Source organism: Flavobacterium sp. NLM (assembly GCF_002210235.1).
Lineage (GTDB): Bacteria > Bacteroidota > Bacteroidia > Flavobacteriales > Flavobacteriaceae > Flavobacterium > Flavobacterium panici.
Genome location: NZ_LIAC01000010.1, coordinates 230,686 through 288,356, shown reverse-complemented (window position 1 = coordinate 288,356; position 57,671 = coordinate 230,686). Strand labels below are relative to the sequence as shown.

General features: G+C 32.0%; 58 protein-coding genes, 1 tRNA gene and 1 pseudogene (2 of these 60 only partly in view). 29 read left to right on the top strand and 31 right to left on the bottom strand.

Annotated elements, in window-relative coordinates; translation table 11 throughout:
- Together APR43_RS14475 and APR43_RS14470 are read right to left on the bottom strand one after the other, a co-directional pair.
- Positions 1-300, bottom strand: the 5' portion of a protein-coding gene (locus tag APR43_RS14475; protein ID WP_053472114.1) for a DUF3754 domain-containing protein. 930 nt of this gene lie to the left of the window's left edge; the window shows 300 of its 1,230 coding nt (coding positions 1-300); the start codon lies at positions 298-300; the stop codon falls past the left edge of the window.
- A gap of 398 nt (positions 301-698) precedes the next feature.
- Positions 699-926 (bottom strand): hypothetical protein, encoded by a 228-nt coding sequence (locus APR43_RS14470; RefSeq protein ID WP_053472115.1) that lies wholly within the window; start codon positions 924-926, stop codon positions 699-701.
- 95 nt (positions 927-1,021) lie between these two features.
- Here APR43_RS14470 and APR43_RS14465 point away from each other — a divergent pair, with 95 nt between their 5' ends.
- Positions 1,022-1,414 carry a hypothetical protein gene (locus tag APR43_RS14465; RefSeq protein ID WP_053472116.1) on the top strand — a complete coding sequence of 131 codons (393 nt, stop codon included), beginning with the start codon at positions 1,022-1,024 and terminating at the stop codon, positions 1,412-1,414.
- Between the two features lie 248 nt (positions 1,415-1,662).
- Here the strand turns inward: APR43_RS14465 and APR43_RS14460 are convergent, their stop codons facing one another.
- Positions 1,663-2,130, bottom strand: coding sequence for a hypothetical protein (locus APR43_RS14460; RefSeq protein ID WP_053472117.1), 468 nt, complete (start codon positions 2,128-2,130; stop codon positions 1,663-1,665).
- Between the two features lie 277 nt (positions 2,131-2,407).
- Between APR43_RS14460 and APR43_RS14455 the strand changes: the two genes are divergently transcribed.
- Complete coding sequence (locus APR43_RS14455; RefSeq protein ID WP_053472118.1) at positions 2,408-2,833, top strand: hypothetical protein; 426 nt, start codon at positions 2,408-2,410, stop codon at positions 2,831-2,833.
- On the opposite strand, the gene APR43_RS14450 is transcribed toward APR43_RS14455, so the two are convergent.
- The 6 genes and pseudogenes from APR43_RS14450 to APR43_RS14425 form a co-directional block, all read right to left on the bottom strand.
- Positions 2,820-3,380 (bottom strand): hypothetical protein, encoded by a 561-nt coding sequence (locus APR43_RS14450; RefSeq protein WP_123924582.1) that lies wholly within the window; start codon positions 3,378-3,380, stop codon positions 2,820-2,822. The two genes, APR43_RS14455 and APR43_RS14450, sit on opposite strands and share 14 nt — an antisense overlap.
- Before the next feature lie 109 nt (positions 3,381-3,489).
- Positions 3,490-3,948 carry a hypothetical protein gene (locus APR43_RS14445; protein WP_053472120.1) on the bottom strand — a complete coding sequence of 153 codons (459 nt, stop codon included), beginning with the start codon at positions 3,946-3,948 and terminating at the stop codon, positions 3,490-3,492.
- Positions 3,949-4,054: 106 nt separating this feature from the next.
- Positions 4,055-4,606 (bottom strand): annotated as a pseudogene (locus APR43_RS14440) (REP-associated tyrosine transposase).
- Between the two features lie 129 nt (positions 4,607-4,735).
- The gene (locus tag APR43_RS14435) at positions 4,736-6,547 is read right to left on the bottom strand and encodes a hypothetical protein (protein WP_053472121.1); all 1,812 of its coding nucleotides are present in this window, start codon (positions 6,545-6,547) and stop codon (positions 4,736-4,738) included.
- 224 nt (positions 6,548-6,771) lie between these two features.
- Complete coding sequence (locus APR43_RS14430; protein WP_053472122.1) at positions 6,772-7,485, bottom strand: LytR/AlgR family response regulator transcription factor; 714 nt, start codon at positions 7,483-7,485, stop codon at positions 6,772-6,774.
- Positions 7,458-8,390 (bottom strand): sensor histidine kinase, encoded by a 933-nt coding sequence (locus APR43_RS14425; protein ID WP_235992098.1) that lies wholly within the window; start codon positions 8,388-8,390, stop codon positions 7,458-7,460. Before APR43_RS14425 ends, APR43_RS14430 begins: the two co-directional genes overlap by 28 nt.
- Positions 8,391-8,881: 491 nt before the next feature.
- Between APR43_RS14425 and APR43_RS14415 the strand changes: the two genes are divergently transcribed.
- The 4 genes from APR43_RS14415 (at position 8,882) to APR43_RS14400 (ending at position 13,180) form a co-directional block, all read left to right on the top strand.
- Positions 8,882-9,094, top strand: coding sequence for a hypothetical protein (locus APR43_RS14415; RefSeq protein ID WP_053472125.1), 213 nt, complete (start codon positions 8,882-8,884; stop codon positions 9,092-9,094).
- A 235-nt stretch (positions 9,095-9,329) separates the two neighbouring features.
- Positions 9,330-10,859 (top strand): SulP family inorganic anion transporter, encoded by a 1,530-nt coding sequence (locus APR43_RS14410; protein ID WP_053472126.1) that lies wholly within the window; start codon positions 9,330-9,332, stop codon positions 10,857-10,859.
- Positions 10,860-11,340: 481 nt separating this feature from the next.
- Positions 11,341-12,249 (top strand): helix-turn-helix domain-containing protein, encoded by a 909-nt coding sequence (locus APR43_RS14405; RefSeq protein WP_053470642.1) that lies wholly within the window; start codon positions 11,341-11,343, stop codon positions 12,247-12,249.
- Positions 12,250-12,340: 91 nt separating this feature from the next.
- Positions 12,341-13,180 carry an oxidoreductase gene (locus APR43_RS14400; RefSeq protein WP_053470641.1) on the top strand — a complete coding sequence of 280 codons (840 nt, stop codon included), beginning with the start codon at positions 12,341-12,343 and terminating at the stop codon, positions 13,178-13,180.
- A gap of 8 nt (positions 13,181-13,188) precedes the next feature.
- Here the strand turns inward: APR43_RS14400 and APR43_RS14395 are convergent, their stop codons facing one another.
- Entirely contained in the window at positions 13,189-13,524 is a 336-nt protein-coding gene (locus APR43_RS14395; protein WP_053470640.1) for a winged helix-turn-helix transcriptional regulator, read from the bottom strand.
- Positions 13,525-13,644: 120 nt separating this feature from the next.
- Here APR43_RS14395 and APR43_RS14390 point away from each other — a divergent pair, with 120 nt between their 5' ends.
- Positions 13,645-14,025, top strand: coding sequence for a DoxX family protein (locus APR43_RS14390; RefSeq protein ID WP_053470639.1), 381 nt, complete (start codon positions 13,645-13,647; stop codon positions 14,023-14,025).
- Positions 14,026-14,075: 50 nt separating this feature from the next.
- Here APR43_RS14390 and APR43_RS14385 read toward each other — a convergent pair whose 3' ends face one another.
- The 9 genes from APR43_RS14385 to miaB all read right to left on the bottom strand — a co-directional run bounded on the left by APR43_RS14385 (position 14,076) and on the right by miaB (position 23,775).
- Positions 14,076-15,278 carry an ectonucleotide pyrophosphatase/phosphodiesterase gene (locus APR43_RS14385; RefSeq protein WP_053470638.1) on the bottom strand — a complete coding sequence of 401 codons (1,203 nt, stop codon included), beginning with the start codon at positions 15,276-15,278 and terminating at the stop codon, positions 14,076-14,078.
- A gap of 321 nt (positions 15,279-15,599) precedes the next feature.
- Complete coding sequence (gene groL, locus APR43_RS14380; RefSeq protein ID WP_053470637.1) at positions 15,600-17,228, bottom strand: chaperonin GroEL; 1,629 nt, start codon at positions 17,226-17,228, stop codon at positions 15,600-15,602.
- Positions 17,229-17,307: 79 nt separating this feature from the next.
- A complete protein-coding gene (gene groES / locus APR43_RS14375) occupies positions 17,308-17,583 on the bottom strand; it encodes a co-chaperone GroES (RefSeq protein ID WP_012023920.1) in 276 nt (91 codons plus the stop codon).
- Between the two features lie 140 nt (positions 17,584-17,723).
- Entirely contained in the window at positions 17,724-18,062 is a 339-nt protein-coding gene (gene secG / locus APR43_RS14370) for a preprotein translocase subunit SecG (protein WP_053470636.1), read from the bottom strand.
- A 4-nt stretch (positions 18,063-18,066) separates the two neighbouring features.
- The gene (locus APR43_RS14365; RefSeq protein WP_053470635.1) at positions 18,067-19,773 is read right to left on the bottom strand and encodes a hypothetical protein; all 1,707 of its coding nucleotides are present in this window, start codon (positions 19,771-19,773) and stop codon (positions 18,067-18,069) included.
- A 97-nt stretch (positions 19,774-19,870) separates the two neighbouring features.
- On the bottom strand, positions 19,871-20,377 hold the full coding sequence (locus tag APR43_RS14360; protein ID WP_053470634.1) for an LptE family protein: 507 nt from the start codon (positions 20,375-20,377) through the stop codon (positions 19,871-19,873).
- Between the two features lie 97 nt (positions 20,378-20,474).
- A complete protein-coding gene (locus APR43_RS14355; protein ID WP_053470633.1) occupies positions 20,475-21,737 on the bottom strand; it encodes a sigma-54 interaction domain-containing protein in 1,263 nt (420 codons plus the stop codon).
- Positions 21,738-21,872: 135 nt separating this feature from the next.
- A complete protein-coding gene (locus APR43_RS14350; protein ID WP_053470632.1) occupies positions 21,873-22,244 on the bottom strand; it encodes a GxxExxY protein in 372 nt (123 codons plus the stop codon).
- An 85-nt stretch (positions 22,245-22,329) separates the two neighbouring features.
- Positions 22,330-23,775: a tRNA (N6-isopentenyl adenosine(37)-C2)-methylthiotransferase MiaB gene (miaB, locus tag APR43_RS14345; protein WP_053470631.1), complete on the bottom strand. Its 1,446-nt coding sequence runs from the start codon at positions 23,773-23,775 to the stop codon at positions 22,330-22,332.
- Positions 23,776-24,459: 684 nt separating this feature from the next.
- On the opposite strand from miaB, the gene topA reads away from it, so the two are divergent.
- The 8 genes from topA to APR43_RS14305 all read left to right on the top strand — a co-directional run bounded on the left by topA (position 24,460) and on the right by APR43_RS14305 (position 35,627).
- Positions 24,460-26,976, top strand: a complete 2,517-nt coding sequence (gene topA / locus APR43_RS14340; RefSeq protein WP_053470630.1) for a type I DNA topoisomerase — start codon at positions 24,460-24,462, stop codon at positions 26,974-26,976.
- A gap of 3 nt (positions 26,977-26,979) precedes the next feature.
- Positions 26,980-28,131 (top strand): formimidoylglutamase, encoded by a 1,152-nt coding sequence (locus APR43_RS14335; protein ID WP_053470629.1) that lies wholly within the window; start codon positions 26,980-26,982, stop codon positions 28,129-28,131.
- Positions 28,132-28,394: 263 nt separating this feature from the next.
- Positions 28,395-29,798, top strand: a complete 1,404-nt coding sequence (gldK, locus tag APR43_RS14330) for a gliding motility lipoprotein GldK (protein WP_053470628.1) — start codon at positions 28,395-28,397, stop codon at positions 29,796-29,798.
- 72 nt (positions 29,799-29,870) lie between these two features.
- Positions 29,871-30,515: a gliding motility protein GldL gene (gldL, locus tag APR43_RS14325; RefSeq protein WP_053470627.1), complete on the top strand. Its 645-nt coding sequence runs from the start codon at positions 29,871-29,873 to the stop codon at positions 30,513-30,515.
- A 52-nt stretch (positions 30,516-30,567) separates the two neighbouring features.
- Entirely contained in the window at positions 30,568-32,109 is a 1,542-nt protein-coding gene (gldM, locus tag APR43_RS14320) for a gliding motility protein GldM (RefSeq protein WP_053470626.1), read from the top strand.
- Positions 32,110-32,152: 43 nt separating this feature from the next.
- Positions 32,153-33,142 carry a gliding motility protein GldN gene (gene gldN / locus APR43_RS14315; RefSeq protein WP_053470625.1) on the top strand — a complete coding sequence of 330 codons (990 nt, stop codon included), beginning with the start codon at positions 32,153-32,155 and terminating at the stop codon, positions 33,140-33,142.
- A 345-nt stretch (positions 33,143-33,487) separates the two neighbouring features.
- Entirely contained in the window at positions 33,488-34,477 is a 990-nt protein-coding gene (gldN, locus tag APR43_RS14310; RefSeq protein WP_053470624.1) for a gliding motility protein GldN, read from the top strand.
- Positions 34,478-34,553: 76 nt separating this feature from the next.
- Positions 34,554-35,627, top strand: a complete 1,074-nt coding sequence (locus APR43_RS14305) for an NAD(P)/FAD-dependent oxidoreductase (protein ID WP_053470623.1) — start codon at positions 34,554-34,556, stop codon at positions 35,625-35,627.
- On the opposite strand, the gene APR43_RS14300 is transcribed toward APR43_RS14305, so the two are convergent.
- On the bottom strand, positions 35,608-35,991 hold the full coding sequence (locus APR43_RS14300; protein ID WP_053470622.1) for a DUF983 domain-containing protein: 384 nt from the start codon (positions 35,989-35,991) through the stop codon (positions 35,608-35,610). The genes APR43_RS14305 and APR43_RS14300 overlap by 20 nt on opposite strands.
- A 107-nt stretch (positions 35,992-36,098) precedes the next feature.
- Here APR43_RS14300 and APR43_RS14295 point away from each other — a divergent pair, with 107 nt between their 5' ends.
- Complete coding sequence (locus tag APR43_RS14295; RefSeq protein WP_053470621.1) at positions 36,099-38,012, top strand: ABC-F family ATP-binding cassette domain-containing protein; 1,914 nt, start codon at positions 36,099-36,101, stop codon at positions 38,010-38,012.
- A 224-nt stretch (positions 38,013-38,236) separates the two neighbouring features.
- Here the strand turns inward: APR43_RS14295 and APR43_RS14290 are convergent, their stop codons facing one another.
- Positions 38,237-39,199 (bottom strand): App1 family protein, encoded by a 963-nt coding sequence (locus APR43_RS14290; protein ID WP_053470620.1) that lies wholly within the window; start codon positions 39,197-39,199, stop codon positions 38,237-38,239.
- Between the two features lie 62 nt (positions 39,200-39,261).
- On the opposite strand from APR43_RS14290, the gene APR43_RS14285 reads away from it, so the two are divergent.
- Positions 39,262-40,131 (top strand): diacylglycerol/lipid kinase family protein, encoded by an 870-nt coding sequence (locus APR43_RS14285; RefSeq protein WP_053470646.1) that lies wholly within the window; start codon positions 39,262-39,264, stop codon positions 40,129-40,131.
- Between the two features lie 33 nt (positions 40,132-40,164).
- On the opposite strand, the gene APR43_RS14280 is transcribed toward APR43_RS14285, so the two are convergent.
- Both APR43_RS14280 and APR43_RS14275 read right to left on the bottom strand, forming a co-directional pair.
- Positions 40,165-41,310: a GNAT family N-acetyltransferase gene (locus tag APR43_RS14280; RefSeq protein ID WP_053470619.1), complete on the bottom strand. Its 1,146-nt coding sequence runs from the start codon at positions 41,308-41,310 to the stop codon at positions 40,165-40,167.
- Positions 41,311-41,429: 119 nt separating this feature from the next.
- Entirely contained in the window at positions 41,430-41,921 is a 492-nt protein-coding gene (locus tag APR43_RS14275) for a DUF1761 domain-containing protein (protein ID WP_053470618.1), read from the bottom strand.
- A 182-nt stretch (positions 41,922-42,103) separates the two neighbouring features.
- Between APR43_RS14275 and APR43_RS14270 the strand changes: the two genes are divergently transcribed.
- From APR43_RS14270 to APR43_RS14250, 5 genes are all read left to right on the top strand, one after another.
- Entirely contained in the window at positions 42,104-42,961 is an 858-nt protein-coding gene (locus tag APR43_RS14270; protein WP_053470617.1) for a Two component regulator three Y domain protein, read from the top strand.
- Positions 42,962-43,203: 242 nt separating this feature from the next.
- Positions 43,204-43,821, top strand: coding sequence for a cysteine hydrolase family protein (locus APR43_RS14265; RefSeq protein WP_053470616.1), 618 nt, complete (start codon positions 43,204-43,206; stop codon positions 43,819-43,821).
- Positions 43,822-43,823: 2 nt separating this feature from the next.
- A complete protein-coding gene (locus APR43_RS14260; protein ID WP_053470615.1) occupies positions 43,824-44,354 on the top strand; it encodes a hypothetical protein in 531 nt (176 codons plus the stop codon).
- A 165-nt stretch (positions 44,355-44,519) separates the two neighbouring features.
- On the top strand, positions 44,520-44,825 hold the full coding sequence (locus APR43_RS14255; protein WP_053470614.1) for a hypothetical protein: 306 nt from the start codon (positions 44,520-44,522) through the stop codon (positions 44,823-44,825).
- Between the two features lie 147 nt (positions 44,826-44,972).
- Positions 44,973-45,299 (top strand): hypothetical protein, encoded by a 327-nt coding sequence (locus APR43_RS14250; RefSeq protein ID WP_053470613.1) that lies wholly within the window; start codon positions 44,973-44,975, stop codon positions 45,297-45,299.
- A gap of 39 nt (positions 45,300-45,338) precedes the next feature.
- Here APR43_RS14250 and APR43_RS14245 read toward each other — a convergent pair whose 3' ends face one another.
- From APR43_RS14245 to APR43_RS14220, 6 genes are all read right to left on the bottom strand, one after another.
- Complete coding sequence (locus APR43_RS14245; protein WP_053470612.1) at positions 45,339-46,313, bottom strand: polyprenyl synthetase family protein; 975 nt, start codon at positions 46,311-46,313, stop codon at positions 45,339-45,341.
- A gap of 202 nt (positions 46,314-46,515) precedes the next feature.
- Complete coding sequence (locus APR43_RS14240; protein ID WP_053470611.1) at positions 46,516-47,610, bottom strand: exopolyphosphatase; 1,095 nt, start codon at positions 47,608-47,610, stop codon at positions 46,516-46,518.
- Positions 47,611-47,771: 161 nt separating this feature from the next.
- Positions 47,772-47,844: transfer RNA gene (locus APR43_RS14235), tRNA-Met, on the bottom strand.
- Positions 47,845-47,970: 126 nt separating this feature from the next.
- Entirely contained in the window at positions 47,971-48,495 is a 525-nt protein-coding gene (locus APR43_RS14230; RefSeq protein ID WP_053470610.1) for a DUF4269 domain-containing protein, read from the bottom strand.
- Positions 48,496-50,007, bottom strand: coding sequence for an ArnT family glycosyltransferase (locus tag APR43_RS14225; RefSeq protein ID WP_053470609.1), 1,512 nt, complete (start codon positions 50,005-50,007; stop codon positions 48,496-48,498).
- 179 nt (positions 50,008-50,186) lie between these two features.
- Positions 50,187-50,732: a DUF4494 domain-containing protein gene (locus tag APR43_RS14220; protein ID WP_053470608.1), complete on the bottom strand. Its 546-nt coding sequence runs from the start codon at positions 50,730-50,732 to the stop codon at positions 50,187-50,189.
- Between the two features lie 397 nt (positions 50,733-51,129).
- Here APR43_RS14220 and APR43_RS14215 point away from each other — a divergent pair, with 397 nt between their 5' ends.
- From APR43_RS14215 to APR43_RS14200, 4 genes are all read left to right on the top strand, one after another.
- Positions 51,130-52,326, top strand: coding sequence for a hypothetical protein (locus APR43_RS14215; protein ID WP_053470607.1), 1,197 nt, complete (start codon positions 51,130-51,132; stop codon positions 52,324-52,326).
- Between the two features lie 72 nt (positions 52,327-52,398).
- Positions 52,399-52,977 (top strand): hypothetical protein, encoded by a 579-nt coding sequence (locus APR43_RS14210; RefSeq protein ID WP_053470606.1) that lies wholly within the window; start codon positions 52,399-52,401, stop codon positions 52,975-52,977.
- A 356-nt stretch (positions 52,978-53,333) separates the two neighbouring features.
- The gene (locus tag APR43_RS14205; RefSeq protein ID WP_053470605.1) at positions 53,334-53,627 is read left to right on the top strand and encodes a hypothetical protein; all 294 of its coding nucleotides are present in this window, start codon (positions 53,334-53,336) and stop codon (positions 53,625-53,627) included.
- A 37-nt stretch (positions 53,628-53,664) separates the two neighbouring features.
- Positions 53,665-54,261, top strand: a complete 597-nt coding sequence (locus APR43_RS14200; RefSeq protein WP_053470604.1) for a hypothetical protein — start codon at positions 53,665-53,667, stop codon at positions 54,259-54,261.
- Positions 54,262-54,558: 297 nt separating this feature from the next.
- On the opposite strand, the gene APR43_RS14195 is transcribed toward APR43_RS14200, so the two are convergent.
- On the bottom strand, positions 54,559-54,969 hold the full coding sequence (locus APR43_RS14195) for a helix-turn-helix domain-containing protein (protein ID WP_053470603.1): 411 nt from the start codon (positions 54,967-54,969) through the stop codon (positions 54,559-54,561).
- A gap of 203 nt (positions 54,970-55,172) precedes the next feature.
- Here APR43_RS14195 and APR43_RS14190 point away from each other — a divergent pair, with 203 nt between their 5' ends.
- Together APR43_RS14190 and APR43_RS14185 are read left to right on the top strand one after the other, a co-directional pair.
- Positions 55,173-55,514 (top strand): hypothetical protein, encoded by a 342-nt coding sequence (locus tag APR43_RS14190; RefSeq protein ID WP_053470602.1) that lies wholly within the window; start codon positions 55,173-55,175, stop codon positions 55,512-55,514.
- A 125-nt stretch (positions 55,515-55,639) separates the two neighbouring features.
- Positions 55,640-56,587, top strand: coding sequence for a homocysteine S-methyltransferase family protein (locus APR43_RS14185; RefSeq protein WP_053470601.1), 948 nt, complete (start codon positions 55,640-55,642; stop codon positions 56,585-56,587).
- Here the strand turns inward: APR43_RS14185 and APR43_RS14180 are convergent.
- Positions 56,584-57,267: a cytidylyltransferase domain-containing protein gene (locus APR43_RS14180; protein ID WP_053470600.1), complete on the bottom strand. Its 684-nt coding sequence runs from the start codon at positions 57,265-57,267 to the stop codon at positions 56,584-56,586. The two genes, APR43_RS14185 and APR43_RS14180, sit on opposite strands and share 4 nt — an antisense overlap.
- A gap of 289 nt (positions 57,268-57,556) precedes the next feature.
- Here APR43_RS14180 and APR43_RS14175 point away from each other — a divergent pair, with 289 nt between their 5' ends.
- Positions 57,557-57,671, top strand: partial view of a cytochrome b/b6 domain-containing protein gene (locus APR43_RS14175; RefSeq protein ID WP_053470599.1) — the start only. It continues 485 nt past the right edge of the window; the window shows 115 of its 600 coding nt (coding positions 1-115); the start codon lies at positions 57,557-57,559; its stop codon lies beyond the right edge, outside the window.

Below are 57,671 nucleotides of genomic sequence, written 5' to 3'. Positions count from 1 at the left end.
CTGATCGATTCTGTAATAATTGCCGCGCTCTAAAACAGTACGCAGTGTTTCTTTAAAAACAGAAAAATCGCTTTTACCAATAAAAACTTCGCGTTCTTTTTCGCTCAAATCCGGATCATAAAGCGCGTAGTTTTGTTTTAAGTTTCGGTTAAGATTAAAAGATTCATAATGATAATAATGCTCGATAATATCGAATAACTTTTTAAAATCATCAACTTTTTGTTTGTCATCGGCGAAAGCTGCAATTTGCTGTTCGAGCAAAAATTCTTTATTAAACGGAATATAATGTTCTCGAGTCATATCGATTCAGGGCTTTAATTTGTTTTTTGGCGTGGAATCGCAAAGGTACAAAGGTTGTAAAAAATTCAACGATTGATTATTACTAAAAGATTTATAAAATTAGAATGCTTCGATATGCAGATTTACAGACGTTTTGCAGGTTTGGTTATTTTGATAAAAACAAAAGCCGCAAAGATATTTCTTTACGGCTTAGCTCCTTAGGGGAATACATTAGATTATGCGAGGATCAGCTGCATAACTAAATTGTTTATCTATTTCACGAATAGATGTTTGGCCCATTACATACACTTTGATATAGAAAATCCGGATTTTTCTAACTCTAAGCTTTTGTTTGCTTCTGGAGAAAAAAGCTGGACCGCTCTTTTTGGTAATATTGATCCAAATTGTTTAATGCATAATTATTTACTGCCTATTTCTTTTTTTAATCTATTGGCCTGACTCTCTCTCACGATCTTATATTCGTTGTCAAGCCTCTTATATTCTGCCTTTATTAGATCGCAAATAATGCCTGCACGATCCCCTCGAATTGATTTGCGAATGTAGTCGTAAGAAAAACCGTGTTTTTCTTTAATAATCTTTAACACATCTTGGTTGTAACTTGGCTTAGATTTTATATTTTTGCTCATTGCTTAATTTGTATTAAAAGTAAGACAAATATAGTAAGATATTTCTTAAGAATGAGTATAAATTAGATTATTTCTATAAATAAAAATGAAGCATTATGGCAGAAAATACTATAAACAGGATCAAACAGTATTTAGATTACAGAGGTATTAGAGTGGGTGCCTTTGAAAAAGTGGTGGGTATGTCTAACGGTTCTTTTGCGAGCCAGTTAAAACATAATAAAACGATAGGTGTAGATAAGTTAGAAAATATCTTAAAAAAATATACAGATATTGATATAGAATGGCTTTTAACCGGCGAGGGAGACATGATTAAACTGAATGTTTTGTGCGAAAAGGGAGAGGTTTATAAAAAAACAGAAAAGCTTAATGAACACGAAATTAACTACAAGGATCTGGCTGAAGCCAGAAAGGAAACAATTGAAAGTCTAAAAAAGATTATTCAGCATCAGGATGAACAGATTGCTGCTTTTAAACAAAACAATCAATAGCGTAAAGTACTAAAAAGAAAAAGTGAGATTTCTAATCGTTACCAGCGATACGAAATCTCACTTTCTTGTTCCAAAAAAATTGACAAAATTTACAAGTTTTCCTTTCGGAAGACTATATTCTAAAAGAAAAAATTATTCCCTGCAATTTTACCACTTATTAAAATTCTGGCAATACGTATTTATACCTGTTTTTAGGTTTTTTTTTTCAAGGTTCAAAGTTACAGAGGTTCAAAGGGACAAAGATTTCCTTAATTGAGGTCTGATTTTTTTAACTCGATTATCTGCTGAATGTATTGTATTAGGTTTTCTCTTTCTATCGAAAATTGAGCATTTTCACTTTCGGTGCGAAGGTATAAATCTGCAATAGTTTCGGCATCCATGTTTTTGTTTAGATAATGATCCTGTGCATATTGTATGAGATTTTCTAAAAAAAGTTCTTTTTGTCTTCCTTTTTCCAGCGTTTCTTCGTCGCCATTTTTTATTTTTTCAATTTCAGACTCCGGTAAATCAATAGTAAGGTACGTTATATCTACGGGAACTTTAGAAAGCATTTCGGGAGTAGTTTTTCCGGAACCATTGCAGTAGGCGCAGGGAGCAGGAACCCATTTTAATAGTTTGTTTAAACGCCTGATATCATCCCAATCAACAAAACCTTTCCCAAGACATCTGGGACATTGTAAATCTGATTTCTTAAATAGGAAATTAAAAATGGACATTTTCTAACAAATTATATTAACATTTCTTAGTACGCTAAGGTAATTATTTATGTAAGAAAATTATTTTGAATGTGTATTTTTTTTAAAGAATAAGATTTCCTTAATAAATTCATACTTTTTTGAACTTTTGAAATAACTGCTTTGTATGCAAAATCAAATTTTAAACATGGATATTAGATAACCCATAAGTAAAAAATGTAGAAAACTGTTTTGGGCTTAATGTTATAAATTTGAATAAACATTTTTATAGACTATAATATTAAAGTATACAATACAGATGGAAAACATACACACAACCAAAATCCAGAATTTTTTTAGAGTTCTATTAGGGCTTTTTATGATTACGGCAGCTATAGGGCATTTTACTTTTCAAAGAGCCGATTTTCAGGCACAAGTTCCAAATTGGGTTCCGCTTGACAAGGATCTTGTTGTAATTCTTTCCGGAGTTGTTGAAATAGCTTTAGGACTTAGTATGCTATTTCTAACAAAATATAAAGTATTCGTAGGGATTGCACTAGCGGTGTTTTATGTATTGGTTTTCCCAGGTAACATCGCCCAACATTTAAACCAAACTCCCGCCTTTGGACTCGACACAGATCAAGCGCGTTTAATAAGATTGTTTTTTCAGCCTGTTTTGATTTTCCTGGCTTTGTGGTCGACTGGGGCGATTAGTTATTTTAGAAAAGAAATTATTCAACAATAGAAATGCCGTATTTAATATTGCTGTCTGCAAATATTGATTTTAGCATATCGTACTTTTCATTGCAATATTCGCCAATGCTAAATCTTTTATCGCTCGATTTGTAGTTATTACAGCCAAAACAAATTTCGAGGTAAGCGACAATTCGATTATTTGAATCGAGAAACATAATAGCATTTCTTGGCATATAACACATCACTTCTGCATCTTCGTGAGGAAGTCTTGTATACGTGAAATTAAAAATAATATCAGATAATTTATTTATTTGCTCTGCACTCAATACAGCAGTTTCATTGTATAATTCAGATCTAAAAACATCTTTTCCCAATACAATTGAATTGATGTGTTTTATTAAACTTTGTCCGGGATATTCATCGGGTTTACCTTTAAAAGACAGGATTTTAATTTGCTGAGATTCAGAAAAAGGAAAACGGAGTAATCTTTCTTTTTCTGAAATATTTTTTGTTCTAATACATTTCCCATTATCATAAGTAGATTGCGAAAAAGAATTTTGAACCAGTAAAAGTATTAGAAACAAAAAATTCCTCATTTTTTTAAATGTTTTTAAAACGAAAATAAAACTTATAAATGTAATTTTTGAGGTTTTTGAAGAATTTAAAAACGGGTACAAAATAAGTTTTTCATCTTTGGCTTTACATTTATTGAAATTTTTCTAATTCTATTGCTTCGTCAAAATATGGTTTAAACTTATCAGACAGATTTTTATCTTTAAATTTTATTATAGTGTAAGAGCTATCAAAAGCAATGATTTCAATTGTAGAATTGGGAACTTGAAAGTTTCCATTTTTCCAAATCAGATCGTTTCCATCTGCAAAAGGGAGATTGTTTTCATCGAAAGATATTTGTTCGTTTTCTGAAAAACCAGATAGAACTCCCCAAATTAATTGTGTGTTAGAATTCAGGATCTCATTAAATTCCTTACTTGTTAAATCAAAAAAATCTTTTTCGTGATGTATTGGGAGTGTTTTATCTGATATAAATTGAAAGTCACTTATTAACCATTTAAAGGATTCTATTTCTGATAAAATTGGTTTTAATAATGCTTTTAAATCTGTGTGAAAGTCTAGTTTATCTGTGTGTTGAATTATCCAATTCATTCTTGAATACTTTTAAAATTAAGAAACTACTCAATTGTGGTACAAAGATAGACAAAGATAGTAGGCAAAGATAGCGCGGATTTGCAATCCGTGCCCGCAAAGAGAATTAAAATAAGTCTAAAACAATTACGTCTAAATCATTACTTAGTCCCGCATAATTTCTGGCTGAACTAAAAAATAATCCTCAGGAAGCGTAACAATTTTTGAATTGACAGAATTATTATGAATATAATTTACTTTTTGCTTAATAAACCAATTGCTTTCTACAACTTCTGCATGATAACCGTCTTGCCAAACCTTATATTTTTGTGCTCTTTTAAGATGTTCGCAGGCATTTTCAAAATGTTTTAAAAGTCATTCTCTCCGGCTTTCAGGTTCTTCAATTATAGTTTGGATAATTTTTTTCGAAGTGAATTTTTTAAAGTCGGATAATATCAGATAAAACAGTACCATTAACTGCCCTGCAAAGCATATGAATGTGACTTGACATTATACAATAACCATATATTTCTCGATTTTTGCTTTGCTGGCAATATTGCAATGCATTGACAATTACATAATTTTGATTTAATCGTGTAAAAATATCAACACATCCTATGGTTGTTATGGTTATAAAATAAGCATTTTCAGGAATAGTAGCTTTGTATTTAGTAGACATTTTTTGATTCAAAAACAGTAAAAAAAGCTACAATTTTTTACTTTATAGCCTTTTTTACTTGTGTCTTATTGTTGCGGGCACGGATTGCAAATCCGCGCTATCGGTTTTTTTAGAAAGTTTTTGTTACTATTAAGGTTTACAAATTATATGAACTCCAATCCCATTTTCTTGACAACTATTTATTAATCCGCTTAGCAACCATAATATTTGAATGACTTGATTTTTTTCTGGAAATGGAGTACCATTTTTTAATTTTGTTAAACGGTCTTGTAATGAATTTTTAGATATAAAATTCACAATTAAAAATATCTCTCTTTTTAAATTTGGATTTAAGAGCAGTTTTTTATATTCGATTATACCTTGAGTGATAGAAGAACCACTTCTTAATCTGTTTATTGCTGTTCTTGAAAGATCAATATTGAAATTTTGGGACCAAAGAATTGATTTTTTGTCTAATTCTTCATCAGATGGAATCATATTTCCAATATTTTTTAGTGCCTGGCCAACAATTTCATGAAAGCTACTTGCGGAAAAAAGTGTATCTCCATATTTAGCATGAATAAAATTTAAAGAATGATCTTGTATTGAAATATAATCGGCCCATTCATTTCCTAAATCATCTAAGAATGCGTAATCAGAAGTATTAGTTATTTCATTTTCAATAAAATTAAATATCGAATCTGGTGTAAACTGAGTTGAGGTGTTGCTGAAATTCCCCTTTTCGCTTGTAATATTATTTAGTAAATTATTTTCATCAAAAGCTTCAATAAAATTATCAATATAATTAATTAGTTTACTGTCCTTGAAAAGCTTTCTATTAGTATAAACTAAGCTTAAATCTTCAAAGTTTATTATATAATCATTATAATAATTAAAATAGCTCAATAAACTTGATTTTTTCCCGTTTTGAAATTGCAAAACAAGATTTTGCGTTTTTAAAGAAGATAAGGTTATTGATTTTTTATTAATATTTAAAACAAGATCATGAACAAAATTGTTTTTTAGATGAAAATTAATATTTAGGCCATAATAAACAGCTTCAATATCGAAAACATTCTTAAGTGCTTTTAAAATTTTTTTTAATGGAATTTGACGCGCTGGTAGATTTGGTATTAATAATTCGCATCCCTGTAATCTGCCTGATTCTATATCTTCATGTATTTTTCGAAGATTGAATAATAGAGAAATTGGTATTAATGTATCTCTAGTTGATTCATAATCTATCGCAGTTGCAAAAACATCTAGAAAGGAACTTATAGGATTGTGATTTTTTATTTTTTCTATAACTTCCATTGCCCATAATAATAACTCATCAATATACTTTTTTTCTCCAAACTTTGTAATTCGAGAAGTGTTAAAAGCAATTGATGTTTTTTCGTCTTCATTATTAACTCTTAAAGAGTTTAAAACATATCTTCCTGCTCCGTAAGGTGAAAATGATTTTTTTAAGTCTAAAGCTTCTATAGTTTTTCCTCTAATTGAATCCTGAACAATACTTGTATTATTAAGTGAAAACTTTTCTAATGAAGTATTTGAGTCTATGAAAATAGTATTTAAAATTGAATAATCAATTACTGTGAGACCATCGTATAATAATCTATCAATTCCTGAAATATTTCTTTTTGAAATGAATACATAATCTTTAAAATCAGCAATTAATAAATAAGCAAGTTTTTGTTCTCGCCATTTAGGAGAAATTTCTTCATCGATAATATTAGGTAAATATTCTAATTTAAAAATGCATATTGAATATTCGATATCTATTTTTCTAATAGTCTTACTTTTTTTTCTTTCATCTAAAAGATATTTTTTTCCTAATTTATCTTGAGAACATTTTGTGAAGATTTCATTAATATGTTTATGTGTTATAAATTTGGAAGGATCTTCTTTTTTATAGAAATAAGCATTTTCATTTAAAACAATGTGATCTAAAATAGCCATATCTTTTTGAATTATTTTTTTAATAAAATATTGATATCAAAAAACGTAATATATAAACACTTGATTTTACGGAAATCCATAATTTCAATAGATTTATTTCTAGACAATTATATCAATAAAAAACCACCTAATTTCAGGTAGTTTTACGTGATTTCCTAAAACAAAAAAGCCCAACCTAAAAAGTTGAGCTTTTCAAAAATTATCTAATTATCAAAATTGACAAATTATCTAATAGAAAGATTATCTATTAAAATTTGGTATTTTCTCCCAACAGGAATAACTTCACCATTAGACATAGTAAGGTTTTTAAACGTAACAGCAGAAATTTTGTTTACGTTTACAATAAAAGAGCGATGCACCTGAACAAAACTCGAACTATCAATTTCTGAGGCAATGCTTGAGAGCGAACCATAAACAATATGTGGTAAATTAAGTTTAGTGCAGTAAAGTTTCATATAATTTCCAAGACTTTCGATATAAATAATATCACAAAGCGGCATATCGATCGTTTGTCCGTTTAGGCGGTACGAAAGATTTTTTACGCTGGTATTACTTTCTTTTTTCAGACTGTTACCAGAAAAATAAGTTTTAGCTTTTTCGATTGCTTTCGCAAATTTATCAGGTGAAATAGGTTTTAGTAAATAATCGATCGCATCGTTTTGATAAGCCGAAAGCGCAAAATCAGAATAAGCTGTAGTAACAATTGTGAGCGGTCGGTTAGGCTGAAGTTCCATTAATTCGACACCCGAAATTACAGGCATATTAATGTCCAGAAAAATAATATCATATTGGTTGGCATTAAGTAGTTTTAGAGCTTCCATGCCACTAAAAGCACTTCCGGAATGTTCCAGTTCGTCAAACTTTGAAATATGCGAGGCAAGTGCTTTGTGCGCCGGCGATTCGTCGTCGACTATAAGACAGCGGTAGGTAAGTGCCATATACTTAATTTTACAACAAACATATTTTTCTCTTTTTCACAGCTTAAATTATGTCTTAAACGGTAAACTTCCAATCGTCTTTTTAAATTTTCAATTCCAATTCTGGTTCCCGAAAGCCGCGAGCCAGATTCGAGATAATTGTTCTTAATGGTAAAAGTCAAATTTCGTGATTTTACTTTTAAATCTAATTCAATAAAAGGCATTGGAGTTTCGGCAGAAAATTTAACCGCATTTTCTACCAAAGGTAAAAAGAATAAAGGCGGAATCTCAATTTCATCAAAATCACCTTCAAAATTCTGGGTAATATTCAAACGATCATTTCTAAAAGAATAATATTCAATGTATTTTTTAACGAAAGCAATTTCTTCTGCAACTAAAACATAATCCTTTTTAGTAGCTTCAATTTGATAACGCAGTAAATCTGAAAGATTCAGGATTCTGTCTGGAACTTTATCCGGTTCAGATAATGCTTCTCCGTAAAGATTATTCATGGCATTCAATAAAAAATGCGGATTGAGCTGTTGTTTTAAAAACGAAAGTTCAGACTTGAAATTCATAATATCCTTATCAGCATCCATGATTTTTTTTGTAATCACAACATGAATAAAATAGAAAAACATTCCGTTGATAAGAAGAGATAATATCTGCAGTGTTTTAAAATTTCCGAAACCAACTAAAGGGAAAAACCAATTAATGAAAAAGTAAAAAGAAGTCCAATACGTTAAAAACAGCAGAAAGAATATTTTGACCTTTTTTTTGAATAATAATCGTTTAATTATAAAAAGATTGAAAACAGTAATCCAGAGAATGCAAGGAAAATATCCTATTGCAATTTTAGTGATCATATAACAAAAATCATGACCGGCTAAACGAAGTTCATCATACACACAGGCAAAAATTACCATAAGTATGAAGGTATGCACGATGAGGTTCCTGAGAAAGAAGTTTTGGTAAATTTTGAGGATTTTCATGAAGGCAAAAATAGTGTAATATTATAGTTCATAGCTATTTGTGAATACTATTTTATACAAACGCCATTCGTATAAATGATACGCCGTTAGTATAAATATTCTATTATAATAGGTAACTCTAAAGTATTTTTGACTTCGAATTTAATTATCCTCCAAAACTAAAAAAGACATGGATTTTATTTTGTCACAGCATTTTTTATTTAAAATGGAATTTAAAAACCGTAGAATTTCCTTAAGTACAAAATCAAATACTGAAAGCTTTTACTTAAATTTAAACACCTCAAATTTAAAAGGCGTTTATGAGCTGAATCAGTCGGAATTTAAATCCGTCGCTGCCTACGATTATTGCTTTACGCAAGAATTAGAACATCTTATATCTTTTTCAACGAAATTAATCCCACAGTTTAAAAATTAAATTAATAATTATGGTTGTTGAAATTTTTAAAACAAACGTCTGTAAAGAATCAGACAAAAACTATGTAACCGCCGTTATCCAGACTCAGTTTCCGGATTATAAAATCAATTTTGACCTTGAAGACTGCGACAAAATACTGCGTGTAGAAGGCGTAGAATTGCATTGCGATAATATTATCGATTACGTTAATTGTCTCGGTTATACCTGTATTCGTTTAGATTAACATTTTATTAAACAAAACAGGTAGAAATACGCAGCTAAATGTATCAGTTTATAGATAGTTTTGCGTAATATTTCATTCTAAAAATTAAACAAATAAAATGATAAGTTTTATACTTTCGGTTTTCGTTTTTCTTTTAAAACAGTTTTGTTAGTATAAACTGTTTGGTTTATTCTTAATACTTTTCAGTTAGAGAAGGTTAATTCTATTTGGGCATTATTTTCTACATTTGTGCCTTATGAAAAAAGCTTTCCAACTCTTCGATTTTACCCAAAAGGTCAATTATAAAAATGAAATTTTAGCTGGATTTACAGTCGCTATGACAATGATTCCAGAATCTTTGTCGTTTGCTATTTTGGCCGGATTTCCACCTTTGGTTGGCTTATACGCCGCTTTTATTGCCGGATTAGTGACAGCTGTTTTTGGCGGAAGGCCCGGAATGATTTCGGGCGGAGCGGGAGCAACAGTAATCGTTTTGATTGCTTTAATGAAATCTCACGGAATCGAATATGTTTTTGCAGCCGTCGCACTTGGCGGTGTCGTGCAAATTTGTATTGGGCTTTTTAAACTCGGAAAATTTATTCGTTTAGTGCCTCAGCCCGTAATGTTTGGTTTCGTAAACGGTTTGGCGGTTGTTATTTTTATGTCGCAGTTAGAACAATTTAAAACTGTAATTAACGGGCAGGTTTCCTGGCTTCAGGGAACACCTTTGTATATTATGCTTGGTTTGGTTGCGCTTACGGTTGCGATTGTTTTGGTTTTTCCTAAAATCACAAAAACAGTTCCGGCATCTTTGGTTGCCATTATGATTGTTTTTGCTTTGGTAATTGTATTTAATATTGAAACCAAAACGGTTGAAGATATAGCATCGGTTCAAGGCGGATTTCCTCCATTTCATATTCCGAATATTCCTGTTTCTTTTGAAACTTTAAAAATAATATTTCCGTATTCTGTTATTGTAGCAGCCGTTGGTTTAACCGAAGGTTTGCTTACGCTGAATTTAGTTGACGAAATTACCGGAACGCGCGGAAACAGTAATCGTGAATGTATTGCACAAGGAAGTTCGAATATTTTAAATGGTTTTTTCTACGGAATGGGAGGCTGCCCAATGATTGCACAGACTTTGGTAAATCTTGGTGCAGGTTCAAGAGCAAGACTTTCGGGGATTATTGCGTCTTTGACGATTTTAATAATCATACTTTTTGGAGCGCCTGTAATTGGAAAATTACCAATGGCGGCTTTAGTCGGCGTTATGATGATGGTGGCGATTACGACTTTTGAATGGGCAAGTTTCAGGATTATCAACAAAATGCCAAAACATGATATTTTCGTCGGAATTCTGGTTGCTTTAATTACAATTGTATTGCACAATCTGGCTTTGGCAGTTTTAATTGGCGTGATTATTTCGGCTTTGGTTTTTGCCTGGGAAAGTGCCAAAAGAATTCGTGCCAGACATTTTATCGATGAAAACGGAGTAAAACATTATGAAATTTACGGCCCGTTATTCTTCGGTTCTATAACTGCTTTTTTAGAAAAATTTGATGCACAAAATGATCCAAATCATGTAATTATAGATTTTAAAGAAAGCCGTGTTTCTGATATGTCGGCGATTGAAGCTTTGAATAATCTGACCAAAAAATACAATCAGGAAAATAAAACCATAGAATTACAACATTTAAGTCTAGACTGCAGGCAATTACTTAAAAATGCCGATGCCGTTATTAATGTCAATGTAATTGAAGATCCTACGTACAAAGTAGTGTCTTAATAATGGTGAATTGTGAATTATTAATTGTGAATTAATTTATACGTCCCAATTTTCTGTAGAGACGCACTGCAGTACGTCTCACGCAACGTAACCACAATGTTTGATATACGAAACGTAGACGCACTGTTGTGCGCCTCTACAGATATGCATTGTGTAAATCATTATCTAATTATCAAAAATTATCTAAAGATTGTCAGGCTGAGCGAAGTCGAAGCCCACGTGCTAATTGGAACGCCGTTCGACTTCGCTCAGGGTGACACTCGGTTCGTTATATAATAATTATGAAAGATGGCAATTCAAACATTCCAATTTTCTGTAGAGACGCACAGCAGTGCGTCTCACACAACGTAACCACAATATTTGATATACGAAACATAGACGCACTGCTGTGCGCCTCTACCAATATGCGTTATGTTAAACCATTATCTCATTTTCTAATTATTAAATTATCTAATTTGTTTGATTTTCGTAACTTTGCAAAATGAAACTGACAGAAACCTTAGAAGATTTTTACACAATAAAAGTAAACGGAATGCCCGAGAATCTTAAAAAAGAAATCGGACATTTTAATGTTTTTAAATTGGATGATTTTGTTGGAAGTATCTGTAAACCATTTCCCTATACTCGGAAAGACTTTTATAAAATCAGTTTAATCATCGGAAAAAACAAAGTGCATTATGCCGATAAGATTTCGGTTATAGAAGATCAGGCTTTGTTTTTTGCCAATCCGCAAATTCCGTATAATTGGGAACAGGTTGATGAAAATCAAACCGGATTTTTCTGCATTTTTACCGACGCTTTTTTTAGTCAATATGGAAATTTAAAAGAATACCCTTTATTCCAACCGGGCGGAAATCCGATTGTTCCGATTTCTATGGAATTGGCCGAATCTTTAAAAACGGTTTATTTAAGAATGTTTGACGAAATCAATTCTGATTATGCATTTAAATATGATGTGCTCCGAAATTTGGTTTTCGAAATTATTCATCTTGCGCTTAAAACGCAGACTGTAACTACTTCATTATATAGCAAATCAAATGCTACGATTCGAATTTCTTCTTTGTTTCTGGAATTATTAGAACGCCAGTTTCCGATTGAATCGATTACGCAGCAAGTTAATTTTCGCTCGCCTTCTGAATATGCAAGTCAGTTAAATGTACATGTGAATCATTTGAATAAAGCATTAAAAGAAACTACCGGAAAAACAACATCGCAGATAATTTCAGAGAGAATTGTTCAGGAAGCGATGATTCTGCTCAAACAAACCAATTGGAATATTAATGAAATTGCATGGTGTTTAGGGTTCGAAGAATTGTCTCATTTTATCAATTTCTTCAAAAAAAATGTTCAGGTTTCACCTAAAAACTATCGTTTGACCGAAATTGTTTGATTTTTGTAACTTCTTGCTTGATTACTTTAATTTTCCAGAAGTACTTCGCTTATACCTTTGTCCTGTAATTAAAACGTAAAAATTTAAAATCATGGGACATAACAAAGTTTGGTTTATCACAGGTGCTTCAAAAGGACTTGGATTAGAATTAGCTAAAAAATTATTAGCAGAAGGTTTCAAAGTTGCTGCAACATCAAGAAGTCAGGAAGCTTTAGTGAAAGTATTAGGAAATCCATCAGAAAATTTTCTTCCTCTGGAAATGGATTTAGTTAATGAGAAAAGCGTTAAAAATGCAATTGAATTAGCTGTCAGCCATTTTAAAACAATCGATGTTTTAGTAAACAATGCAGGTTATGGTTTATTAGGAACATTAGAAGAATTAACTGATGCAGAATCAAGAAAAAATTACGAAGTAAATGTTTTCGGATTACTGAATGTGATCAGAAATACAATGCCGTATATGCGTGCTGCGAGATCTGGACATATTTTTAATATTTCTTCTGTTGGTGGTTATTACGGAGAATTTCCGGGATGGGGAATTTACTGTTCTACAAAATTTGCCGTTGCTGGTTTAACAGAATCGTTATCTGCAGAAATTAAGCCTTTTGGAGTTCACGCTACTATCGTTTATCCGGGCTATTTTAGAACAGATTTCTTAAAAGACAGTTCTTTATTATTGCCGGAAAATCCAATTGCAGAATACAAAAACGTTAGAGAATCTGAAAGCGCTCACAAAGACGATATCAACGGAAATCAGCCTGGAGATCCTGTAAAATTAGCAGAAGCATTAATTAAAGCAAGTCAGGACCAAAACCCACCGTTACATTTGTTTTTAGGAGAGGATGCCTACAATATGGCAAATCAAAAAATAGCAAGTGTTCAAAGTGAATTGGAACAATGGAAACCAATTTCTGTTTCAACCGGTTTTTAAAAAAGGTTTTAGCCCAGCATTTTTTGTCGGTGTAAAAGCCCCCAATAATGCAATTCGTTTAGAACATTTTCTAAAGATTTTCCATGCTCTGTAATAGAGTATTCAATAGTTGGCGGGAAAGTATCGTAAACTGTCCTTTTTATCAGTTGATTGCTTTCGAGGCTTTTCAGCTCTTTGGATAAGGTTTTATCAGTTATTCCGGTAACAGCTTTAGATATTTCGTTGAAACGTTTATTTTCTGCCGAAAGAGAAAACAGGATTAGCAATTTCCATCTTCCTTCCAATGCTTCTAAAGCATCTTTGATTGAAAGTGCAGTTTTTGGACATCCGCCTTTAATTAGCATTTTAGTTTATTTTATAATTATACCACTTTCACTTTGGATAGCACTTTCCAAAGTGGAAGTACTGTAAATAAGGAAGTAAATATAAATATTTTTGAGATCTTAATTTATAATTTATCTCAAATGGAAAAACAACCACATTCGAAAACAGTTCTTATTATGCTATGGACATCACAGATTATTTTATCTGTATGTTTTATTTGGGGAGCATCAATGAAATTATTTCTTTCAATAAAAGAATTATCTATGATGTGGCCTTGGGCAGGTGAGGTTCATGTTGCATTGGTAAAAGGAACGGGAATAATTGATTTATTAGCGGGAATAGGAATTATAGTTCCGTCATTTATTCAAAAATCCAGACTTGTATGGTTAACGGCTATTGGAATAATTGTTCTTATGTTTAGTGCCGGTATTTTTCATATCTGCAGAGGAGAAGCTTCTCAAATAGGTATTAATATTTTTCTTGCTATTTTGGCAGCTTTTGTTGTCTGGGGAAGAAAATAAACAAAAAAGCCTCATAGAAATTCTATGAGGCTTTTTTGTTTTAATTATAATTAATTTTTCAGCATGTTTTTTACTTCAATGAATTTTCCGTCAATTTCGCCAATCTGCAAGCCTAAAATATGGGCGATTAAAGGATAAACAGAAACATTTTGAAATGTTGGGACAATTTTGTCTACTTTAAAAGCTGGGCCTTTGGCATAAAAAATAGCATGCATATCTTTTTCGTCATTATCATAACCATGTGTACCGCCATTTATGTGTGTACTTTCCTTACCAACTAAACTCCATCCTTTATCTGCTTCAATAACAAAATCGTGAACTCGCGGATTTGTTCCATAATGTAATCTCTTCGGAACTTCTGTTGATTTCCAAAACTTGATATGTGGAACTTTTTTTAGAGCGTTTGCAATCGAATCCTGAAAACCCGATTTTGCCTGAAGGCTCATAATTGGATTAATTACATCTTTGTAACCCAGCCATTCCGGTTTTAGATAATCCAGAACAGCTACCTTTTTATCATTGCTGATATCGGCCATTCCGTGATCTGAAACAATAATTAAATTGATTTGTTTTCCGATGGCTAATTGATCTAGTTTTTTAGACAATTCTCCCATAATAGAATCCATTTTGATAACCATTTTTTTGTTTTCAGGAGAAAGCGGACCAAAATTATGTCCTGTATGATCTGGTTCGTCAAAGTATAAAGTTACCAAATGCGGACGTTGTTTCTCTGGGAGCTGTAACCATTTTAAAACGGTATCGATTCTTGCTCCATACGGAATTTTATTATCGTAATTTTTATAATAACTTGGATTTCTTTTGTCAATATCAGATCCCGGCCAAAAGAATGACGCCGCTTTTACACCTTGCTGCTCAGCCACATTCCAAATTGGATTTCCACCATAAAAACGAGAATCATTTTTTGCTTTGCTTGACAATGAAAACGATTCGTTTAGTGATGCATCATAAAAAACATTATTAATAATTCCGTGATGATCGGGATAAAGTCCCGTTACAATCGAATAATGATTAGGGAAAGTTTTACTTGGATAAGAAGGTTTCATTGATTTTGCATGAACGCCTTCTTTTGCGATCTGCTTTAAATTTTGAAGATTAAATTGTTTTTGATAATCCCAGCGAAATCCATCCATAGAGACTAAAACTACATAAGCGTCTTTACTAGATTGGGCTTGTAAAACAAAAGAAAGTAAAAGGAAAATTAAAGATAGAAGTGAGGTAAAATGCTTTTTCATTATTGAATTTTATTGAATTCACAAATTTACCTATAACAGACTTTAAGAGCAAAAACAGAATGTTAAACAATCATAAAATAAAAAGGTTTGCCACGAATTTGCTTCGCCTGTTCGCTATCGCTCGAGTCACAAATTTCCACGAATTATTTTTTTAGCCACAGATTAAAGGATTAAAAAAGATTATAATCTGTGAAAATCCTTTTAATCTGTGGCAAACTCTTTTACGCAAACATTCGTGAAAATTTGTGTAATTTGTGGCAAACAAAAACAAAAAAAACGCCAGACATTCATCTGGCGTTTTAAGTTTTAAGAAAAGAACGATTACATCATTCCCGGCATACCGCCGCCCATTGGCATTCCGCCAGCGCTTTCTTCTTTAATATCAATTAATGCACATTCTGTAGTTAAGATCATTCCAGAAACAGATGCAGCATTTTCAAGAGCCACACGAGTTACTTTTTTAGGATCGATAATTCCAGCTGTAAGCATATCTACATATTCGTCAGTTTTAGCGTTGTATCCAAAATCACCTGAACCTTCAGAAACTTTAGCAACAACAACAGATCCTTCAAGACCTGCATTTTCAACAATAGTTCTTAATGGAGATTCAACTGCACGAGAAACAATCTGGATTCCAGTTGCTTCGTCAGCGTTATCCGCTTTAAGGTCTGCTAATGCAGCTTTTGCTCTTAATAAAGCAACACCACCACCAGCAACAATTCCTTCTTCAACAGCAGCACGAGTTGCGTGTAATGCATCGTCTACTCTGTCTTTTTTCTCTTTCATTTCAACTTCAGAAGCTGCACCTACATAAAGAACTGCAACACCTCCGGCTAATTTAGCCAAACGCTCTTGTAATTTTTCTTTATCATAATCAGATGTTGTAGTTTCCATCTGACCTTTAATTTGGTTTACACGGTTTTTGATGATATCTGCTTCACCAGCACCACTTACGATAGTTGTATTGTCTTTATCGATAGAAACTCTTTTTGCGTTTCCTAACATTTCGATAGTTGTATTTTCAAGTGTATAACCTCTTTCTTCAGAAATTACAGTTCCACCAGTTAAGATTGCGATATCTTCTAACATTGCTTTTCTTCTGTCTCCAAAACCAGGAGCTTTTACAGCAGCAATTTTAAGAGCACCTCTTAATTTGTTTACTACTAAAGTAGAAAGAGCTTCTCCGTCAACATCTTCAGCGATAATCAATAATGGTTTTCCTGATTGTGCAACTGGCTCTAAAACTGGTAAAAGTTCTTTTAAAGAAGATACTTTTTTATCGTATAATAAGATGTATGGAGAGTCTAATTCAACTTCCATTTTCTCTGGGTTTGTTACGAAATAAGGAGAAAGGTATCCTCTGTCAAACTGCATTCCTTCAACAACATCAACAAAAGTATCCGTTCCTTTTGCTTCTTCAACAGTAATAACTCCTTCTTTTCCAACTTTTGCAAAAGCTGTAGCGATTAATTCACCAATAACTTCGTCGTTATTTGCAGAGATAGAAGCAATTTGTTTGATTTTGTCAGAATCGCTTCCAACAACTTTAGCTTGTTTTGCTAGGTCAGCAACGATAGCTTCAACTGCTTTGTCGATACCGCGTTTCAAATCCATTGGATTTGCACCTGCAGCAACGTTTTTAAGACCTTCTTTTACGATTGCCTGAGCTAAAACTGTAGCAGTTGTAGTTCCGTCACCCGCTAAATCATTGGTTTTAGAAGCAACTTCTTTAACCATTTGCGCGCCCATGTTTTCTAATGGATCTTTTAATTCGATTTCTTTTGCAACCGAAACACCATCTTTAGTAACAGTTGGTCCACCAAATGATTTTCCAATAATTACATTACGACCTTTTGGTCCAAGCGTTACTTTTACAGCATTTGCTAATGCATCAACACCACGTTTTAATCCGTCACGTGCTTCAATATCAAATTTTATATCTTTTGCCATTTTTTAAATTTTTGTTTAAAGTTTGATTTGTTTCAAGTTGTTTTAGTCTTATAAACTTATAACTTGATACATATTATTTTTAGATTATCGCTAAGATGTCGTCCTCACGCATGATCAAATAATCAGTTCCTTCTAATTTTAGTTCTGTTCCGGCATATTTACCGTACAAAACTGTATCACCAACTTTTACAGTCATAGTATGATCTTTAGATCCGTTTCCAACTGCTACTACAGTACCTTTTTGTGGTTTTTCTTTGGCAGTATCTGGAATAAAAATACCTGAAGCGGTTTTAGTCTCAGCTGCAACAGGTTCAATAAGTACGCGGTCTGAAAGCGGTTTAATGTTTAAAGCCATGATTTTATATTATATTAAGTTATACGTTTTTTAATGTTCAATAAACTTTCAGAAATTGTGCCATGCTCTGTAAACTGACATTATTTCCTAAAAAAAATGCCAGCTTTGACAGGCTGGCATTTTAATTTATATCAAAATTATTATTTTGCTGCAGGTGCTGCCGGAGCAGGAGTTTGTTGAGCTGGCGCAGCTGGTGTAGTTGCAGGCGCTTCTGTTTTATCAATAATTTTAGATCCTGTATCACCTAAAGCTCCAGTGAAGCTTAAGCTTGAAAGTAGGATTAAAGCAATCAAAATAGTAGCTAGTGTCCAAGTACTTTTATCTAAAAAGTCAGTTGTTTTTTGTACACCGCCTAACATTTGAGTTCCGCTGATAGTTGAAGATAATCCTCCACCTTTAGGGTTTTGTACCATAATTACTACGATCAATAGAAAGCAAACTATTGTGATTAAAACTAAGAAAATTGAAAATGTGCTCATTGTATTAAATGTTATTGTTATTTTGTTGTAAAATCTTTATATCCGAAATGCGGTCTGCAAAGAAACTAATTTTTTCTGGATATTTCAAAATTAATATTTCATATGCTTGTATGGCCTTTGTATATTTTTTTTGTTCCAAATAAACACGGGCTAAAGTCTCTGTCATTAGGTATGAATTCTCCTCTTCATTAATATTAAAAGAAATAGGAGGAGTAGACATTGTTGGTTTTATTGGAGAAATTTTTGGGTTTGTTTCAATAAAACGGTCAATTATTTCTGCTTTTTTCTTCTTTTCTTCCTCAACAGAAACTATTTCAGTCACTTCAGTTGTTTTTTTTTCATCGGTTTCTGCATCTTTTGGAGCATCTGAACTTCTGTCAATAGGTTCTGCTTTAGCTAATTGCAGCCATTCCTGAAAAGAATGTTTTTCACGTACAAAATCTATTGGTTTGCCTATTTCTAAATTCTCCTCTGCTTCTTTTACAGATTCGGGAACTTCAATTTTAGGGATTTCAAATTCTAATAATTCTGTTTCGGCTTTTGGTTCTTCAGCAATTATAGGTTCTTCAAAAGTTACAGTTGATGCTTCTTTAATAGAAACTATTATAGATTCTTCGATTGGATCAACATGAACTTCCTCAATTTCATCGTCTTCTACTACTTCATCAAAGAAAGTTATTTTTGTAACAGGTTTTTCGATAATAATATCAGCTGTTTTTTCTTCAACTTCTGGTACTTCCTTAAATGTATTTAGTATTTCTTCTTCGCTTGGAGTTAAAATAGTTTGTTCTGTTTCAACTTCAATAGTTTCTTCCTCTGTTTCTGTTACTTCTTTAAAAGTATCCAATATTTCTTCCTCAGTTGGAGTAAGTACAGATTCATTAACAATTGCTTCAATAGTTATATTTTCAATTTCAGCTGGTTCATTAAAAGAACTTTCAGCTTTTTCTTCTTCAAATGTTGAGATTGGTTCTTCTATAAGTTCCGGCTCAATTGTTTTTTCTTCAACTTCAGTTACTTCTTTAAAAGAGTTGAATATTTCTTCTTCATTAATAATAGCAATTGGTTTCTCGGTAACTAAATCTTCAGTAGTTTCTTCATCAGTTACCTCTTTAAAAGTGCTGAGTATTTCTTCTTCTGTTGGAATTATAATTGATGGCTCTGAAATCTGTTCAATTGTTTGTTCCTGAATTTTTACAGGTTCTTCAAAAGTATTGGATTCAATTTCTTCTGTTTGTACTAAAGATGATTCTTCAATAATTACTTCAGCTGTTTTTTGTTCAATTTTAGAAGGCTCTTCAAAAACAACAGTTGTAGCTTCCTTAATCGATTTTAGAATAGATTGTTCAATTGGGTCAATTCGGATTTCTGGGATTTTTACAACAGGTTCAAAAGTAACTACTTCGCTGTCAAAAACTTTTATCTCTAAAAGTTCTTTTAGTTTTTGATCGTAAAAATCATTCTGAATAGAAGTAAAAGTTTCAGAAGTTATAAAATCAAACAATACCGAACGATCTGCCGTATGCGCCGCCGTTACTTTTAATGCATAATTATACTTAAAACTGTTTTGTTTGTAAAGTCCTTTTAATCGAAGCGCTCTGGCACTTTGAAAATATGGAAATTCATTCAAAACACTTCCTAATGCTTCTGCCTGATTTTCTGTAATAGCATCAGGTTTATTCATTAAGTATGTATAATCAGTAACGTTCATTTTTTATTGTTTAATCGTTTTTTTGTGTTTATTCGTTTAACCGTTTATTTGTTTAATTGCTTTAAAATCGATTAACCAATTCAACAAATAAACATTTTTACCATTTTGCCAGAGATTCATTAAAGATATCCTGTGTGATTCTTTCGTAAATCGTTTTAATGGCTGTATTTAAAGTAGATCCTGTTGGAAGATCTCTTCCTTCAAAATCATAGTAAAATTCAAAAGGTTTCTCAAAATCGTCAGTTTCTTTCTTTTTATTGGTAAACCTTACATTAATACGTATTGTTAAACGGTTTTGTGCTGCTTGCTGATCAGCGGTTGCTGTCATTGGCGTAATTCTGTAATCTACAATTTCTCCTTCATATGTCAAATCCCCGCCATTGCTAACCAAGTTTAAATTGGTTTGATTTTGAATTAAATCCTGTAATGTCAGCGTAAAATCTCTATCAATTCCCGGTTCAATCAAATCAGCATTATTATGGAAAAAGTTAACCTGAAAAGTTTTAGCATCAATTTGCCCTGTTGAACCAGTAAAATTGTAAAACCCACAACCGCTAAAAGTTGTTGCAATTAAAAGAATTAGAAGATATTTTAAGTGTTTCATTTTATTTTATAGATTACTTCGCCAGTTTGCTGGCGTTTAGGCCAAAGATATTCAATTCGTTTAAAACATTTTTGAGTTTTAACTTCTTTACAAGAAATTACAAGTCGAATTGTTTAATTTTTCGGTACAAAGTTCTTTCAGAAATCCCTAATTCATCTGCAGCCGCTTTTCGTTTTCCTTTGTTTTTTTCTAATGATTTTTTGATCATTTCGATTTCTTTTTGCTCTAAACGCAGAATTTCTTCCTCTTCAATAGTCTCGGCAAATAAATAATTATCATCCGGAATCTGCTGGTGGTAATTTTCTTCACGAACGGTTGGTGTCATAACCGCTGTTCTTGGTTCTTCTTCAAAATCAATTTCGCTGTCATTTTCCTGCGATCCGTATATCTTCTGAATCAAATTAGGATTAATATCCTGCATTTTCGAAGTACCGTTTTTCATCAATTCCAAAGTCAGCTTTTTCAGATCGTTTAAGTCGCTTCTCATATCAAAAAGCACTTTGTACAGAATATCTCTTTCGGTACTAAAATCGCTGTCTTTTTTCGTGTCGTTTATTACAGATGGCAGATTGCTTCCTTCTGACGGAAGGTAAGAAGATAAAGTTGAAGCCGAAATATCACGATTGGTTTCTAAAACCGAAATTTGTTCAGCCACATTTCGAAGCTGACGAATGTTTCCGTTCCATCTAAATTTTTGAAGGACACTTACCGCATCATCATCTAATTTTAAAGGAGGCATTTTGTATTTATGCGCAAAATCGGCCACAAATTTTCTGAACAATAAATGAATATCGTCATTTCGCTCGCGCAAAGGCGGTAATGTAATTTCGACTGTTGTTAAACGATAATACAAATCCTCACGGAATTTTCCTTTTTCGATTGCATTAAACAAGTTTACGTTTGTTGCCGCTACAATACGAACATTAGTTTTTTGAACCTGAGACGAACCTACTTTTATAAATTCACCATTTTCAAGAACACGCAGTAATCTAACCTGAGTTGTTAATGGCAATTCACCCACTTCATCAAGAAAGATGGTTCCGCCGTCGGCCACTTCAAAATAACCTTCACGTGTACTTGTAGCGCCTGTAAAAGCACCTTTTTCGTGTCCGAAAAGTTCACTGTCAATAGTTCCTTCCGGAATCGCTCCGCAGTTTACAGCAATATATTTACCATGCTTTCTGTGTGAAAGCGAATGTATAATTCTGGGAATGTTTTCTTTACCAACACCACTTTCCCCAGTTACCATAACCGAAATATCAGTTGGAGCAACCTGAATGGCTTTTTCTATGGCACGATTTAATTTTGGATCATTACCAATAATCTCAAATCGTTGTTTTATTGCTTGAACTGTTTCCATGTATATTTTGTTTCAAGTTTTTATTTGTTTCAGGTTCCAGGTTTTACCCTTTTGCCTTTAACGTTTAAACTCCGGCTTATAATTTTTTCTTTTGCCACGAATTTCACGAATTTTCACAAATTTTTTGAAATCGGGTTAATAAATAACTCTTTTATGCTGTAATGACTTTTTATTAAAGTTAACAATAATTCCTAAATCACTATCTGCCAGTTTTAAATAATTAATTGTTTGCGCTGTATATTCATCAATTATATCTTTTGATGCTTTAACTTCTAGAATAATTTCATCATACACAACAAAATCAGCATAGAATTTATGTGCTAAAACAATGTCTTTATATTGAATATCATACTCCTTTTCTCGTTCGAAAGGAATATTGTGCTTTTTAAATTCATATTCTAAAGCATCTTTATAAACAATTTCAAGAAGTCCTCCACCAAGGATTCTATGAATTTCCATACAAATGCCAACAATTTTAAAATATTCTTCTTTTCTATATAATTCCATAATTTACTTTTTAAGCAAATTTATTGAATCATAAAATAAAAGAAAGAAAATTCGTGCAAATTTGTGTAATTCGTGGCAAACTAATTTAATTCATTTCACTCAAGCCAACAGCTTCACCTTTTAAAGTTCCTGAAGTACAGCTTGTGATTTTTACGTTTACGAAATCACCAATTTTATAATTTTCTTTCGGGAAAACAACCGTAATACTTTGAGAGTTTCTTCCGGAGAATTCGTCTTTTGATTTTTTAGAAACTTTTTCTACTAAAACTTCAACTGTTTTTCCAACAAATTCCTCACTTCTAAACCAAGCGTGTTTTTGCTGTAAGTCAACAATTTCCTGAAGTCTTCTGGCTTTTGTTTCTTCTTCTACATCATCTTTCATTTTTCTTCCGGCCAAAGTTCCCGGGCGTTCAGAATACGAATACATATAACCGAAATTATATTTCACATATTCCATCAAACTCATCGTATCTTGGTGATCTTGCTCCGTTTCGGTTGGGAAACCGGCAATCATATCCTGCGAAATCGAAGCATCTGGAACAATCGCTCTGATTTTATCAATCAAAGCCATATATTCTTCACGAGAGTGCAAACGATTCATTTCTTTTAAAATTCGGTTACTTCCAGATTGAACAGGTAAGTGAATGTGTTTACAAATATTTGGATATTTTGCAATAACATGCAAAATGCTTTCGTGCATATCCTGCGGATTTGAAGTCGAAAATCTGATACGCATTTTAGGGAATCCAACAGCAACCATTTCGAGTAATTGATCAAAATCAACTGCAGTTGCTTTTTGCATATCTGAAGCATTTACGAAATCCTTTTTCAAACCGCCGCCGTACCAAAGGTAACTGTCAACATTTTGACCTAAAAGTGTAATTTCCTTAAAACCTTTATTCCATAAATCCTGAATTTCGGTCATAATACTTTGAGGTTCACGACTACGCTCACGTCCACGTGTAAAAGGCACAACGCAAAACGTACACATGTTATCGCAGCCACGAGTGATTGAAACCAAAGCAGTAATTCCGTTACTCATCAAACGAACCGGCGAAATATCTCCGTAAGTTTCTTCTTTTGATAAAATTACATTGATAGCGTCGCGGCCTTCTTCAACTTCTGCTAATAAATTTGGAAGATCTTTGTAAGCATCAGGGCCAACAACAAGATCCACTATTTTTTCTTCTTCTAAAAACTGACTTTTCAAACGCTCTGCCATACAGCCCAAAACGCCCACTTTCATTTTCGGGTTCGTGCGTTTTACCGCATTGTATTTTTCAAGACGCTTACGAATAGTTTGTTCTGCTTTATCACGAATTGAGCACGTGTTAACCAAAACCAAATCAGCTTCTTCTAAAACCGAAGTTGTATTATATCCGCCTTCAGATAAAATGGAAGCTACGACTTCACTGTCCGAAAAATTCATCGCACAACCGTAACTTTCTATAAATAGTTTTTTAGTATTCTCAGGTTTATTTTCTAAAACAAGACTTTCGCCTTGTTTACTTTCTTCAATAATCTTTTCCATTGTAAAATTTCAAAGTGCAAAGATAGCGTAAATACAGTCAATATGACAAGATGGCAGAGGAGAAATTTTAGATTTTAGATTTTAGATTGCAGATTCAGAGAAAGAAAATCGATTTGTGAGAAATCTTAAATCTAAAATCAGTAATCTAAAATATTTAAATAGCCACAGATTAAAAAGATTAAAATGATTCTCAAAGCTTTGCGGACTTTGTACTGAATTTTCAGCTCAGAAAAAAAACTTGCGAACTTTGCGTAAAAACTTTGTGAACTTTGCGGTTAAAATTTAGATTTAGGAAGGAGATTTTAGATTGATATAAAGAAAATCGATTTATGGAGTAATCTAAAATCTACATTCTACAATCTAAAATATTTAAATAGCACTGAATTTTCAGCTTACATTAAATCTTTTCGAACTTTGCGGTTAAATTTTTAGTTTTAGCGCTTAGATTTTATATTAATAGAAATGAATTAAGATTCATGAGAAAGCTAAAATCTAAAATCAACAATCTAAAATAAAAGAATTTGACGGTCATAATCCTATAAAAGTTATACCTATATATATATTACAGAATATTACAGATAAATCTGCAATTTTAAGTTTCATAATATCAAAATACCTCAAAAATTCAATCGCAAGGTTAATATTTAAAAAAAATAAATACTTTTGTTGCAGAAAATAAGAGCAATGGCAAAGAATTTAGTAATAGTGGAATCACCTGCAAAGGCGAAAACGATCGAGAAATTTCTTGGGAGCGATTTTCAGGTGGAGTCAAGTTATGGTCACATAGCCGACTTACCATCAAAGGAAATAGGGGTAGATGTAGAGAATGGTTTTAAACCTAAATATGAAGTTTCTCCGGATAAAAAAGCCTTGGTAAGTAAACTTAAGACACTATCTAAAAATGCCGAAATGGTTTGGTTGGCAAGTGATGAGGACCGCGAAGGAGAAGCTATTTCATGGCACTTGGCGGAAGAACTGAAACTGGATACAAAAAAAACAAAGCGAATTGTTTTTCATGAAATTACTAAATCTGCGATTCTTAAAGCAATCGATAATCCAAGGGAAATTGATTATAATTTAGTAAACGCACAACAGGCACGTCGTGTTCTGGATCGTTTAGTAGGTTACGAATTATCTCCTGTTTTATGGAGAAAAATCAAAGGCGGACTTTCTGCTGGTCGTGTACAATCTGTTTCTGTACGTTTGATTGTGGAGAGAGAACGCGAAATCCAAAGTTTCAATGCTGTTGCAACGTATTCAATTGTTGCCGAATTTGTAAACGAGGCCGGAAAAGCTTTCAAAGCAAAACTTCCAAAAAATTTCAATACTAAAAAAGAAGCCGAAGATTTCTTAAATCAAAACATCGGTTCAAAATATAAGGTAGCCGATTTAGAAACTAAACCTACCAAAAAATCACCAACAGCACCTTTTACGACTTCTACGCTTCAACAGGAAGCAGCAAGAAAATTGTATTTGCCAGTTGGAATCACAATGCAGTTAGCACAGCGTTTGTACGAAGCGGGACTTATTACTTATATGAGAACTGATTCGGTAAATCTTTCAAAAGATGCAATGGACGCGGCTGAAGCTGAAATCATAAAATCATACGGAAAAGAGTTTTCAAAACCGAGAACTTTTGCAACAAAAAGTAAAGGAGCACAAGAAGCGCACGAAGCAATTCGTCCAACTGATATGTCACGTCACACAGTAAATATTGATCGTGATCAGGCTCGTTTGTATGATTTGATTTGGAAAAGAACATTGGCTTCGCAAATGAGCGATGCACAATTAGAAAGAACAAACGTGAAAATTGAAGCTGATAATCACAGCGAAATTTTTGCAGCTTCGGGAGAAGTTTTACTTTTTGAAGGTTTCTTAAAAGTTTACTTAGAAGGTCACGATGATGACGAAGAAGAACAAGAAGGAATGCTTCCGGCATTAAAAGTAAATGAAAAACTAGCTAACAATTATATTACAGCTACAGAACGATATTCAAGACCGCCTTCAAGATATACTGAGGCATCTTTGGTAAAAAAACTAGAGGAACTTGGAATTGGACGTCCGTCTACTTATGCACCAACAATTTCTACTATTATCAACAGAAATTATGTTGAAAAAGGGACACTTGAAGGTCAGGAACGTAAATATACACAGCTTACTTTGCAAAACAGTAAAGTAGGAGAGAAGGTTTTAAAAGAAAATACAGGTTCTGATAAAGGAAAATTAGTTCCAACAGATATTGGAACTATCGTAACAGATTTCTTAGTTAAGAACTTTGGAAATATTCTAGATTATAATTTTACTGCAAAAGTAGAACAGGATTTTGATGAAATTGCCGAAGGAAATATTGACTGGGCAATTATGATGCAGGATTTTTACAATAAATTTCACCCAAATGTAAAAGAGGTTGAGGCAAATGCTGAGCGTGAAAGCGGTGAAAGAATTTTAGGTAAAGATGCTGACGGAAGACAGGTTTCTGTTCGTTTAGGAAAATTTGGACCAATGGCTCAAATTGGAGAAGCAGACGACGAGGATAAAAAGTTTGCCAGTTTAATGGCGGATCAAAATATTGGAAATATAACGCTTGAAGAAGCTTTGAATTTATTCTTGCTTCCTAAAACTTTAGGAGATTATAAAGGAGAAGAAGTTGAAGTAAGCAACGGTCGTTACGGCCCATATGTTCGTCATGGAAGCGTGTTTATTTCATTACCTAGAGGAGAAGATCCTTTAAGTGTTACTAAAGAAAGAGCACAGGAATTAATTGATGAAAAAGCTGTTGCAGATGCTCCAATTGCGGTTTACAAAGGAGAAGCTGTTCAAAAAGGTGTGGGACGTTTTGGTCCTTTCATTAAATGGAATGGTCTGTTTGTAAATGTGAGTAAAAAATACAATTTTGATAATTTATCTCAGGCTGATGTTGAGGAATTAATTGAAGATAAATTACAAAAAAACATAGATAAAGTTCTTCACAATTGGGAAGACGAAGGGATTTTGGTTGAAAAAGCACGCTGGGGACGCTCGGTTATTACTAAAGGTAAAATCAAAATTGAGCTAAGCAAAGATGTTGATGCTACAAAGTTAACATTGGCCGAAGTTCAGGAAATGATCGAGAAAAAAGCACCGGCTAAAAAAACCGCTGCTAAGAAAACAACAGCAGCAAAAAAAGCACCAGCAAAAAAAACAGCAGCAAAAAAGAAATAAAGAATGGAATTTGATTTTCTAGAGCCTTTAAATGATGGAATTTTAAAATTCATTAGTTCATTGTCTTCACAAGAACTGGGAAGTAAAATTGTTCTGCATACTCAGGATCAATTTCCGGATATTAGTAAAATTAACATTGCAATTGTAGGTGTTTTAGAAGACCGACGCAATATTAACATGGTTAATGAAGTTAATCTTACTACGGTTCGTAAAAAGCTTTATGGAATGTTTCCCGGAAATTGGGATGCTTCAATTGCTGATTTAGGAGATATCCTTGCCGGGGATTCTGTAGAGGATACTTATTTTGCAGTTAAAAAGGTAACTTCTGCATTAATTAAAAATAAAGTCATTCCTATAGTCCTGGGAGGTTCGCAGGATTTAACATACGCTTTATATCGCGCATATGATGATTTAGAGCAAATGGTAAATATGGTTGCTGTAGATAACAGATTTGATTTTGGTAAAGAAGATGAAACAGTTTCGGCTAATTCATATTTAACAAAAATCATAATTGATGAGCCTAATAATCTTTTCAATTACTGTAATGTAGGATACCAAACGTACTATAATTCGCAGGAAGAAATTGATTTAATTGAAAAATTGTTTTTTGATGCTTACCGTTTGGGTGAAATCTCAAACAAAATAGCGCTGGCAGAACCTGTTTTTAGAGATGCTGATTTAGTTAGTATCGATTTGAATTCGGTAAAGTCTTCAGCTTCAGGAAATACTATTACATTTGAACCAAATGGTTTCAATGGAAAAGAGATTTGTTCTTTGGCAAGATATGCCGGGATTAGTGATAAAGTGTCTTCGTTTGGAGTATTTAATCATAATAGTACAGCTGCAGAAGCACCTATTGTGGCTCAGATAGTTTGGTATTTTATTGAAGGATATCATTATCGTTCAAAAGAATATCCATTTGGAAGCAGAACAAATTATTTAAAATATATTGTTCCTTTAGAAGAGGAGGAGCTGGTTTTTTATAAAAGTGATAAAACAGAGCGTTGGTGGATCGAGATTCCATTTGAAACAAACGGCAGCAATAAACTAAAAAGAAATACGTTATTACCGTGTTCTTATGAAGAATATTTGAGCGCTTGTAATCAAGAATTGCCAGAAAGATGGTGGAAAGCACAAAGAAAAAACGCTTTGTAGAAGAAAATTTTAATGAAAATCTTAATTTTTTCAAGTTTTTCAAAATATTGTTAAAAAATTTAGTAAGATAAGGTTTATATATTATAAAATTTAACGTTTTACGTCGATTTTTTTAATCAGTTTGTCGATGAAATATTTTTTTTTTATTTTATTTAACATTATTTTTGAACGGTAAAATAAATTTCGCAAGTAGTATTGTTTTTTAGATAAATAATAAATACGTTTACGGACTTTTAATAATGAATAGATAATCCCAAATTTATATGAAGAAGTTTATTGCATTTGCAGCAATGTTAACACTAGTAATCGGCTGTGGTAAGTCAGGTGACAAAGGTGAATTAGTTGGTGTTACAGGAGGGAAATGGCATCCCGAGAAGCCTTATGGAATGACATTAGTTCCTGGTGGATCTTTTATCATGGGTAAATCAGACGCTGATTTAGCTAACGTAGAAGATGCTCCTACTAAAACAGTAACAGTTAGATCATTTTATATGGACGAAACTGAGATTACTAACAGTGAGTACCGTCAATTCGTAGAATGGGTAAAAGATTCTACAATGAGAGTACGTCTTGCTATTTTGGCTGATGAAACAGGTCAAAAAAGTACTGGTGGTAAAGGTGCTAAAGGAGGAAGTATCGCTGATTATGCATTTAATGACTCTGAGCCGGATAAAATGACAGCTTACGATAAATATATGTATGATAACTACTATAGTGTAGGAACAAAAGATGATCCGTATGCTGGTAGAAAATTAAACAAAAAAGTTAAGTTAATTAGAGATACTAAAGCTTATCCAGATGAGTATTATGCTGAAGTAATGGATTCTATGTATTTACCAATTGAAGAATCATACAATGGTTTAAGAACAATTGACGTAAATAAATTGAAATTCCGTTATTCTTGGATGGATATTCAGGCTGCTGCAAAAGCTAAAGTTGGAAAAAGAAAAGACTTCGTTAAAACTGAGCAAGTTAGTGTTTACCCTGATACTACAGTTTGGATTAAAGATTTCGCATATTCATATAATGAGCCAATGCATAATGATTATTTCTGGCATAAAGCTTATGGAGATTATCCAGTAGTAGGTGTAACTTGGAAACAAGCTAAAGCATTCTGTGCCTGGAGAACTTTAAACAAAAACAGCTACATTAAATCTAAGAAAAAAGGGCGTGACCTGGTTAACGCATTCAGACTTCCAACAGAAGCAGAATGGGAGTATGCTGCAAGAGGTGGTCTGGAGTCTGGAACTTATCCTTGGGGTGGTCCTTACACGAAGAGTGACAGAGGATGTTTCATGGCAAACTTCAAGCCTAACAGAGGAGATTATGCTGCCGATGAAGCTTTATATACTGTTGAAGCAAAATCTTACGAGCAAAACGGATACGGATTATATAACATGGCAGGAAACGTTTCAGAGTGGACAGATTCAGCTTATAATCCAAACGCATACGAGTATGTTTCTACAATGAACCCTAACGTAATTGACGGAAAGAATCAAAGAAAAGTGGTTCGTGGAGGTTCTTGGAAAGACGTGGCTTACTTCCTACAAGTAAGTACTCGTGACCACGAATATGCTGATTCTGCAAGAAGTTATATCGGTTTCAGAACTGTACAAGATTACATGGGAACTCAAGTAACCGGAAACGGAACTGGTAAAAAGAAATAGTAATTTATAATTCAATCAATACAATAACCAAATCGAATCTATTTTAAAATTAAAACCTAAAAAAAAATTATTATGGCATTATTAAGTAAAAAAGCAATGAATTTCGCTTATGGTATGGGAGCGGCAGTAGTAATCGTTGGAGCATTATTCAAAATTACTCACTTTGAAATTGGACCATTAACAGGAACAGTTATGCTTTCAGTAGGTTTATTAACTGAGGCGTTAATCTTCGCGTTATCTGCTTTTGAACCAGTTGAAGACGAGTTAGATTGGACTCTTGTTTACCCAGAATTAGCTAACGGACAAGCTAGAAAAAAAGCGGATAAACCTGAATCAACTGATGCCCAGGGATTATTATCTCAAAAATTAGATGCAATGTTAAAAGAAGCTAAAGTTGACGGTGAGTTAATGGCAAGCTTAGGAAACAGCATCAAAAACTTCGAAGGAGCTGCTAAAGCAATCTCTCCAACGGTAGACTCTATTGCAGGTCAAAAGAAATATTCTGAAGAATTATCTGTTGCTGCTGCTCAAATGGAATCATTAAACAGTTTATACAAAGTACAATTAGAAAGTGCAGCAAGAAATGCTGAAGCTAATAAAGAAATCGCTGATAACGCATCTAAATTAAAAGAGCAAATGGCGTCTATGACTGCAAACATTGCTTCTTTAAACAGTGTTTATGGTGGTATGCTTTCTGCAATGAGTAACAAAGGATAATTAGTTTTTAACTATTATATTAAAATTATTAATAAGAACTAATTAGAAAAAAATGGCAGGAGGAAAATTAACCCCTAGACAGAAGATGATTAACCTGATGTATCTGGTTTTCATCGCGATGTTAGCAATGAACGTATCAAAAGAAGTAATTTCTGCTTTTGGTTTGATGAACGAAAAATTTGAAGCTGCAAATACTACTTCAGTTACAACAAACGAAGGCTTATTACAATCTTTAGATCAAAAAGCTGCTGAAGCAAAAGGAGAGTTCATTACTGCAGCAGAAACTGCACACAAAGTTGAAGGAATCTCAAAAGAATTTTACGATTATATTGGTACTTTAAAAGCTCAGTCTATCAAAGGATTTGAGGTTGAAAAAGAAACTGGAAAACTACCATACGAAGCTATGGATAGAGGTGATAACATCGACGACTGGTTTACAGGAGACGGTTACACTAAAAAAGGTAACGAAATTATCGCTAAAATCGAAAAATACAAAGCAGACTTAAAAGCTGCTTTAGGAACAGATAAAAAGTATGCTAACATTATTGCAGAAGTTGAAAAGAAATTTGACGTTTCTGAAGTAAAAAACAAAGAAGGTATAAAAGAAAAATACTTAGCTTACCACTTTAAAGGTTTCCCTGCAATTGCATCTGCTGCTAAACTTTCAGCTTGGCAGAATGACGTTAAAAAAGCAGAAACAGATGTTTACAACAGTGCTTTAGGAAAAGCTGCAGTTGCTGCTGCTTCTTATAGCAACTACCAGGCAATCGTTGTTTTAGATAAAAATGCTTATTTCCAAGGAGAAAAAGTTACAGGTAAAGTAGTTTTAGGTCGTTATGACGAAAACACAAAACCAACTTCATTCCAAGGTCCTGGACAAATTGTTAACGGACAAGCTGTTATCTCTTTAACTGCTGGTGGTGTAGGTGAACAAAACATTAATGGTCAATTTACTTTCTTAGAAGACGGTAAAAACATTCCATTAAAATTTAAAGGAACTTACGTTGTAGTTCCAAGACCAAACTCAGCTACGATTTCTGCTGATAAAATGAATGTAGTGTATAGAGGAGTTGTTAACCCAATCTCTGTATCATTTGCAGGAGTAGATGCTAACAAAATTTCTGCTAGCGCTCCAGGATTATCTTCAGCTGGTAAACCAGGTAAATATAACATGAGCCCGGGTTCAGGTACAGAAGCTACAATTTCTGTAACAGGAACATTACCAAACGGAGATAAAGTTACTGATAAGAAATCATTCAGAATTAAAGGTATTCCTGGACCAACAGGTACAATTAGAGGTGAAATGGGTGTTGTTAAAGGACCTAGATCTAACTTAGAAATTGCTACTATTGGTGCTAAATTACTTGATTTTGATTTTGAAGTTGGTTTAGATGTTGTTGGATTTAACATGAAAATTGCTGGACAGCCTACAGTTGTTGTTACAGGTAATAGATTAAATGCACAATGTAAGCAAGTACTTTCAAGAGCAGGTAAAGGAGATCAAGTTACTATTTCTGAAATTAAAACTAAACTTGTTGGAGCTGGTAGTTATTTATTACCAAGAACTGCTCCGGTAATTTATGAAATACAATAATTAAGTACTGAAATCTTCAGTCAATATTTATAATAATACCACGATGAAAGTAAGAAATTTTTTAATAGCTATTGTTCTAATCGCTGGAGGTTTTGCTTCTAATGCGCAATCAAATTTGCTAAATGCAAAAACGCCTGCCCAAATTGGGCTTAAAACTCCTGCGCAACTTATCTCTGATAATGATAAGCCTTTAGCTTACGGTTATGTTGATGATAGAGATATCTTGATGGGTAAAACAACTTGGGAGATTATTGACTTAAATGAAAAGATCAACTTCCCTATGTATTTTCCAGTAGATACTGCTAATATTGGTTCTGATAGACGTTCATTATATGATGTTTTGACGAAAGCCGTTAGAAAAGGCCAAATAACTGAGGTTTATTCTGATAGTTATTTCAATACTAAAAAATCTATGAAAGACATCGAAGGTGCCTTATCTCGTATTGACACAACAGATGCTGGTAGAGAACTTATCAACCAATATCCAGACGACTATAAAGCACGTGTTGTGAAGAAAAAAGTTGTAACTGGTACTGGTAAAAAGAAAGTTGTTACTTATGTAGACGAAACAGTTGGGCCAACAAGAACAGTTCCTGCTGAATATATCTTAAAGCAAGATCTTACTGCTGCAGATGTTACTCAGTATAAAATTAAAGGATACTGGTATTTTGATAAACGTCAAAGTGAATTAAAATATCGTTTACTTGGAATTTGTCCTGTAACTCCGGACGTTTACACAATGAACAGTGACGAAAAGGATTATATCGAATTATTTTGGGTTTTCTTCCCAAATGCTCGAGCAGTCCTTCACGAAGCAAAAGCTTTCAATGACAGCAATTCGGCTCTGCCAATTTCATTCGATCAGATTTTAAATTCAAGACGTTTTAATGCGATTGTCTATAAAGAAGAAAACTTGTACCAAGATCGTGAGATCAAAGAATACATGAAAGATAACGCACAAAATCAGTTATTGGAATCTGAAAGAGTAAAAGAGAAGATTCGTAACTTCGAACAAGATATGTGGAACTACTAAGTTCTAAAATTAAATTATAAGAAAAACTCTCACTGCTACCGTAGTGAGAGTTTTTTTTTTGATCAGATGGCAACACTTTTTAATGCTATCTTATATAAATTTTATTAAGCTTTAAATTTTTAAAAAAGCAAAATAGCAGGGAAAGATATTACAAAAGGTATGGTTTTGTTTTGTAATGATCAGATTTATAGTGTTTTGTAAAATATTTATTGTATGTTAGCTAAACGTTAATTAAAATTAATTTTTAAATTTGTAATTATAATTTCTACAAATTGATATTATTGTAAGAAAAATAACAATATTACACATCAAACTGCGTTTAGGTTTATTATAAAAAATATTATGATGAAAGTGAAAAGTTTTTTAATGGTTATTGTTTTTATCGCTGGCGGTATTATTTCTAATGCTCAATCTAATCTACTAAATGCTAAAACAGCAGATCAAATTGGACTTAAAACAGCTGCGCAGCTTATCTCTGATAATGATAAGCCTTTAGCTTATGGCTATGTAGATGATCGTGATGTTTTAATGGCAAAAACTACCTGGGAGATTATTGATTTAAATGAAAAAATCAATTTTCCTTTATATTTTCCTGTAGATACTGTCAATATTGGCTCAGACAGACGTTCACTTTATGATGTTTTGACCAAAGGAATCAGACAAGGAAAAATAACTGAAGTTTATACAGATAGTTATTTCAATACCAAAAAATCTATGAAAGACATTGAAGGTTCATTAACCCGTGTTGATACAACGGATGCAGGTAGGGAACTTATAAATCAATATCCTGATGATTTTAAAACACGTGTTGTAAAGAAAAAAGTGGTAACGGGTACTGGTAAAAAGAAAGTGGTAAATTATGTTGACCAAACTATAGGGCCAACAAGAACCGTTCCTGCTGAATATATTTTAAGACAAGATCTTACAGCTGCCGATGTTTCACAATACAAAGTAAAAGGATATTGGTATTTTGATAAACGCCAAAGTGAATTGAAATATCGCTTACTTGGAATTTGTCCCGTAACACCAGACGTTTACACGATGAATAGTGACGAAAAAGACTATATTGAACTATTCTGGGTTTTCTTCCCAAATGCCCGAACTGTACTTCATGAAGCAAAAGCTTTTAACGACAGTAATTCGGCACTTCCAATTTCATTTGATCAAATACTTAATTCAAGACGTTTTAACGCAGTTATTTACAAAGAGGAGAATATGTATGGAGATCGTGAAATTAAAGATTACATGAAAGATAATGCACAAAATCAGTTGTTAGAATCTGAAAGAGTAAAAGAGAAGATTCGTAACTTCGAAGAAGATATGTGGAACTACTAAAGATCTAAATCAATTATAAGAAAAACTCTTACTACCTTTGCAGTAAGAGTTTTTTTATTTTATCTATACATTCACAATGCTTGATTATTTAATCGTGGGATCTGGGCTGGCTGGGATTTCTTTTGCAGAAGTTGCCCTTAAAAACAATAAGTCTATTTTAGTTGTTGATGACAAATCTCAAAATTCTTCCCGAATTGCGGGAGGTTTGTATAATCCGGTTATTTTGAAACGTTTCAGTGAAGTTTGGAATGCTAAAGAACATTTGGTCTTAATGAATGAGTTCTATGAACAAGTTGAAGACAAGCTGCAGGAAAAATTCAACTTTAAAATGCCCATTCTTAGAAAGTTTTTTTCAATTGAAGAACAGAATAATTGGTTTGCTGCTTCTGATAAAATTAACTTAGCTCCCTTTTTATCTACAAAACTAATTACTAAAAAATACCAAAGTATCGATTCGCCTTATGATTATGGTGAAGTTTTGCATACAGGTTATGTAAAAACCGGGCAATTATTAGAAAGCTACAGGGAGTATTTAAAGAAGAATGATTTGCTTGTGGAAGAATCTTTTCATAGCTCTTTTTTAGATTTTCATGATTCAGGAATTCAATATAAAAACATTAAAGCCCGTCATATCATATTTGCTGAAGGTTTTGGACTGCACAAAAATCCGTATTTTAATTATCTGCCTTTGGATGGAACAAAAGGTGAATTGTTTTTAATAAATGCACCTAATTTAAAATTAGATGTAATTGTTAATACAAGCGTTTTTATTTTGCCAATAGGCGGTAATTTGTATAAAGTTGGTGCAACTTACAACTGGCATGACAAAACAGATCTTCCAACGGAAGAAGGCAAGCAAGAACTTTTAGATCGTATTAAAGAGATTATTACCTGTGATTTTGAAATTGTAAAACATTTTGCAGGAGTTAGACCTACAGTTGCAGACAGAAGACCTCTGGTTGGTACTCATGAAGTATACAAATCTGTTCATCTACTTAACGGGTTAGGAACCCGCGGTGTAATGCTGGGTCCGGCTTTGGCAAAAATGTTGTATGACAATATTGAAAACGGAACTCCAATAGACAGGGAAGCCGATATAAAACGCTTTCATAAAAGATATTTAAAATCCCTTATTCCTGACCGGCCTTAGGATCGTAAGAAATAAACATATTAATATATAGATTTCGGGAAAGTCGCAAAACAAACGGAAACAAAACAATTAATGTAATAACAATTGCTATAAAAGATTCTCCAATACTTGCTCCAAAAAACACAAATGAAACAATAAAGGCAGCAATTCCCACCGCAACATTTAATCCGTAACTCACATACATTGCACCATAAAAAAACGAAGGTTCAATTTGATATTTTAAACCGCAATGACCGCAATTGTCGTTCATTTTTAGAACTTTAGTCAAATGAAGCGGATTTTTGTCTGAATACATGCTCTCTTTTTGGCATTTTGGACAACTTCCTGTTAAAATACTATTTAGTTTGGATCCTTTTTTTAACATTTGCAAAAAATTTACATTACCATTTATCTGGGTAACGCAAATTTACAATTTTCATTCTCTGTTTAAGGTATCAAAACATGAAACTTTAAACTATAAACAACAATTTAATGCTTAATATACACAATCTTTCGGTTTCTTTTGGAGGAACATATTTATTTGAAGAAGTTACTTTTCGTTTAGGCGCCGGCGACCGCGTAGGTCTTGTTGGTAAAAACGGAGCAGGTAAATCGACAATGCTTAAAATGTTAGCAAGAGATTTTGCTCCGGATTCAGGAGTTATCTCTCAGGAGAAAGATATCAAAATGGGATTTTTACGTCAGGATATTGATTTTGAACGTGGAAGAACCGTATTAGAAGAAGCTTATGAAGCTTTTACCGAAATTAAAATTGTAGAAAAAAAATTAGAAGAAATCAATCATCAATTGGTTACCAGAACCGATTATGAAAGTGAAGAATACGGACAGATTATTGAAGATTTATCTGATTATACACATCGTTTTGAGCTTCTTGGAGGTTACAATTATGTTGGAGATACAGAGAAAATTCTTTTAGGGTTAGGTTTTAAAAGAGAAGTTTTCAATAATCAAACTGAAACATTTTCAGGAGGTTGGAGAATGCGTATCGAATTGGCTAAATTATTATTACAGTCAAATGATGTTTTGCTTCTGGATGAGCCAACGAACCACTTGGATATCGAAAGTATCATTTGGTTAGAAAGTTTTCTTCGAAATTATCCCGGAGTTGTTGTAATTGTGTCGCACGATAAAATGTTCTTGGATAACGTTACAAACCGTACGATCGAAATATCTTTAGGAAAAGCATACGACTTTAATAAACCTTATTCTCAATATTTAGAACTTCGCCATGAAATTCGTGAAAAGCAATTAGCGACTCAAAAGAATCAGGCAAAGAAAATTGAGGAGACAGAAAAATTAATCGAAAAGTTCCGTGCGAAAGCTTCAAAAGCTTCGATGGCGCAATCGCTGATTAAAAAGTTAGATAAAGTAGAAAGAATTGAAGTTGACGAAGATGACAATTCTGTAATGAATATTTCGTTCCCAGTTTCAAAAGAGCCAGGAAAAGTAGTTATTGAAGCAGAAAATGTTACAAAAGCATACGGAGACAAAACAATTTTAAAAGACATAAGTTTACTTGTTGAAAGAGGCAGTAAAATTGCTTTTGTTGGACAAAACGGACAAGGAAAATCTACTTTCATCAAAGCGCTTGTAAACGAATTTGAATACGACGGAACTATTAAATTAGGTCACAATGTACAATTAGGATATTTTGCTCAGAATCAGGCAGAATATCTTGATGGCGAAATCACTTTGCTTCAAACAATGGAAGATGCCGCAACAGACACCAATCGTATGAAAGTACGTGATATGTTGGGATCTTTCCTTTTTAGAGGTGATGATGTTGAGAAAAAAGTAAAAGTACTTTCTGGAGGTGAACGTAACCGTCTGGCACTTTGTAAGTTATTATTACAGCCAATCAACGTATTGCTGATGGATGAGCCTACGAATCACTTAGACATTAAATCTAAGAATGTTTTGAAAGCAGCACTTCAAAAATTTGGCGGAACTTTATTATTAGTTTCTCACGACAGGGATTTTCTTCAGGGAATGTCGAATATCGTATACGAATTTAAAGATCAAAAAATCAAAGAATATTTAGGCGATATTAACTATTTCTTAGAACAGCGCAATCTTGAAAACATGCGTGAAGTCGAGAAAAAAGATGTTGCAAAAGCAGCTGCTCCAAAAGAAACAAACAAAGCATCATACGAAGATCAGAAAAAAGGGAAAGCGCTTCAAAACCGATTGAGTAAAATTGAAAGTCAAATTCAGCAATTAGAAAAAGACATTCAGCACGATGATAAAATGCTTGCTTCTAATTATGACAAACACATCGAAGACGCATCGTTTTTTACCGCATACAACAAAAAGAAAAAAGATTTAGAACAATTACTTATAGACTGGGAAGTTGTTCAGGAAGAGATTGATAATTTTAGTGCTTAATTAGTTTTCAGTCGCAGTCACAGTTTTCAGTTTCTGGAACACATTTTTTATACTTACAGACCTTTGTCAAAGTTTCAAACTTTGACAAAGGTTTTTTCTTTACATAAAGTATTGTCATTTCGACGGAAGGGAGAAATCGCACTAGTGAATCGACAAAGATTGAGAACAAACTTTACGGAGTTTGTTGTGCGATTTCTCCCTTCGGTCGAAATGACAAAAAAGTGCTATTTAATAACTCCAATAGATCTGGAATGCGCAATTGCCTCGCTGCTTTCTTTAAAATAACAAACAGAAACATCAAGCGATTCTAAATTTTTCATGATTTTTTTGACTTCTTTTTTTTTACTTTTTCCGGTTTGTCTGATATAAACAGCAATTACAGTAACCGGGAAAATTTTGCAGATTCGCTCATATAAAACCGGATCGTGCTGCGAATCATCTCCCAATAAAACATATTTAAGATTAGGATAAAATTCTAAAACATGCTTTATTTTATCAAATTTATGATCGTGATTTCCGCGTCCGCTCATGAAGAAATCAGTAATTCCCCGTCTTATATCTTTCAATAAAACAACAGCGCGCGGCAGATTATGTATTTTGGTAAATTCTATAATAAATCGGTATAAATTCCATTCGCTGCTCGAAACATAAAAAAAAGCATTTTCTTCCTCTTTATTGTGTCGGCCGGCGGAACTTAAAGCCTGATAATGCGGAACAACATCTTTAAAAACCTTTCTGTCATTTACATTTTTGAAAAGCAAAATGTACATTTTTTTGAAGATATTCTGCGTATGCGAAACCAAAAAAGTATCGTCGATATCAGAAATGATTCCTAGATTTCCCTTATGCGGACGTATATAACTTCCTTTTGAAATAATAGTTTTACCTCCATATTTGATACTCACTTCGTATTCAATCCATCCAAAAGGACTTTCCTTTTCAAGCGGAATACAAAACTTAAAATAACCATCATCCAGCGTTTTGGTGTGGATTTCCTGATTGCCGCATTTTAGGTAAATATCAAAATTTTCAATTGTTTTTATTCTGAATTGGTTAACAACTGAGCGTGCATTTTTTAGGCTTTTCTTCTGGAAATCATAATCATACGTTCTTTTAAAGACATGCCCCATCACAATTAATTCTTCCTCATTGGCATAACCCCGATATAATTGTAAAATTGGTTTCATTAATTACGTATATTTATATAACATGTAAATTAATTATTTTAATTGGTTTTAAAAATAAAATTTTGAAAAAGAACATCATATTTGTTGTAAACCCTATTTCGGGAGATCTTGATAAATCAAGTTTAATTGAGGCTGTTCAGGAGTTTGCGGCGACAAATCATTTTGATTTGGAAGTTTATGAAACGACAGGCAAAAATGATTTAAAAGAAATACAAGCACTTTATAATCAATATAAGCCGGAACGAATTATAGTTGCCGGCGGTGACGGAACCATAAAAATGGTTGCCGAAGCTATGGAAGAACACGATGTAATTATCGGAATTTTGCCAGCCGGATCTGCAAACGGACTTTCGGTCGATTTAAACCTGCCTGCGGGAATCGAAGAAAACCTTAAAATTGCTTTTCTGCATCATTATATAGAAATGGATATGATTTGTATAAACGGCAAAAAAAGTATCCATTTAAGCGATCTTGGTTTGAATGCAAATTTGGTCAAAAATTATGAAGAAAGTGATGTGAGAGGTTTTTGGGGTTATGCTTTACAAGCCTTTACCACATTAACAGAATCTGACGAACCTTTTGTAGCAACAATATCGGCAAACAATAAAACCGTTGATCATGTCGCAAGAATGATTGTTATTGCTAATTCACAGAAATACGGAACTGGTGTAGTCATTAACCCAAATGGTTCCATGAACGACGGAAAATTTGAATTGGTGATTTTAAAAAGTCTGGACTTGTTATTAATTGGAAAAATTATTACCGGAAACATGCCAATAGATTCTGAAGATATTGTAATTATTTCGACAGATAAAGCAGAAATAAAAACAGATATTCCGGTTCATTTTCAAATTGATGGTGAATATTGCGGAGCGCAAAAGGAATTAGAAATTCATATTCTGCACAAACAAATGAAACTGGCAGTTCCTTAATCTTTGACAAAGTTTTAAACTTTGTCAAAGCTGTTACTTAAACGGATTGCGTTCCTGCCATTCTGTTTTTGGTTCCAAATAATTGAAAAACCTTGCAATATTATGATTGATTAAGGCATTACTATGTGTGATCAAACCGTACATTTTTATAGGTTTTGCCCCAACAGAACTTTTAATTTCGAGAGCGGTTCTGGCAAAAACAATTTCCTTAAATCCTTTTTTAATAGAATAGGCAATCATGTCGTAAAGCATATTTAAATACAGCATTTTTTCGCGCTGCACACTTTCGTCATAACCTAAAAAATAAGTGTCCATAACTTCTCCGTTTTTTATCAGCGTATTGAAACCAATTAGTTTTTCATCTAAAAAATAACCATAAAGCAAAAAGTCCTCTTTCATGATTTCTTTAAAAAAACTGAAATGGTTTCTGGCCAGAAAAAAAGTATTGAACGGAGCATTTTTAGCCACATGAAAATACAAATCGTAAATAACATCTTCGTATTTTCTAATGTCAGATAAAGACAATTGCTGTTTTTCTATTCCTTCAGATTTTTTGCGGGCGCGTTTGTATTGATCCCGATATTTTTTTGACAAAGCATCAACATAATCCTGTTCTGTTTTCCAATTTTCGTGGATTTTAAAAATCATATTGGGCTGTGTCGAGAACGTATAGTTGTTTTTAAATTCGGCCTGTAATGGCTCGATTTCTTTTGCAGTAAAATCTTTTATGCTCGTTATATGAACTTTTTTACCACTTTCTTTTAAATCTTTTTTAAGCTGATTAATAGCTTTATGAAGAGTTTTAATTGCTTTAGATTCTTTTACATTTTGATCAAAAACAAAAGCATTTTGTCCGGTTAACATATTGTTTCCAACAAATAATACGTGGGAAGCGAAATTTTTTAAAGCAAAATTACGAACAGATGTTTTTAAACATTGATCGCGTTCGCCAAACGATTCCAGTTTTTCGGCAAATAAAAATTGGGTTAAAACAATTCCGATCAATTTTTCCTCTTCAAAAATTCCGATAAAATGACAAATCATATTTACCGGACAAGAGTTTTCCAGTACTTCGAGATATTCCCGTGTCAAAAAAATATTATCTGCAGCCAGCGAATTCCATTCTAAAGGTAGTAATGACGCGCTGTTATAGATTTGAAAAGAATAAGTTGTATTCAAAAGTGTGAGCTAATTTCTTCAAAATTAGATAATATTTGTAATAACTCATTTTCTTTAAGTTATTATTAAGAAAAACCCGTTTGAGTTTTGGCTTCAAACGGGTTTATACTATTTATAATTTAGGCAAACTGGCAAACAATACCGCCTATTATAGTAAGAGTAAGCATCCAATATCCGGCATGAATAAAGATGTATTTCCATGATTTTCTTTCGAATAAACCATTAATACCGACTATAGGAAAAGCAAAAAACAATCCCGACATAAAACCGTGAAGAGCACCATGTTTAAAAGTGCGATAAGCAGTTCCATAATCTGCCATGAAAGCGTGGAAAGATGGTTTTGCAGTTTCAATAAATTGCGGACCGCCAATCATTCCGATAGCGCCAGACTGATGAATGGTAAACGACATTAAAGCCATCGAAAGCATTACAGAAAAAATGTACGTAAACCCAAATATTTTGAGCATGTTTCCTTTTTTCAGATCTTCTTCGGTAAAGTTATTTTCTCTCATCCAGATTGTTCCAAAAACTTTTGGGTGATACCAGATAAAACCGATTATGAGTGTCACAATCGCGGCAACGAAAAATGTAATTAGGTTAATTTTTTCCATAATATAGGTTTTTGTAATTAGTTGTTTCAAAAATAGTTAAAAAACTATAACGATTTCGATATTTTTATAAAGAAGAAAAGTAAGACGAATTTTTTATTTATTAACACTTTATCGACATAAGTCGCTTTATATCTAGTAATTAACTAATTTTGAAGCAGAAAAACATATCCCCCAAATCTGTTATGAAAAGCCTTGCAACACTTTTTTTAGCATTTGTTTTTTCTCTTAATATTTTTGCAGATACTGTTTCAGATAAAGAGAAAGACGCGCTAATTAAATTATATCACGCGACGAATGGTTCGCAGTGGAAAATAAAATGGGATTTATCACAATCAGTCTCAACCTGGTATGGAGTTTATGCCGAAAACGGAAAAGTAACTTCTTTAAATTTAGCAGATAATAATTTGCAGGGAGAATTGCCTGCCGAATTTTTTGAGCTGGTAAATTTAGTGACAGTTGATCTTCATAAAAATAATCTTAAAGGACAATTACCAAATTCAATCAGTAATTTTAAAGAGCTTCAGGTTTTAAATGTTTCCGGTAATCAGTTGTCTGGCGCAATTCCGGGAAGTATTTGCGATTTGAAGAATTTGAAAGATCTGGAACTTTTTAAGAATAATATTTCCGGTGAATTACCTCAGGAAATTGGAAAACTAAATCAATTAGAAATTCTTTGTTTGTTTGATAATCAAATTGCAGGTGTTTTGCCAAGTTCGTTGTATAAAATTTCGACTTTAAAAATACTGTTATTAAATAATAATAGATTATCAGGCGTTGTAAGTTCAGATATTTCTAATTTAAATATTCTGCAAAATTTAAGTTTATACAATAATAGTTTGGGTGGTGAGATTCCTAAGGAATTAGAAAAAATGCCTAACCTTTCAGAAATGAATCTTTCCTATAACAAATTCACAGGCTCGGTTTCAAAAAATCTTACTTTATTAGATGCTTTGAATATGACAATGTTTGATGAAAATGGGAATTTGTTTTTATTAGATGTAAATGAAGAAAGAAAAACGGAAAGCAATATTGTGAACTAATTTGTTTATGAAGTTTTACTTGATTGTTGACGATCAGGTATTTAAAAATATGAAAGCTGTAATTCGTTACAGCTTTTTTTGTTATATAATTTAGGAGAAATATATTTTTGATATTTCGTTAATACGATGATTTTCAGCGGAATATCAATTCGTTGTTATTTCTTAAATAATTAAATATCAACGACTTATGTTTGGGTTTGAATTTTGGAATCAGTTATTTCTAATTTCTAAAATTCAAAACTATGAGTACGTATCAAAACCACCGAACTGCATTATTATTAGTTGATCCCTATAATGATTTTCTTTCTGAAAAAGGAAAACTTTGGCCTTTTGTAAAAGAAACCGTGGAAAGCAACAATATTATTGTAAACTTAAAAAGTTTATTGACTGCGGTTAGAAAACATAATATTAAAGTAATTTATGTGCCGCATCGTCAAACGCAAAAAGAAGATTATTTGAAATGGAAATATTTTTCTCCATCACATAACGGAAGCAAAAATTTAACTCTTTTTGAAAAAGGAAGCTGGGGTGCAGAATTTCATCCGGATTTGCTGCCGGAGAAGGGAGATTTAATAGCCCAAAATCATTGGACAGCAAGTGGTTTTGCTAATACTGATTTGGATTTTCTTTTAAAAATTCATGATTTAGACCATATTGTAATTGCCGGAATGAGAGCCAATACTTGTATTGATTCAACGGCAAGATATGGCGTAGAATTAGGATATCACGTTACTTTGATCAAAGATGGAATAGGTTCTTTTAATCAGGACGAGATAATCGCAACTGTAGAAATTAATTTTCCGAGTTATGGACATTCACTTTTATCTGCACAAGAATTTATAAACATTTTAGAATCATAAAGATGGAAATACTTGCTGAATGTACTGCAAAGGCAATTATTGATTGTCCTGCAGAAAAAATAAATATTACCGAATGGCTGTTTACTCTAAAGGATTTTGAATATCAATCGTGTTCAAAGTCGCATATTGCCAGTGGAGTTTCATTTTCTGAAGATGGAAAGCGAATGTCTATCAATGTAGAAAAAGTTGCAGATAATTTTTTAGTACAGCATTATGTTGAAGAAATTGGAAGTAAAAACCATTGCAGAGTAAATTCTGTTTCTGATTCGATTTCGCCTTTAGGCACAACAAAAATAGGAGTGACCTGGGAACTTAAAATTGTCCCGATATCAAATGATCAGTGCGAACTTCATAATCATGTTGCTGTTAGCGCAACTCCTGAGTTTTTGGCGGTGCTGAAATCATTAAATATTAATGATTTAAGTTTAGTGAAAAGCCAGATGCTGCAAAATTTAGAAGCTCATAATAATGAAGAAACACCTTTGTTTGCTAATAATATTACTCAAAAAGGAAAAGCTGGTATTTGGAATTAATTAGTTTGGTGTAAAAAAATGCAGTAAATAGAATTTATATTAACTTTGCTTAAATTATTTTGATGCGGGTTTTTATAAAGCATTAATATTTTTTATAACTTTAAGATTGGATTCAATTCTAAAGAAAATTTAAACATAAAATACTAACCTTTTTACTATAAAATTATGACACTACAATATCAAGGTGAACAATACGGAAAGTCAACCACATTTACCATCAGAATTATTGGTAATAACTTATCAAAAAGCAGCTCGAATTATCAAATTGATCTTTTAGTTGGAGACAAAAAACTGCCAACTTTTACAAGTGAAATTCACCAAAGTTTATCAAACTGTTTGAGAGAAATTTACTTATTCAGAAAACACAACGGAATTAAATTTGACGAATCGTCAGAGAAAATAGTTTCTCTTTATGTTCCTTATGATAAGGTGTTGTATAACTATAATAAGTATGCTTTGTTTAGAGCTTAAGCAATTTTTTAATAAAATATACTTTTGGTAAACCGTCTTTTTTGAGACGGTATTTTTGTTTTCTGTTTTTTAGTTAGTTGTCATAAAAGATAACCACATTAAACAAAAATATGTTCAAATTTGGATTATCTAAAAAAGGATAAATCAATGGAAACAAAACAAATTAAAAATTTAGATAATATTAAAAAACTATCTGCATTGTACTTCAATACTCTTAAACGTGCTAATGATGAAAAAGAGATTTATACTGCCGAAATTAAATTCATAAATTATTATGAGTTAGGCTGTGTAATTAAAAATATGTTGCAATTATGTATTTTGGTGATAGATCAAGAAACGCATAAAATTTCAGAAAAAGAGAAAAAACAATCTATTAATGTAGGACTTATTTTAGAGTTAGTGATGCAACTTTTTCCTTTGGATGAATTTGAGTTTTTAGATGAGATTAATGATTTGGTGCAAACTGAAATTTAATATGCAGTTGAAGAAAAGATTTTATAGTAATCAAAATAATTAAACTCTTCTCCCGATTAAACTCTCTGCAAAAGCTCTCAATACCACTTTTTTATCTTCATCTATATTAATCTTGTCTAAAATTTCAGAAGCTTTAAAAGTATATTTTTTAATAGATTCTTGAGTTATTTCTGGTACTCCAGATTTTATAAACAATCCTGTTATGGTTTCAATTTTCTTTACATTATCCTCAAGGCGAACAGCATACAATTCCATTAATTGTTGTTTTTCGTTTTCAGATAGAATTTCAAGAGCCTTGAAATATAAATAAGTTTTTTTATTTGAAATAATATCACCGCATAATCGTCTGCCAAAAGTTGGAGTATCGCCAAAAAGATCAAGATAATCGTCTTGTAACTGAAAAGCTAAGCCCAAATTAAGTCCGAAATCATAAATTAAATCGCAGTTTTCTTTAGAAGTTTGAGCGATAATAGCACCCATTTTCATTGACGTTGCTATGAGTGCTCCGGTTTTATATTCAATCATTTTTAGGTATTCTGAAACCGTAACATCTTGTCGGGTTTCAAAATCAACATCCCATGTTTGTCCTTCGCAAACTTCGATACCCATTTTGTTAACGGCTTTAGTCAAAGCTTTGGCCAGATTTGGTTCGTAATTTTGCAGATAATGATAGGTTAGAATAATCATAGCATCTCCGGCAAGAATAGCGACGTTTGTATTCCATTTTTTGTGTACCGTTGGTTTTCCTCTTCTTATAGGATCTTCATCAATAATATCATCGTGAACTAATGAAGAGTTATGAAAAACCTCTACGGCTAAAGCTGCTGGTAATGCTAATTTGTAATCTGTGCCAAAAATTTCTGTTGTAAGTAAGGTCAGGACAGGCCGTATTCGTTTTCCTCCCAATGACAATATATAGCTTATGGGATCATAAAGGTTTTTGGGCTCTTTATCTATAATCTGATTTTCTAAATAACTAATAAAAAAATCTGTATATTGAGTTATTGAATGCATAAAATCAAAATTATTAATTTGTAAATGGCTAAATTACAGATTTTTAGCTGTATATTGAGAAAAATCCTAAAATTGATTTATATTCTAAATTGGTTGTAGTTTTTTTTAGAATTTGTTCCTGAATTATCCAAATTGAATTCTATTCAAAATAAAAAAAGCTCCAGATTTCTCTGAAGCTTTGTACAAGTTTGAAATACAATTCTTAAAAATTAGTATTCACTTTTTTAGAACGATCGGCAATGTATGAAATAAGCCATGTTACTTGTCCTTCTTTCACAAAGTATACCTTCTTTGTTTCTAAATTTGGAACACCTTCTAAACAAGCAATTAAGATATTATTTGCAGAAATTAAATATTCCTGATTATAAGTACTCAAAACTCTTGCAGCTTCTTTATTAGTTTTAGCAAGGTTAGTGAATTTAACGAAGTTATTTTTCAGGATTGCATCGTAATTAAGAATATCTTCCATGTTTAAAGAAATATAATGCTCTTTTACATTTTCATTATAATATAAAGTTGCAAAAGCCCAAACAGCTCCACCTGATAAATATATTTTGTCCTTTTTTAATAAAAGAGGATTTTTATCCAGTAATGCCTGAACTTTTTTACGCAGTACCGAGTTAAAATCAAAAGACTTTTCCTGATATGCCGACATATCATTCACCTGGCTTTGATTTACTACTGTTTTTTTCACCGCATCAGTAAGTGTCATTGTACCAAAATCAAGCTCCAAAGGGATAAACTCTAATTTATTATCTTCAAGTTCATCAATATATCCGCCTTTAGTAGTTTGAGCACCAATATCAAGCAAAAAAGCGTTAGAATAATCAACAGGAGGCATTGCACCTTTAACTAGTGTTTTAGCTTCTTCATTAACATTAAGTATTTCAAGTTCTTTGTTTGTTAGCGTAGCAATTTTATTTTTTAAAACATCAGCATTGCGGGCAGACGAAAAAACAGGAGCGGCTACAATAAAAATATTGGTTTCGGGCATTTTATGCTCTGCTCGTATTTTTGTTAATTGTTCAGCTACAATAGTGCTGGCTCTGTTAATATCATCTTCAGTAAGTTCGCCGGTATTAGCAATATGTTCAGCAAAATTAATTCTCTCTGTCCAAAACGAAAGAATTTTATAATCGGCTTTCTTGATATTACTTACATCCAGAACAGAAACTTTTATCGCTCTTCGGCCAACTTCAATTCCGGCATAAAGATTTTTTTGAGAAAATGAATTGATGGAAAAAAATAAACTTAAAAAGGTAAGGATAAGAATTTGGGGGCTGTTTTTTTTAAACATTGGAGTTTACGATTAAAATATAATTTTAAATAAATAATTAAGATAATTGTTGCTTTTCTTCTCGTTAACGTAAAGAAAATCAATTAAAAAGCAGGCTTTTTTGCAAAGTGCTTTTTTTTATAAAGAAAAAAGCTCCAGATTTCTCTGAAGCTTTTACTTAGTAGCGGGAACAGGACTCGAACCTGTGACCTTCGGGTTATGAGCCCGACGAGCTGCCTACTGCTCTATCCCGCGATGTTTCGGGTGCAAAGATACGCACTAAATACTGTTATGCAAAGAAATTATTGAAAATTTTTCATTTTAATAACTTTAGTTTTAAGTGATTGATATTTAGTAAATTGTGGTTTATAATTCCTTAAGTCACAATTTATATTCTAGTAATTCTAAATAGGGATTGGTTTTTAAACCTAATAATTCACCAAAAGCAGGCTCGGTTTTGTAACCATTTTGTTTGAGTTTTATAATTTCTAAACGGAAATTTTCCCCTTTTGATTCTAATATTTCATGTTCAATAATCATATGCTTGTAAGCGTTTTGATTTTTGGTTGGAATATTTTGTCCGAAGATTTCAATTTCAAAATCTTCTATTTTAAAATTAGCGATTATAGATTCATGTTGATCAATAATAGTTTCTCTTATTTTAAAATCAGTTTTATTTTCGAAAGAAGAAGAAATTGCAGCAATAAATTCGGTTTTGTTTTTCCAATAACAAATAATATCCAGATCACTGTTTTCAATATCAATATTAATGGGTATTGTTCCAGCCAAAATTGGATCAAATTCAAAAAGAGCTTCCATAACCTTATTTTGCTTTAAGGTTTTGTAAGCTTCAATCTGTTTTGGATTTCCGGTTTTTAAATATTCAATATTACTGAAATCAATCATTTATTTATCGTAATTTTTTTCTTCTTTGATTTCCTGTTCAAGCTTTTTATTGATGTTGATTTTCGCGTTTTTAAAAATAAAAATTGTAGTTCGGTATTCTCTGGCGTATTTATTTGTGATTTCGCCGCCAATTAAAGAGATATCAAAATAAGGACTCGTTTCTACAAATTCCTTACTGTCTTTGTCAAATTCTTTAACCCTAATTAGATTTGTATAATATAGATTTAGGTTAAACCAGTTTACATAATCGGCATTAAAAGAAACCGCTTTAATTCCTTTTTTGGTATAATAATTTATAGCTCCGGCCTGACCGTAATTATCACAAAGTACCAAAGTATTTTCTGTTTTTGGAAACAAAGCATAAACCGAATCAGTTTTACGGGCAAGTTCTTTCCACCCAAGCATATCAGCAAAATCCTGCGATAAATTATGCTCTTTTCCATCTTCCCAGCGGTGCGTTTCCAATTTTTCTGCAACTATTTTTTCGGGACTTTTATTGGGGAAAGCCAGGTAATACATCGGAATAAAAAATAGTAAAGGAAGTGCAATAAATACAGGTTTTAAAAAGCGTTTCCGTCCATTTTGTAAAACATCTGCAAGAAAAACCGAACCAAAAGCAATGTAAATAGGGTATAAGCCAATTGCATAATAAGCTTTTGCCTTGAAGTATAGAAACACAATTAATGTAAAAACTATCGACGCAAAAAAGAACTTATATTTTTCGAATGGTTTATAAAAAAGTAAGGCATAAAAAGAACAAAGAATGACAAAGAATCCACCTATGAAAAATAAAATCTGTTCTTTTGCAAAGTCTGCACGATCTACGTTTACCAATTGTGTTTCGGCCAATTCTTTCATATGATGTACAATTGGGAAATGATTATTATACTGCCATAACAAATTTGGTAAAATCAATAATAATCCTAAAATCAAGGCAAAGTATAATTTTTTCTCTGCAAATATTTTTCTTTGTTTAGAAAGTATAATTGCCGGTAAAAGTCCAATTAAAAGAAACAGAATATTATATTTATTTAAAAATCCAAAAGCAAAAACAACGGCTCCTATATAAAGCCATTTTGATTTTTCTGAAGTAACATATTGAATCAAAATATAATAAAATAATGTCCAGCACAAAACGTCAAATGAATTGGGCTGATACAACATGTTGATTCTTAATAAAGCCGAAAATAGAATACAAAGTGCGCCTAAAACTAAAGCGTATAAATTTCCTTTTAAAAGCTCAATAGTTTTCCAGACAACTAAAAGAGTCAAAGCACCAAAAAGGGCAGGAAAGAACTTGACCCAAAAAACAGAATTCCCAAGCAGTAATATAATATACGAAAACCACGAAGTTACCGGCGGAACAGATAAATAACCCCAAGCCAAATGATGCGCCTGATCGAGATGTAAATATTCATCGCGCTGCAAATCATATTCGGGACTTATTAAAACATATTGCAGGACAAATTTTAAAATAATAAACCCAATTAAAATAAGCGTTTTTTTATTCATGGAGTTTTTGGTTTGGTTGTAAATGGTTTTGTATAACGAATATAGGATTTATTTTGATTTGAAAACAGGTATAAGTTTTACTGCCCCAAAATAAAAAAGCCCCAGATTTCTCTGAAGCTAATTTGTTAAAATTTCAATATTGGAATTTGGAATTTTAATTTTTTGAGATTTAAAAAAAATTATTCCTCTACGGTTTCAAATTCCATGTGATCTATTATTTCTTCATCTGCTTTTGCAGGTTTTGAAGCTTTTAGAGCGTTAAATCTTTCCAGCATTTCGGTTTCTTCTTCCTCACCGCTAAAATATGGGAAAACGTCCATAATTGGCGATTCTGAAATGGCAGGAATAGAATATTCACCCATTGTATTTTTCATAACATGAATCGTATTGTCAAAAGCTTCTCGCACATCATTTGCCTGAACCAGCATATACATATTTGATTTTCTTTCTTTTCCGCTTTCTTCATCATAAGCAATCAAAGAAACTTTTGATTTAAACCAGCGGTCAGCATTTTCAAATGGATGAATCTCGGCATAATTTGCTACTTTAATATTGGTGATTTTAAATTCTTCACTAATATATGCTGCCATTTCTTCATTAATTCTTTTTTCAGCTTCTGTATAAGAGACTGCATCTACCAAATAAGGTTCTGTTAAAACTTTTTGGCCTCCAGTTTCATCGGTTTTTCTATACTTTACTTTGCATTCGTACCAAATTGCACTCATTTTTTCTAATTTTTAAGGATGCCAAAGATAGATTTTACAGGAAAATAAATCAGGATTTCGGCAAATAGATATTCACAATTTGTATTTGTTTTTTGTAAAGTGCTGATTGGTTTGTATTTAATGTGTAAACACGAGTTGTTTGCTCTTCCTGATTACTTAATTAAAAAACACTTCGCAGAGGAGGACAGTTTATAAACAAGAAAACCATTCATTCGAATGGTTTTCTTGTTATTGTAATCTTATAAAATTATATTTTTTGGAATAAATCAGTATTGCAGAAACCTAAACAGTTAAAGGTTAGAGAATTGTCTTATATTGATATTTTCTAAACTTTTAGTGGCGGTATGCTGATTTTTAACATGGTAAATTGGTTTAATTAACTTATAACCATAAAACTATGAGAACAAAATTTAAAAATGCAGCAAGATTAATTGTCGTTTTTATGATTTTAATCACTTCTACAAAGTGTCAGACAGATGATCATTTAGGACAGGCAAATGATAAAACCCTTTTATCTGCCAAACAATGGTTTAAAAACTATGAAACCGAAGGAAATAATTATGCATTATTTCAGAATTTAAACTACGACTGGAGCGATGCAGCAATTACAAATTCAGAAGACGGGACAAAAACAATTATAGTTCCCATTAATGAAGTCAAAAAAGACCCCACAGAAACCTGGGAACAAAAACTGTATATTTATAAACTGGCCGAAAATTATTACGAGGCCTCATTGATTGAAATATATCCTGATAAAAATAACACAGATCCCAATAGTTCGTTAATCGAAAGTGAAATTTTTACTGGTTATATAAGTGTTGGGGATCTCAAAAAAGGATTTCTAAAAGTGGCTAAGTTTGAAAATGGTAAACTTGTAGAAAATGGTATTATTAACCTGCGTTCTAAAAGCAAAACTGCTAAAGCCCCTTCTAATCAAGTTCCGTGTCCGGTTGGAACAGACTGTGATACAGATACAGGCGGTGGAGCAATAGATTTAAAAGAGGTAGTTGTAAATAATAACTATAAAGACCCATCAGGATATATTATAACATACAATTATGGCGGTTGGGATTATACAGGTGGCATAACTCCCGGAGATTATACAAATCATGGAACTGGTGCTAGTGGTGGAAGTGAGACGCCAAATATAGAAACTACACCACCTAGTTGTGAGAGTTTTAATTTCACATCAATAAAAGGAGCTAATTGGCAAGAAGCTGCAGTCAAAAATATAACCTTAAAAATTGTTGTTCTTACTCAAAATAGAGTTGAAGTAACAAATACAATGATATTTCCTCAGGCAGTGCTTTTTGGTATGCCAATAAATTATAATAAAGGAAATGGAGATGTTTCATCTGGTGCAGCTGCGACAGTTTCTGCTATGGTTCTTAATGAAACGATGAAAGAGATGGCTAAATTGTATACTCGAACATTAACAAATGAATTAACATTGCGTACTAAATTTCAAGAACTTCTAATATATAATTATAGAATGTACACAAATGGTGGGACTGTAAATTTTAATTCAAAATCCCCTTTACCTGCAACAAATTATAAAACAAACCCAAGAGAAACGGGTCTTTGTGATAATTGATTCCACATAAACCCTATAATTCATTAAAGAAATAAAAATAATGAATTGCAATTATTAAATTAAATTTGAAAAATGATAGAAGATGTTTTAACAAATTGTGTATATCTATATTATCCCAAGAACGTATGTCCTTGGGATGATAAAGAAAAATATTTAAAGACTTTAGAGTATAAAAGATTACAATCTCTAATTGACTATTTTGATTCTGATGGAAAACAATCAGTACGAAATAACATAAAAAAAGAATTTCAAGATGATGTAATTTTAAAAGATTTTGAAGATTTTTCTATATTGGATAGTAATCAAGATAGATGTTATACTTTCTTTCTGAATGTATTTGAAGGAGGAGAACTGTATTCAATTTCTTTGTATTTAAGTTTTTTAATTCCATATTATACGATTAGAAAACAATGGCATCCAGCTGAACCTTTTTATTCAAAAGAAAGGATTAAAGAATTAGAAAAAGAAAAATTAGACAAAAGAAAAATCGATGAACTAGTTCTTGCTGTTGAAAGTATAGTTGAAAACAAACTTTTTTATAAAAAGTTTCCGCGATTGTTAATGGAGTATAAAATTTTAGATGTAAGTTTTGGGGATATTTATCTTGGTAATTTTACGATGTATAACGCTTTTTTTAACAACAGAAAATAAATGAATACAACAATAACTAAGTCCTATTTAATCTTTCTAACACTCAGCATTTCTTTTATAATATATTTTTATTTTGATATGCATCTTTACGTTTATGCATATTATGATACTTACTATTGTATAAGTTATTTTTATTTTGCTTTACTGTTTCTAATATTTGGAAGTTTAATTTATTTATTTAGGTTTCTTCAATTAAGAAAAAGAAGAGGACGAAAATAGAAAGATTGACGAATTAATTCTTGCTATGAAATTATATATTATAACAATCATTTTATCTTTCTTTTCCATTAATATGTTAATTGCTCAGGAAAAAGCAAAAGACACGCTTTTTTTTTAAATTAGATGGCAAATATCTTTTGGAATCTAAAAATAATGAACCAAAACAATATATCATTAAGGATAATTATGATGTAAGAGAAGGAGCAATTTATTTTAAGGAACATAAGATTGTAAAGTGCAATAAACCTCAAGAAGTTATTTGTTTTAAAAAATTTGCAGGATCATCGAAATTGTATCGAGCCAATAATAAAAAACTGCTAAGCGACCTTAAAATAATGAATTTATTTGATAATTACATTGTTATTTTAGTAAACAAAAAAAAAGACGAAACAGAATATGTTGAAGTAGGACCTGTGTTTGTTATTGAATAAAGATAGTCAAATTGCAATTGTTAAATTAATTTGAAAAATGATAGAAGAAGTTTTAGCAAATTTTGCACATGTATTTTATCCCAAGAATGTATGTCCATGGGATGAAAGAGATAAATATTTGGAAACAATAGAATATAAAAGATTAAAAAAAATTATTGATTCTTTTGATTCCGAAGAAAATCTCAAAATTCGGGATAATATTAGAAAGGAATTTGAGAATGATATAATTCTCAAAGAATTTCAAGATTTTTCGGCATTAGAGAACTTTCAAGACAGATGTTTTACGTTCTTTTTGAATGTTTTTGAAAACGGTCAATTGCTTTCAATTACCTTGCATCTTAGTTTTTTATTACCTTATTATGTAATAAGGAGAGGATGGCACCACGCTGAACCATGGTTTACAAAAGAGAAGATTATAGAGTTAGAGTCTCAAAATTTGGATACTAGAAACAGAGAAGATTTAATATTAGATATTGAAAAAATTGTAGAAGAAAAACTCTCTTATCAAAAATTCCCGCAAACTGTAATGCATACCATTATAAAGGATATTGGTTTTCAAGGCATTTCTCTAGGTGATTTTAAAATGTATAATGCTTTTTTTAATGATCAAAATATATATGAAAATACTAACTAGAAGCTTTTTGTTGTTTTTTGCAATCTGTATTGTATTGCTCATCTATTTTTACTTTGTTCAATATTTTTTTACAATTAATTTTTACGATACTTATTACATCATAAGTTATTTTTATTTTGCTTTGCTGTTTCTAATATTTGGAAGTTTAATTTACTTATTTAGATTTCTTCAATTAAGAAAAAGAAGAGGTCGAAAATAGAAAAATAGTTAACCACAATCATTTGTTGAATCACCAAAAACACCAATTAAAAAAGAGGCCTTCAAGCCTCTTTTTTGTTTTAGTAAATCGATAAAATCCTATTTCAATTTCAGTAATTTTTCTAAATATTCATTTTTGTCTTTTTCTGCTTGAACTAAAAGTTGGTAAAGCTTTTTGTTTTCTTCATAAGATTCAATCAATTTATCTAATGGATTAAATGTCGGATGATATTGAAAAAGAGCGGCATTGTCATGATTATTAACTGTATTTCCAATAATATTAAAAACAGCTTCGTCACTATAATTTTTTATTGCTTCTGCCGAAACACCTAAAACTTCAGCAATAGCATCTAATTTTTCTTCATCAATAGTTTCACTTCCTTCAATATTTGATACTGTTTGCTGGGTAACACCAATTGCAAAAGCAAGCGCTTCCTGTTTCATACCTCTAAGCTCTCTAATTCGGCTTATGTTTCTGCCAATATGTTTTGGTTTTGCTGTTGTAGTCATAGCTCAAAGATATTTAAAAATTATTAGATTTTTTTGATCGTTGTAAAAAACAAAAATACTTTGTAGTAAACAATTATCATTTGTTGATTACGATAAAATCTGTTAGTTAATTGCGAGCAGTAAAAATACGATTTTTCTTATATATTAAAATTGAAAAATTACTAAAATAATATGTCTAAAAATTAAAAACAAGTAACATAACTATGGAAAAAAATGAAATGGAAAATGAAGAGAAATTTAAAAAATTAATGCGTTACTATTTTAAAACCTTAAAATCGGCGAATAAAGAAAATGAACATTATATTGCTGAGGTTAAGTTTTCAAGTTATTATGAGCTTGGATGCGTTATTAGTGAAATGCTAAAACTATGTATTTTGGGCGTGGATCACGACGTGCATAAAACTTCGGAAACAGATAGAAGAACAAGTATTAATTTGTCTTTAATTTTAGAAGTTGTGCATCAGCTTTTTCCTTTGGATACATTTGAATTTTTGGATGAAATCGATGAAATGTTCCTTAAAAAAGTTCAAAATATAAAAGAATAATGAAATGGTTTTTTACCATTAAAAAAAGCTTTTCCTGATTTTGAATAATTTTTTTGAGAATATCAAATTTTGTATATTTATATGTGTATTTATTTGATTGTTAAATATTTATAATTATTTAAAAAATGAAAAGCAATAAAAAAAACTTGCCAAATGAAACGGATGAAATATTTTTAACAGACGGCGGACTCGAAACTACATTAGTTTTTCTCGAAGGATTTGATCTTCCGTATTTCGCCGCTTTTTATTTATTAAAAAATCAGGAAGGATATAATGCCCTTAAAAATTATTACATCCGATATTTAAAAATCGCAAAAAAGTATCAAACCAATTTTATTCTGGAAACCCCAACCTGGCGCACAAATCCAGATTGGATCGAAAAGATTGGTCATCATAAAAACGAATTAGCCTTACTGAATGAAAAAGCCGTTACTCTTTTAGAAAATTTAAGAACAGAATTTCAAAACGATATAAATTCTATTTTAATAAGCGGCTGTATTGGTCCTCGCGGCGACGGTTATGTACCAGAAAATTGTATGAGTATTGAAGAAGCACAGCAATATCATACAGCACAAATAGAAGCTTTTAGTAAAACCTCAATAGATTTTGTTTCGGCACTTACCATGAATTATATTGAAGAAATTATTGGAATTGTTAAAGCTGCTTCATCTTTTAATTTGCCTGTAGTTATTTCTTTTACAGTTGAGACAAATGGCAAACTTCCAACAGGAATGAGTCTAAAAGATGCTATTGAAAAAGTAGACGAAAGTGTCAATATTCCGCCAATATATTATATGATTAATTGCGCGCATCCAACACATTTTTTAAACGAATTAAGCGAAAGTAAAAATGAAAACTGGGTAAAACGCATCAAAGCTATTCGTGCAAACGCATCCTGTAAAAGCCACGCCGAATTAGACGAAGCCACAGAACTGGACAGGGGAGTACCAAAACAATTAGGAAAAGAATATAAAACATTAAAAGATTCTTTCCCGCATTTAAATGTTTTTGGTGGCTGCTGCGGAACTGATGAAGAACATATTGTTGAAATTGCTAATGAATTAAAAAATTAAACTCCACTATGAAAAATAGCAGGAAATTTATCTTGGTTCGCAAAAACCAATTTCACTAATTCATAATTAGTATCCGAATCCAAAAGCGTATTTTCAATTTCTTTTACTTCGGATACTGTAGCCATTTTTCCAATCTTTTTTCCATGTTTGCGGAAAGAAGTACGAGTAAAACCATAAAGAATCCCATTTTCGATTATTGAAAATTGAAATTCATCATTCATTTCTCTTTTTTCGAGATCATAATTTCTCAACTCATAACGCTGTATGCTGAAAACCGAATCAAAATATTCTCCGGGCATGACATAGTCCGTATATTGTTTGATGAAACTATCTATGGTAAAGTTTGTCAATAAAGGATTAAAACTTTGAAATTCGATAAAATGTTCACCCGAAATTTTTTCAAGAGTATGAGCCGTTATCAAATCTGATTTTATGTCTTCACCAATTAATGATTCCGGTCGGTCAATTATTCTTAATCTGCCGTTCCATTTGCAATATTCTTTAACTTCCTCAGAATCGGTGTTGATTACAATACTTTCAAATTGAGTGAATTTCAGTAATTTTTCAATCATATACTCATACATGGGTTTTCCATTAAATGGAAGAAAATTTCTATTAGGTAAAACATGCAAAGGATACTCTTTTTGTATTGGTAAAAGGGCAGTAAGAAAATTGCTCATAGTGTCTTTATAAAAGAATTAAAAATGACGTTCATTTTATAAGGCTAATTTATAAAGATAGAATGAACTGGTTTTAGGTAGAAATACTTGATTTGAAGTAAGGACCTAAAGAATAAAAATAGTAAATTATTGGTTGTGTATTATCGGGGTTGCTGCTGAACCGATGAAGAACATATTGTTGAGATTATTGGTCAGTTGAAAGTTGTATAAAGTGTTTTCTTCGAATTGAATGTTTGTAGAAAATGAATATATTTGAAAATAAAGTTGACAACATTTTTAAAGAAAATAAATGCACACAATAAAACAGCGAAGATTATTTACGAAAAGAGAATATAATATTCTTGACAATAAACTGAATTATAAAACATCTTATATAGGAGGTGAAAGTGAAGGAATGGTTGCCT

Coding starts and splice junctions, on each gene's coding strand:
- APR43_RS14365 (WP_053470635.1), bottom strand. CDS start 19,773: ATGAACGTTACTGATTATACATACTTAATGAATAAACCTGATGCTATT.
- APR43_RS14450 (WP_123924582.1), bottom strand. CDS start 3,380: ATGAGGAATTTTTTGTTTCTAATACTTTTACTGGTTCAAAATTCTTTT.
- secG (WP_053470636.1), bottom strand. CDS start 18,062: ATGAGCACATTTTCAATTTTCTTAGTTTTAATCACAATAGTTTGCTTT.
- APR43_RS14355 (WP_053470633.1), bottom strand. CDS start 21,737: ATGGAAACAGTTCAAGCAATAAAACAACGATTTGAGATTATTGGTAAT.
- APR43_RS14250 (WP_053470613.1), top strand. CDS start 44,973: ATGGAAACAAAACAAATTAAAAATTTAGATAATATTAAAAAACTATCT.
- APR43_RS14435 (WP_053472121.1), bottom strand. CDS start 6,547: ATGGCTATTTTAGATCACATTGTTTTAAATGAAAATGCTTATTTCTAT.
- APR43_RS14240 (WP_053470611.1), bottom strand. CDS start 47,610: ATGTTTAAAAAAAACAGCCCCCAAATTCTTATCCTTACCTTTTTAAGT.
- APR43_RS14335 (WP_053470629.1), top strand. CDS start 26,980: ATGGAATTTGATTTTCTAGAGCCTTTAAATGATGGAATTTTAAAATTC.
- APR43_RS14200 (WP_053470604.1), top strand. CDS start 53,665: ATGATAGAAGAAGTTTTAGCAAATTTTGCACATGTATTTTATCCCAAG.
- gldN (WP_053470625.1), top strand. CDS start 32,153: ATGAAAGTAAGAAATTTTTTAATAGCTATTGTTCTAATCGCTGGAGGT.
- APR43_RS14255 (WP_053470614.1), top strand. CDS start 44,520: ATGACACTACAATATCAAGGTGAACAATACGGAAAGTCAACCACATTT.
- APR43_RS14215 (WP_053470607.1), top strand. CDS start 51,130: ATGAGAACAAAATTTAAAAATGCAGCAAGATTAATTGTCGTTTTTATG.
- APR43_RS14305 (WP_053470623.1), top strand. CDS start 34,554: ATGCTTGATTATTTAATCGTGGGATCTGGGCTGGCTGGGATTTCTTTT.
- APR43_RS14230 (WP_053470610.1), bottom strand. CDS start 48,495: ATGATTGATTTCAGTAATATTGAATATTTAAAAACCGGAAATCCAAAA.
- groES (WP_012023920.1), bottom strand. CDS start 17,583: ATGGCTTTAAACATTAAACCGCTTTCAGACCGCGTACTTATTGAACCT.
- APR43_RS14275 (WP_053470618.1), bottom strand. CDS start 41,921: ATGGAAAAAATTAACCTAATTACATTTTTCGTTGCCGCGATTGTGACA.
- APR43_RS14415 (WP_053472125.1), top strand. CDS start 8,882: ATGGTTGTTGAAATTTTTAAAACAAACGTCTGTAAAGAATCAGACAAA.
- APR43_RS14470 (WP_053472115.1), bottom strand. CDS start 926: ATGAGCAAAAATATAAAATCTAAGCCAAGTTACAACCAAGATGTGTTA.
- groL (WP_053470637.1), bottom strand. CDS start 17,228: ATGGCAAAAGATATAAAATTTGATATTGAAGCACGTGACGGATTAAAA.
- APR43_RS14390 (WP_053470639.1), top strand. CDS start 13,645: ATGGAAAAACAACCACATTCGAAAACAGTTCTTATTATGCTATGGACA.
- APR43_RS14265 (WP_053470616.1), top strand. CDS start 43,204: ATGAGTACGTATCAAAACCACCGAACTGCATTATTATTAGTTGATCCC.
- topA (WP_053470630.1), top strand. CDS start 24,460: ATGGCAAAGAATTTAGTAATAGTGGAATCACCTGCAAAGGCGAAAACG.
- APR43_RS14400 (WP_053470641.1), top strand. CDS start 12,341: ATGGGACATAACAAAGTTTGGTTTATCACAGGTGCTTCAAAAGGACTT.
- APR43_RS14300 (WP_053470622.1), bottom strand. CDS start 35,991: ATGTTAAAAAAAGGATCCAAACTAAATAGTATTTTAACAGGAAGTTGT.
- APR43_RS14465 (WP_053472116.1), top strand. CDS start 1,022: ATGGCAGAAAATACTATAAACAGGATCAAACAGTATTTAGATTACAGA.
- APR43_RS14395 (WP_053470640.1), bottom strand. CDS start 13,524: ATGCTAATTAAAGGCGGATGTCCAAAAACTGCACTTTCAATCAAAGAT.
- APR43_RS14405 (WP_053470642.1), top strand. CDS start 11,341: ATGAAACTGACAGAAACCTTAGAAGATTTTTACACAATAAAAGTAAAC.
- APR43_RS14270 (WP_053470617.1), top strand. CDS start 42,104: ATGAAAAGCCTTGCAACACTTTTTTTAGCATTTGTTTTTTCTCTTAAT.
- APR43_RS14195 (WP_053470603.1), bottom strand. CDS start 54,969: ATGACTACAACAGCAAAACCAAAACATATTGGCAGAAACATAAGCCGA.
- APR43_RS14245 (WP_053470612.1), bottom strand. CDS start 46,313: ATGCATTCAATAACTCAATATACAGATTTTTTTATTAGTTATTTAGAA.
- APR43_RS14185 (WP_053470601.1), top strand. CDS start 55,640: ATGAAAAGCAATAAAAAAAACTTGCCAAATGAAACGGATGAAATATTT.
- APR43_RS14290 (WP_053470620.1), bottom strand. CDS start 39,199: ATGAAACCAATTTTACAATTATATCGGGGTTATGCCAATGAGGAAGAA.
- APR43_RS14350 (WP_053470632.1), bottom strand. CDS start 22,244: ATGGAATTATATAGAAAAGAAGAATATTTTAAAATTGTTGGCATTTGT.
- APR43_RS14410 (WP_053472126.1), top strand. CDS start 9,330: ATGAAAAAAGCTTTCCAACTCTTCGATTTTACCCAAAAGGTCAATTAT.
- gldN (WP_053470624.1), top strand. CDS start 33,488: ATGAAAGTGAAAAGTTTTTTAATGGTTATTGTTTTTATCGCTGGCGGT.
- APR43_RS14260 (WP_053470615.1), top strand. CDS start 43,824: ATGGAAATACTTGCTGAATGTACTGCAAAGGCAATTATTGATTGTCCT.
- APR43_RS14455 (WP_053472118.1), top strand. CDS start 2,408: ATGGAAAACATACACACAACCAAAATCCAGAATTTTTTTAGAGTTCTA.
- APR43_RS14385 (WP_053470638.1), bottom strand. CDS start 15,278: ATGAAAAAGCATTTTACCTCACTTCTATCTTTAATTTTCCTTTTACTT.
- APR43_RS14295 (WP_053470621.1), top strand. CDS start 36,099: ATGCTTAATATACACAATCTTTCGGTTTCTTTTGGAGGAACATATTTA.
- gldL (WP_053470627.1), top strand. CDS start 29,871: ATGGCATTATTAAGTAAAAAAGCAATGAATTTCGCTTATGGTATGGGA.
- APR43_RS14220 (WP_053470608.1), bottom strand. CDS start 50,732: ATGAGTGCAATTTGGTACGAATGCAAAGTAAAGTATAGAAAAACCGAT.
- APR43_RS14360 (WP_053470634.1), bottom strand. CDS start 20,377: ATGAAACACTTAAAATATCTTCTAATTCTTTTAATTGCAACAACTTTT.
- gldK (WP_053470628.1), top strand. CDS start 28,395: ATGAAGAAGTTTATTGCATTTGCAGCAATGTTAACACTAGTAATCGGC.
- APR43_RS14210 (WP_053470606.1), top strand. CDS start 52,399: ATGATAGAAGATGTTTTAACAAATTGTGTATATCTATATTATCCCAAG.
- APR43_RS14225 (WP_053470609.1), bottom strand. CDS start 50,007: ATGAATAAAAAAACGCTTATTTTAATTGGGTTTATTATTTTAAAATTT.
- miaB (WP_053470631.1), bottom strand. CDS start 23,775: ATGGAAAAGATTATTGAAGAAAGTAAACAAGGCGAAAGTCTTGTTTTA.
- APR43_RS14460 (WP_053472117.1), bottom strand. CDS start 2,130: ATGTCCATTTTTAATTTCCTATTTAAGAAATCAGATTTACAATGTCCC.
- gldM (WP_053470626.1), top strand. CDS start 30,568: ATGGCAGGAGGAAAATTAACCCCTAGACAGAAGATGATTAACCTGATG.
- APR43_RS14425 (WP_235992098.1), bottom strand. CDS start 8,390: ATGGTAATTTTTGCCTGTGTGTATGATGAACTTCGTTTAGCCGGTCAT.
- APR43_RS14430 (WP_053472122.1), bottom strand. CDS start 7,485: ATGGCACTTACCTACCGCTGTCTTATAGTCGACGACGAATCGCCGGCG.
- APR43_RS14180 (WP_053470600.1), bottom strand. CDS start 57,267: ATGAGCAATTTTCTTACTGCCCTTTTACCAATACAAAAAGAGTATCCT.
- APR43_RS14190 (WP_053470602.1), top strand. CDS start 55,173: ATGGAAAAAAATGAAATGGAAAATGAAGAGAAATTTAAAAAATTAATG.
- APR43_RS14445 (WP_053472120.1), bottom strand. CDS start 3,948: ATGAATTGGATAATTCAACACACAGATAAACTAGACTTTCACACAGAT.